This window comes from Actinophytocola gossypii (assembly GCF_025165815.1).
GTDB classification, from domain to species: domain Bacteria; phylum Actinomycetota; class Actinomycetes; order Mycobacteriales; family Pseudonocardiaceae; genus Actinophytocola; species Actinophytocola gossypii.
The window spans coordinates 1-55,648 of record NZ_JAFFZE010000032.1 but is presented as its reverse complement, the minus strand read 5'-3'; the positions used below and the strand labels follow the sequence as shown (position 1 = coordinate 55,648).

The following is a 55,648-nucleotide window of genomic DNA, read 5'->3' as shown; positions in this document are numbered from 1 at the left end:
TCGACGTGACGTTCATCCAGATCGGCGCCTACTCGCCGTACTGGCCGGACATCCACATGACACCGGAGGAGGGCGTGGCCACCCACCGGGCGGTCGGCGGCGGCCTGCTCGTGCCGGTCCACTGGGCAACGTTCAACCTGGCCATGCACGCCTGGTCCGAACCGGTCGAGCGCTTGCTCACCGACGCCGCGCGGCACGACGTCCAGGTCGCGGTCCCACGACCCGGTGAGCTGTTATCCGTCGCCGACGCACCCGACCCGGACGGGTGGTGGCGAAAGATCGCCTGATCGCGTACGTCGTCACTCACGGTTGTGCTCTACCTAGGGGCTAAGTAGAGTTGCCCAATGCCTGGGGAGAGCTCGCCTCCACGGATGACGCTTCCGACCCAGCGCGTGCTGCACGCGCTGCTGGAAGACCCGTCACGGGAGATGTACGGACTGGAGATCTGCGCCGCCGCCGGCCTGCCGAGCGGCACGATCCACCCGATCCTCGCGCGGTTGGAGAAGGTCGGGTGGCTGCGCAGCCACTGGGAGAACATCGATCCCCGAGAGGAGGGCAGGCCCCGCCGGCGCTACTACCGGCTCGACCCCAACGGCATCGCGTCCGTCCAGGCCGCACTGGCCCGCGCCGACGCCACCGTGGCGCGGCTTCGGCTGCGTCCCGGACTCGCGGGGAGTGGCGGCCAGTGATCGGCGTGCGGCTCCGCTACACGGTTTCCGGGCTGGTCCTGCGTCTCCGCGCCCTGGTCCAGTTCGAGGTGTCCCCGCAGAGCGGCCGGCACGGCGAGGTGTTCCGCGCCATCGGCATGTCCTTCGCGGACACCCGCTCGCGCGGACGCGCCCGCGTGCTCGCGACCGTGCTCGGGCAGTCCTACGTCCGCGCGCGCCTGCTGGCCCACTCGATGTCCCGGCACATGGGCACCGGCCGCCACCGCCCGAAACACCTCGCCGAAGCGGACCTGATCAGCGATCGCCTGACCGCGTTGTCCGAAGTGGACGACCCGTGGGAACTGACCTTCGCGATAGCCCGCGTCCGCGACCTGGCCGCCGGAATCCCCAACGCGACGGCCCTCACCCGCACCCTGGCCGACGCGCACGACATAGCCCGCGACCTGGCCCTGTCCGGCGCGGAGGTGTCCACCGGCGTGCTGGTGCTGCACCTGAATCCGCTGTCCCGCGTCCTGCTGTCGATGTCGGTGTTCCTGCTACCGGCCGAACACCGCGACCGCTTCAGCGCCGAGTTCCGCGCCGAACTGTACGACCTACGCCCGTCCCGCCGCCGACAGATCCGCTACGCCGCAAGGCAACTGCGCTACGCCCTCGTCCTCCGCCGCTCCCTCCGCCAAGCCAACGGCCACCCCGAACGCCGCACCGACACGTAACCGACGACCACCACACCCGCCACCAGAACCGACAAGCCCGACGAACCCCCGGTACGGGCTCCATCCGTCAGGTCCGGCGGGAGCGGCGAACGGACACGTAGATCACGAACGCCACCACCGGCGACAGCACGGCGACCCCGCTCGACGCCACCACCAGCACCGTCAGCCCGCCCGCCCGTACCGCCTCGCCGTCCACCGCGTGGACCGGAACCGTGTCGCCCGGTTGCTGGGCGAACGACAATTCGATCTCGCCGGTGTGTTCCCGCCCGCCGACGGTCCAGCGCGCCACACAGTCGTCGTCCGGTTCGCCGGTTTCCTCCTCGCAGCGGGTGATCTCGGCCGTCGCCGGTTCGCCGCCCACGTACGTCAACGACTCACCGACGTACGCGAAACCGAACACGATCGCGCTCAGCAACGCCCCGACGCCCAGGAACGCCAGCGTCACCAGCACCACCCCAGGCCGGTGATCGACGATCGCCTTCACCACCGACACCACGACGAGCACCAGCCCGGCCAACGCGCCGAGGAACCCGGACACCAGTTGCGCCGTCCCGGAACTGAACATCCACACCACGAGCGCCACCAGGCATGCCGTTCCCGACAGCACGGTCACCCACCAGCGCCCGTCCGTGCCAACCCCGTTCACCACCGCGCCACCTCATCCTTCGGTTTCGTTGCCGCGCCCGGCATGGATCATCGCGCAGACCGCAGGCACGCGGAAGCTCGATCATCGCGCCGACCGCGCCGACTCGCGCCGACTCGCGCTGACCGAGCCGACTCGCGCTGACTGAGCCGACTCGCGCTGACTGAGCCGACTCGCGCCGACTCCGCCGACTCGCGCCGACTCGCGCTGACCGCGCTGACCGCGCCGACTCCGCCGACCGCGCCGACTCCGCCGACCCGCGGGCTCGCGCGTCTCGTGACGTGCGGACAACCGCCGGGTAGGCGCCTCGAGCCGATCCGCGGGTACTCGATCATGCCCTGTCGGCGTCCTGGCCGCGAACCCGTCGGGACTACGGGCTCGTGTCATCTTCCCGTGCCGGAACGTGTCACGCTGAGCACGGTCGCGACGACGCGAACGGTAGGAGGTGTGAATGAGGCGCCACGGCAGCGTGCGCTCGGTCCGCGACCCGGTGACCATCGGGGTGCACCGGGCCGTCGGCGGCACCCCGCCCTACGTCCGCCGCGACCGTCACGACGAGCTCGTCGACCTGTTGCGGCCCGGTCGGTTCGCGCTGGTCGTCGGGGACGCGGCGGCGGGGAAGTCCCGGCTGGCTTGGGCGGCGACGTCGGCGGCGCTCGGCCGGCACCGGCTGTTCGCGCCCGCCCCGACCGACCTCGCCGCCACCGTCGCGGAGATGGCGACCGCCCGCCGCGCCGTGCTCTGGCTCGACGACCTCGACCGGTTCCTCGACGTCCTCACCCCGGGCACGCTCGACGACCTCCTCGTCGGCGGGCACCGGGTGGCCGTCGCGACCATGCGCCGGCACGAGTACGAGCTGCTGACCACCGAGTCCGACCGCACCCTCGCCGAATGCCGTCACCGCCTGCTCGCCACCGCCGAGCTGATCCACCTCGCACCGGCGTTCTCGGCGGCCGAGCTGGCCCGCGCCCGCCGAGTCCCGGCGCTCGCCGACGCCCTGGCGCACACCGACCGGCTGCCCGAGCACCTCGCCGGCGGACCCCGTCTGCTCGCCCGCTGGCGCGACGGCACCCACCCGCGCGGCGCCGCGCTCGTCTCCGCCGCCGTCGACTGCCGCCGGGCCGGGTTCCGCGGCCCGCTCCCGGTCGCACTGCTCGACGAGGTGCAAGCCCGTTACCAGCCCGGAGAGTCCACAGCGGACGCCTGGGCCTGGGCGACCGAGCCCGACCCGTCACCCCTGCTGGCCCGCGACGGCGACACCGTCACGGTCTTCGACTACCTGGTCGACCACACGCAGCGCACGCACCCGTTCGACCCGGTCCCCGACGAGGTCCTGCGCACCGCACTACGCCACGCCGGCACCACCGACGCCCGCTCCATGGGCCACGCCGCCGGCCGGGCCGGCCGTTACCAACTGGCGCTCGAGATGCACGCCCGCACCCTCGACGACCCCATCGACACTCCGGCCGACCTCGTCGAGAACCTCAGCCGCCGCAACAGCCACGCCGCCATCCTCGGGCACCTGGGCCGGCACGAGGAGGCGCTGGCCTGCCACCGCGACGTCCTCGACGCGCGCCGCCACCTGCTCGGCCCCGACCACCCCGACACCCTCGTCAGCCGCACCAACGTCGGCGTCGCGCTCAACGCGCTCGGCCGCTACGAGGCCGCGCTGACCGAGCACCGCGGCGTGCTGTCGACCCGCAACCGCCTGCTCGGCCCCGACCACCCGGACACCCTGACCAGCCGCGACCACGTGGCCGCCGTCCTGAACAACCTCGGCCGCCAGGACGAGGCGCTCACCGCGCACCGCGCCGAGCTGGACGCGTGTGTCCGGGTGCTCGGCGCGACGCACCCGGACACTCTGGTCAGCCGGCACAACCTGGCCGCGGTCCTGATGGGCATGGGCCGCTTCCGCGAGGCGGCGACCGAACTGCGCGACGTGCTCAGCTCCCGCCGCCACATCCTCGGCCCGGACCACCCCGACACCAGGACCAGTCGCACCGAGCTGATCGCGGTCATGCTCGAGAACGCCCGCTACGGCTAGGTCGCCTCGCCGGTGAGGCCGAAGGAGCGCAGCTTCATCGTCGCGCCGACGGTGCCGACGCCGACGAACACCGCGGCGACGATCATCGCGGTGACCACGGGGACGGTGTCGTTGAGCATGTCCGACTGCGCGATCGCGTTGGCGAAGGACGTGGCGTGCTGCTGGACGCTGAACACCCGCGCCCCGTCCACGAAGCCGACCAGCAGGTTCTCCCACAGCATGATGTAGACCAGCCCCACCGCCACCGGACGCTTGCTGATCACGCTCAGCGCAAGGAACAGCGCGCAGTACGCGAGCGACCCCAGCAGCGCCCCGGCCACCAACCCCACCGCGAGCGCTCCGGACCCGGCGATCAGCGCCGACACGGCGAGCGGAACCCCGGTCGCCACCGTCGTCACCAGCCAGGCCACGCACAGCTTGGACAGGATGATCTCGCTGCGCGGCAACGGTTTCGTCAGCAGGTGCGTGATCGTGCCGTCGTCGATTTCCAGGCCGAGCACGCTGCTGCCGACGATCAGCGCGGTCAGCGGCAGGATCACGCTCAACCCGAGGTTGCCGAACACCGTCGGGCCCCATTCGGACGCCTCGACGCCGGACGCGGTCGAGCCGATCAGCGTCATGCCGATCAGCACCAACGGCATCGGCAACAGCAGGAGTACTCGCCGCCGGCCGAGCAGGGCCCGCGCGGTCAGTGCCATGACAGTCGTGTTCATGCCGCCACCAGGTAGGAGAAGACCTTCTCGAGGGATTCGTCGGCCGGCAGGACGCTGGTCAGCCGGATGCCGGACTTCTTGGCCAGCTTCGCCAGTGCCCGGGTGAACGTGCCGTAGTCGCTCGCGTGCACCTGCAGCGCGCCGTCCGCCATCGACACGCCGGACACCGACTCCTGTCCGATCAGGACGGTCGCGAGGCGGCGGTCGTCGGACGAGGAGATGGTGAACACGTGCGGGCGGTTGGTCATCAGCCGCCGGATGTGCCGGTAGTCGCCGGAGGCGGCCAGCCGGCCGGACACGATCACCTGCACCGTGCCGGACAGCTGCTCGACCTCCTCCAGGATGTGCGAGCTGAACAGGATCGTCCGGCCCTCGTCGGCCATCCGGTGCAGCAGCTCCATCATGTGCATGCGCTGCCTCGGGTCCATGCCGTTGAACGGCTCGTCGAGCAGCAGCACCGTCGGGTCGTGCACCAGCGCGGCGGCGACCCGGGTGCGCTGGCGCATCCCCTTGGAGTAGGTCGAGATCTCCCGGTCCTGCGCGGACTCCATCTCGACGATGCCCAGCGCCGCGCGGGTCGCGGCCCGCGGGTCCGGCAGCTTGTGCAGCTTCGCCGAGGCGAGCACGAACTCCCGCGCGGTCAGGAACCCCGGCACGCTCTCCCGCTCGGTGACCAGGCCGAGCTGCTTGTACATGTCCGGGTTGCGCCACGCGGCCTCGCCGCCGACCGTCACCGTGCCCTGCGACGGCGCGAGCAGCCCCGCCATCAGGTGCAGCACGGTCGTCTTGCCGGCGCCGTTCGGGCCGAGCAGGCCGGTGAGGCCGGGGTTGACGGTCAGCGTGACGTCGTTGACCGCGACCACGTTGCCGTACCAGCGGGACACCGAGTCCAATTCCACCGCGGTCATGGCTTCACCTTCCGATACCGCAAGAGCGTGCACGCCGTGCCGACGGCGATGACCAGGAGCGAGACGAGGCCGTACACCGCGCCGTACGGGCCGACGTCGAAGACGCCCCCGTCGAACAGCCAGCGGTCGACGCCGTTGAGCAGGTTGACCGGGTTGATCAGGCCGGCGAGCTGGCCGCCCGCGTCCTCACTGAGCGTCTGCAGGATCGCGCTGATCGGCGCGGTCAGCAGGCTCACCGCGATGATCATGCCGGTGGCGAACACCCGGCGGCCGGTCAGCGACGCGAACGGCAGCGCGATCGCGGCCAGCACGGCCGCGTGGATCGCCGCGGCGGCGAGGCCGGCGAGCAGCCCGCCGAACTCCTCGATCACCCCGGCGAACCCGTTGTCGGTGCTGAACGCCATGCCGAGGAACAGCACCACCATCGGCCCGGCGAACATCACGAACGTCGCCGTGGCCAGTGCCGCCAGCTTGGCCAGCGCGTAGTCGCGGGGCCGCAGCGGGCGGGACAGGTACAGCGCGACCAGGTTGTTGCGCAGGTCGGTGGACACCAGCTCCGGCGCGACGACCGCGACGAAGACCGTGGCGGCGTAGGTGAACGTCGACGCGATGCCGACGTAGTCGATCACCTCGATCGGCAGCTGGGTGTTGACCACGACGAGGATCAGCGCCGCGATCGACGCCGCCGCGAGCAGGCCGATCGGCAGGACCTTGGCCCAGGCGCTGCGGCCGAGCCCGTAGGCGGCGCGCACGTTGCGGGTGAACAGCGACCGGGTCGCGTAGCCGCGGCCGAGCCGAGGCCCCTCGTAGCGTTGGTAGCCGATGTCGTGGATGACACCGGTGGGTGTGTCAGGCATGCGTCGCCTCCGCGGTGGGCAGGTCCCGGAACAGGTCGGCGACCTGGTGGCGGTGCTGCTCCAGCCGGTGCAGCGACAGGTCGAGCTCGGCGACCGCGTCCCGGATCAGGTCGTAGGTCTCGTCCGGCTCGCCGCCGATGCGCACCATCAGCGAGCGCTTGTCCTTGCGCACCTCGAGCCCGTGCCGGCCGAGGAACTCGGCGAGGTCGGCCGGGTCCTCGTCGATCTCGACCATGAGCAGGTCGCTGTGCTGGGTCATCGACGAGAGGGTCGCCGAGCGCAGCAGCCGGCCGGCGTCGATCGCGACCAGCGAGGTGCAGATCCGCTCGATCTCGCCGAGCAGGTGCGAGCAGACGACGACCGAGATCCCGAACTCGCTGCCGATCCGGTGCACCAGGTCCAGCATGGCGCGCCTGCCCTCCGGGTCGAGCCCGTTGGTCGGCTCGTCCAGCAGGAGCAGCTCCGGGTCGTGCACGAGCGCCTGCGCGAGCTTGACCCGCTGCTTCATGCCGGTGGAGTACCCGCCGATGCGGCGGTAGCGCTCCTCGTACAGGCCGACGTGGCGCAGCGTCTCCGACGCGCGCTCGCGGGCCGTCGCCGCCGGCAGACCGCTGACTCTCGCCATGTGCGTCACGAACTCGGCCGCGATCACGTCGGGTGGCAGGCAGTCGTGCTCCGGCATGTAGCCGACCCGAGCGCGCACCGCCTCCCCGTCGGCGATCGGGTCGTGCCCCAGTACGCGGATGCTGCCGCCGGTGGGCGCCAGCAGACCGAGCGCGAGCTTGATCAGCGTGCTCTTGCCGGCCCCGTTCACCCCGACCAGTCCGACGATCCCCGGCTCGATCGCCACGGAGAGGTCGGCGAGCGCGGTGACCTTGTCGTCGTATCGCTTTTCGAGCGAGTCCGTCTCGATGAGAACCACGCCACAGACACTATGGGGACGCCGCCCCGGCCGGCATCCGGCCCGCTCCCTGAAATCGCCCCTTAGGGGTCAGGGCGGTCAGGCGCGGTCGACGGGGATGTGGGCGCCGCTGATGGTGGAGCTCTCGGTGCCGGCGAGGAACAGGATGGTGCGGGCGATGTCGGCGGGGGCGACCCAGTCGCGGCGGTCGGAGTCGGGCATGGCCTCGCGGTTGGCGGGGGTGTCGATGACGCCGGGGAGTACGGCGTTGGCGCGTACGCCGGCGTCCGCGTACTCGACGTTCAGGGCGTCGACCAGGGCGAGGATGCCGGCCTTCGACGTCACGTAGCCGGCGGCGCCGGCGAACGGGCGCTTGGCCGCGCGGCTGGACATGCACACGATCGACCCGCCGCCGGACTGGACCAGGTACGGCAGGGTCGCGTGGCAGGTCAGGTACGTCGCCCGGAGGTTGAGCAGCAGCTGGTTCTCGAACTCGTCGATCGGGGTCTCGTGCACCCGCCCGCCCGCGGCGAAGCCGCCGACCAGGTTGACCACCGCGCGCAGCGGGGCGTCCGCGTTGGACGCCGCGGCGGCCGCGCACTCGAGGGCGGACTTCTCGTCGAACAGGTCGGCGCGGACCAGCTTGAGCCGGGGGTGCTTCGGCATCCGGGTCAGCTCGCGCTCGACCACCCACGGCACCACGACCCGCCAGCCGGCGTCGAGGAACGCGGTCGTGACCGCGACCCCCAGCCCGCCGGTACCACCGGTGACCAGCGCGGACCTAGCCATGTCAGACCTCCAGGAGCTTGTCGCGCAAGCGTTTGGCGTCCCGCGCATCGAAGCCGTGCTCGGCGAGCCAGCCCAGCACGCCGCCGTGGTCGCTGTCCAGTCGGGCCAGCAACCTGTCCATTGTGGCCGCTCGTGGACGGTGCTCCTCGGCGGGCAGGCGGTCGACGTCCTCGGCGTAGGTCGGCGAGGAGCGCAGCCGGTCGAGGACCCGGTCGATGCGCTCGGCGGTCGCGGTGTAGTCGGCCACCACGACCTCGCGCCGCACGCCCGCGACGCTCAGCGCCAGCGCGACGACCACGCCGGTGCGGTCCTTGCCGGCCGCGCAGTGCACGAGTGCGGCCCCCGGCGCGTCCGCGATCGCGCGCAGCGCCCCGACGATGCTGTCCGGACGGTCCTCCAGGTAGCCGAGGTAGAACGCCAGCATCAGGTCCGACGCGTCCCGCTCGCGGGCCCGCCGCCGGTTCAGCGCGAGCGCGTCGGCGGCGGCGTCGGTCATGCCCTGGCTCTCCGGGAGGACCGACAGGTGCAGGTGCCGCACGTGGTCGACGGCGCGCAGCGGCCCCGGCCCCTCGGAGGTGACCTCGGCGTGGCTGCGCAGGTCGATCACCGTGCGTACGCCGACCTCGTCGACCAGGCGGGTGACGTCGGTGGGGGAGAGGTCCTGCAGGTTGTCCGAGCGAACGAGCCGCCCGGGCACCGTGGAACCACCCCCAACCGTGGGCAGTCCACCGACGTCCCGCACGTTCACCGCGTTCTCGAGCTCGATCCAGGCCACGCCGCCATCTCACCAGATCCGGCGATCACCCACACGGGTGGCGAACCTCACGTGCTCAGCGGCCGGCCTCCGGACTCCCGTCCCGCGCCGCGTGCGCCCCGCCCGCCGGTGAGACCGGCCTTCATGGGTTTCCTGCCTTTCACTCGGTACCGAGGTGGTACGCGCGGCGCTGTCCGACCAGCCGCCGCGCGGCTTCCTGGGCCGCCCTCGTCGCGCGCAGCACCGCGTGCGCGAGGGTCGACGGGTCCATCCGGGACACGACCGACGCGTCGAGGGCGACCTCGACCACCGCGCCCGTGCTGTCCACCGAGACCTCCACGACGCCGTGGTCGTCCCGCGCGGTCAGCACCCGGCCGGCGAGGTCGCGTTACAGCGCGAGCAGTCCTCGTTCCGCGCGTTCGGCGTGTGCGGCCAACTCGTCGCGGGATCGGATCGGCACGCCGGGCCAGGCGGCCACCGATCCCGTGGAGTTCCCGGAACGTTCCGGGAACGCGGGGCCCGTGCGCGCGGCACGGGCGTCCGATCCGAGGTGCGGCCCGCCGCCCGTTGTCGCGCGCTCCGAGTGGGTACGGGCGTCCGCTCTCGCCGAGCGCGGGGTCACCGAGCCGGTGGACGACGAGGGGACGGTCCCGGTCCTGGTGCCGGCGTTCGAGGTGCCACCGGGGGCCTGGGAGACCGCCGCCCGAAGCGCGCACGTGCCGGAACCGCGCTGCGCGGACCGCCGCGCCCGGCCGCGCTGCGTGCCGGCGATCTGCTGCGCGCTCCGGTGGTGATTTGCCGGCGGGTCGGCCGGTGTGACACCGTTGCTCCGTGACGGTCGTGAGGACTGCTAAGGACCAGGGGACCGGCCGCCGCGTTCTGCTGGTCGTCGGGTTTCTCCTGGTCGCGGCCAACCTGCGTCCGGCACTGACCTCGGTCGGGCCGATGCTCGAGACGATCCGCCAGGACATCGGGCTCACCGCGGGCGAGGCCGGGTTCATCGGCACCCTGCCACTGCTCACGTTCGCGGCCGTCTCGCCGCAGGTGCCGCGACTGGCCCGGCGGTTCGGCGTCGACCGGATGCTGCTGGTGGCCATGGTCGGGCTCGTCGCCGGCATCGTGCTCCGGTCGCTTCCGGTGCCGGGGCTGCTCTGGACCGGCACGGTGTTCCTCGGCGCGGCCATCGCCGTCGGCAACGTGCTGATGCCGAGCATGACCAAACGGGACTTCCCCGACCACGTCGGCGCGGTCACCGGCGTCTACACCGCCGTCATGGGGATCGTCGCCGCCGCCGCGGCCGGGGTCGCGGTGCCGCTGGCCGGGGTGCTGCCCGGCGGTTGGCGTGCCTCGCTCGGGTGCTGGGCGGGGCTCGCACTGGTCGCGATCGCGCTGTGGAGCCCGCAGCTGCGTCGCCGGACCGAGCCGGAGCCGGTGACCGACCGGCCGAGGGCGCCGTGGCGGGTGCCGCTCGCCTGGGAGGTCTCGGCGTTCATGGCGCTGTCCGCCTGCGGGTTCTACACGATGGTCGCCTGGTTCCCGTCGATCGTGCAGGACACCGGGCGGAGCGAGGAGTACGCGGGCTGGATGCTGTTCGTCTACCAGATGATCGGCGTCGTGATGAGCCTCGTGCTGCCGCTGGTGCTGCGGCGGCTGCCGGATCAGCGGATGATCGCGGCGGGCGGGTCGGTGCTGGCGATGGCGGGCTACCTGGGGCTGCTGTTCGCGCCCGAGCTGGCGCCGGTGTGGGCGCTGGTCACCGGGACCGGCGCGGGCACCCTGTTCTTCCTCGCGCTCGCGTTCTTCAGCCTGCGCGCGGCGGACCCGCGCTCGTCGGCGTCGCTGGCCGGGATGGGGCAGGCGATCGGGTACCTGTTCGCCGCCGTCGGACCGGTGGCGATCGGCGCGCTGCACGACGCGACCGGCGGCTGGCGGGTGCCGCTCGCGGTGCTCGCCGGGGTCGCGGCCGTGCACACTGTGGTCGGGCTGCGCGCCGGACGGGACGCGCACGTGCGGGTCTGAAGGGAGCGTCATGCGCCTGCTGGTGATCGGTGGCTGCGGCTCGGTCGGGTCGATCGTGGTGCCGCACCTGGCGCGGCGGCACGAGCTTCGGGTGCTCGACCTGGCCGAGCCGAAGGTCCCAACGCCCGGCGTGGCCTACCACACCGGCGACCTGCACGACGTCGACCTCGTCGCGTCGCTCGCCGAGGGGGTCGACTCCCTGGTGTTCATGGCGATGGGGCCGAACGCGGACTGGGGCACGCCGGAGACCGCGCGGGCGCACCTGGACGTCGCCGTGCCCGGCATGTACGCGGCGCTGACCGGCGTACACCGGGCAGGGGCCACCCACATGGTCTACACCAGCAGCATGTCCGTGTACGCGCACCCGCTCTACGGCGCGGACCCCGGCCCGGCGCCCCGCGACGACGACCGGCTCGGCCGCTACCCGGACGAGTCGACGCCGCCGGACGGGTACGACTTCTACGGGCTCGCCAAGCGGCTCGGCGAGGAGGTCTGCCGCAACGCGACGGTCGCCTGGGGGATGGACGCGGTGTGCCTGCGGCTGTGCTTCCCGGTGCCCGACGACGCGTGGCCCAAGGACGGCCCGGCGATGCAGCGCGCCATCTCCACCTCGGCCCGCGACGTGGCCGCCGCGATCGAGGCCGCCCTCGCCCGCCGCGGCCACGGCTTCGACTTCTACGCCATCAGCGGCGACGGCGACGAACGCACGATGAGCCTGGCCAAGGCGAAACGAGAGCTCGGCTGGGCGCCGATGGACAACACCGGGAGCGTCGGATGACCCTCGTTCCCGGTTTGGTCTCCGTCACCTTCCGTCAGCTGAGCGTTCCCGAGATCGTCTCGCTCGTCGTCGGGGCCGGGCTGCGGGCGGTCGAGTGGGGCGGTGACGTGCACGTTCCCGACGAGGTGGCCGCCCGGGAGACCGCCGCCCGGTGCGCCGACGCGGGGATCGAGGTCAGCGCGTACGGCTCGTACTACCGGGCCGGGGCGGGCGGCTCGTTCGACGACGTGCTCCGTACCGCGGTCGCGCTCGGGGCGCCGCGGGTTCGGATCTGGGCGGGGCAGCGCGGGTCGGCGGCCGAGACCGACCGGGCCGCCGTCGTCGCCGACATCGCCCGGGTGGCCGCGCTCGCCGCGAGCGAGGGGGTCACGGTCTGCCTGGAGTACCACGCGAACACCCTCACCGACACCCTGGAGTCCACTGTGGAGCTCCTGGCCGAGGTGCCGGCGGCCCGCCCGTACTGGCAGCCCCCGATCGGGTCCTCGGCCGCCGACGCGCTCACCGCGGTGGAGACTCTGCGCCCGGTCACCGCGCACGTGTTCTCCTGGACCGACACCGGCGACCGGCTGCCCCTCGCCGCCCGGGAGTCGATGTGGCTGCCGGTGCTCTCCGCCATGGGCGACGGGCACGCCCTGCTGGAGTTCGTCCGCGACGACGACCCGGCCGCGTTCGCCGAGGACGCCGCCACCCTGCTGCGCTGGCTCGGCTGAGCCATCCGTGGACGCGCCGGCGGCTCACCTGCGACCCTGATCGCATGGCGACGAACGTGGAGGCGTTGCGCGCGGCCGGGGTGCGGCTGGTGGAGCTGTCGTTCGTGGACAACGCCGGGATCACCCGGGTCAAGACGGTGCCCCTGGAGCGGCTGGACGCGGCGGTCTCGGCCGGGGTCGGGGCGTCGCCGTGTTTCGAGGCGTTCGGGGCGGACGACGTGATGGTGGCGGGGGAGTACCTGGGCGGCCCGGACGGTGACCTGCGGTTGGTGCCGGACCTCGACCGGCTGGTGGCGTTGTCGGCGATGCCGGGCTGGGCGTGGGCGCCGGCGGACAAACTGACCAAGACCGGCGAGTCGTTCGTCGCCTGTCAGCGTGCGTTCGCCGCTCGGCAGGAGGCAGCGGCCGTGCGCCGGGGGCTCACGCTGCGGATGGCGTTCGAGCACGAGTGGATCCTCGGAACCGGTGACTTCACCCCGGCGTTCGACGGCCCGGGCTACGGGCAGATCCGGCTGGAGCACGTCGCCGGGTACGCGGTGGACCTGGTCGACGACCTCACCCGCCAGGGGCTCGCGGTCGAGCAGTTCCACCCCGAGTACGCCACCGCCCAACTGGAGGTGTCGGTCGCGCCGAACGGCCCCGTCGGTGCCGCGGACGACGCGGTGCTGGTCCGGCACACGGTCCGTTCGCGAAGCCTCGCGCACGGCTGGCGGGCCACCTTCGCACCCAGTGTCGACCCGGACGGCGCGGGCTCCGGCGCTCACCTGCACCTGTCGGTCCACGACGACGCGGGCAACACGTTCGCGGCGATGCGGCCGCCCGGCGAGGCGTTCCTGGCCGGCCTGCTCCGCGAGCTGCCCGCGCTGCTGGCGATCGGCGCCGGGCACCCGGCGAGCTTCCTGCGGCTGCGACCCTCCCGCTGGGCCGGCATCTGGCAGAGCTGGGGGCACGAGACGCGGGAGACCGCCCTGCGCGTGATCGCCGGCACCGAGGAGTCGGCCAACGCCGAGCTCAAGTGCTTCGACGGCACCGCGAACCCGTACCTGGTCGTCGGCTGCGTGATCGCCGCGGGGCTGGCCGGGATGGCCGACGACCTGCGCCTGCCGCCTCCGGTCACCGGCGACCCGGCCCTGCTCGACGACCCCGGGGCCGCCGGCGTCCACCGGCTGCCGAGGTCGGCCGAGGCGGCGGCCGACGCCCTCGCCGCGTCGACGGTCCTGGCCGACGCCCTCGGCCCCGAGCTGCACGACGCGATCCTGACCGTGCGACGTGCCGAGGCGGAACGCTGCGCCGACCTGGACCCGCACCAGCTGGCCGCCGCGACCCGCTGGCGGTGGTGATCCGATGGCCGCGACCGACGACGTGCCGCTGATCGACCAGCACTGCCACGCCGTGCTCGCCCGTGACCCCGAACCGGCCGAGTTCGCCGGCGGGCTGACCGAGGCGGCCGCCGCCGGCACCCGTGACCGGTGGCACTCCTCGCTCGGGCTGGCCGTGCGCCGGTGGTGCGCGCCGCTGCTCGACCTGCCCGCGCACGCCGCGCCGGAGGACTACCTGGAGCGCCGCGCCGAGCTGGGTTGGCGGGAGACCACCGACCGGCTGCTGCGCGCGACCGGCGTGGAGCACTGGTTCGTCGACACCGGCTACGCACCGTCCCCGGAACTCTCGCCGGGCGAGGTGTGCGGGCGCGGGCACGAGGTCGTCCGGGTCGAGCAGGTCGCCGAGAGCACGGCCGGGCACGGCGCGCACGGCCTGCTCGACGCGTTCCGCGCGGAGCTGCGGGACCGGGCACGCGACGCGGTGGCGCTGAAGACCGTCGTCGCCTACCGGTCCGGGCTCGACGTGCCGGGCGAGTGCCCGTCCGACCGCGACGCGACCCGCGCGGCCGGCGAGTGGCTCCGCTCGGGCGGGTCGCGGCTGACCGACCCGGTGCTGCACGCCTGGGTCGTGCACGAGGCCGCGCGGGTCGCCGCCGAACTGGGCCTGCCGCTGCAGTTCCACACCGGGTTCGGCGACGAGGACCTGCACCTGCGCGAGGTCGACCCGCTGCTGCTGACCGACTTCCTGCGCACCACCCGGGCGAACGTGGTGCTGCTGCACTGCTGGCCGTTCCACCGCAACGCCGCGTACCTGGCGCACGTGTTCGACCACGTGTCCGTCGACATCGGACTGACGCTCCCGTTCGTCGGCGTCCGCGCGGACGACGTGCTCGCCGAGGCGCTGGAACTGGCCCCGTTCGACTCGGTGCTCTACTCCTCGGACGGCAACGTGCTGCCCGAGCTGCACCACCTCGGCGCCGTGCTGTGGCGGCACCACTTCGGCCGCCTGCTCGACTCCTGGCTCGCCGACGACGTGCTGGACGCCGACGCTGCCGAACGGCTCGCGTACGCGGTCGGCGCGGGCAACGCCGCCCGCCTGCACCAGGGCGTCAGCCCCACACCTCGCTAGCGACCTCGACGATCAGCGCCAGCTTGGCGACCTGCTCGTCGTGGGTCAGCACGTTGCCCTCCACGGTGGACGAGAAGCCGCACTGCGGGGACAGGCACAGCTGCTCCAGCGGAACGTACTTCGACGCCTCGTCGATCCGCCGCTTCAGCTCGTCCTTCGACTCCAGCTCGCCGCGTTTGGTGGTCACCAGGCCGAGTACGACCATCTTCCCGGGCGGCACGAACCGCAGCGGCGCGAACGAGCCGGACCGGGGGTCGTCGTACTCCAGGAAGAAGCCGTCCACGGCCAGCTCGGAGAACAGGGCCTCGGCGACGAAGTCGTAGCCGCCCTCGGCCGCCCACGACGAGCGGAAGTTGCCCCGGCACATGTGCGTGGTCACCCGCAGGTCGTCCGGGCGGCCGGCGAGCGCGGTGTTGATCTGCCTGATGTAGCGCAGGTGCTGGTGCTCGGCGTCGTCCCCGCGCGCGGCGAGCTGGGCGCGCTGGTTCGGGTCGTTCAGGTAGGCCAGGCTGGTGTCGTCGAGCTGGAGGTACCGGCAGCCCAGCTGGTAGACCCCGGCCACCTGCTCCGCGTACGCCTCGGACAGGTCCGCCCAGAACAGGTCCTCGTCCGGGTAGACCGTCGGGTCCAGCGCGGCCGGGCCGCCCCGGTAGTGGACCATGCTCGGCGACGGGATCGTCAGCTTCGGGGTGACCGCGTCGCCCGCGACCTCGCGCAGGAACGTGAAGTCGTCGGCGAACACGGTCTCGGTCAGCCGGACCGGGCCGTCCACGTGCAGCGCCGCCGAGCTGAACTCGATCACCCCGTCCGGGTTCTCGAACCGCACCTTGATCGACTCGTCGTCGGACCGGCCGATGCCGCCGAGCCGGTAGATGAAGTCCATGTGCCAGGACGTGCGCCGGAACTCGCCGTCGGTCGCCGAGCGCAGCCCGGCCTCCGCCTGCATCGCGACCACCTCGCGGATCGCGGTGTCCTCGGCCGACCGCAGCTCCTCGGCGGAGATCCGCCCGGCGGCGTGGTCGTCGCGGGCGGCCAGCAGCGCGGCCGGCCGCAGCAGGCTGCCCACGTGGTCGGCGCGGAACGGGGGAACCTCGGTGGGACTCATGTGACTCCTTCCGGGAAGGGGAGGCCGACGTAGTTCTCCGCGAACGACGTCGCGGCCGCGGTCGAGCTGGTCAGGTACCGCAGCTGGGACAGTTGCAGGCGGCGGGTGAACGGGTCGCCGTCCGGCGCCAGGTGCAGCACCGACGTCATCCACCACGAGAAGTGCTGTACCCGCCAGATCCTGGCCAGACACGTGGCCGAGTAGGCGTCCATCCCGGACTCGTCGCCGTCGGCGAAGAACCGGCCGAGCGCGGACGCCAGCACGGCGACGTCGACGACCGCCAGGTTGAGGCCCTTCGCGCCGGTCGCCGGGACGATGTGCGCGGCGTCGCCGGCGAGGAACAGCCTGCCGTGCCGCATCGGCTCCACCACGAAGCTGCGCAGCGCCGTCACCGACTTGTCCACGATCGGACCCTCGGTCAGCTCGAACCCTTGGTCCCGGCCGAGCCGGACGGCGAGTTCCTTCCACACGCGACTGTCCGGCCAGGACTCGGCGGACTCGTCCGGCGCCACCTGCAGGTACAGCCGGGTGACCGTGGGGGAACGCATGCTGTGCAGCGCGAAACCCCGGTCGTGCGAGGCGTAGATCAGCTCCTCGGCCGACGGCGGCGCCTCGGCCAGCACACCCAGCCACGCGTACGGGTACCCGTGCTCGTACTCGCGCAACGCCCCGCCCGCCGCCGGGCGGCTGACCCCGTGGAAGCCGTCGCAGCCGGCCACCACGTCGCAGCGCAGCTCGTGCTCCCGGCCGTCGTGCACGTACCGCACCACCGGCGCGTCCTCGACGCCCTCGACGGACACGGCGGGCGCGTCGAACCACAACGGCCGGCCGGTCGCCAGCCGCGCGGCCACCAGGTCCTTCACCAGCTCGTGCTGGCCGTAGATGGTCAGCTCGCGGCCGGACAGCTCGGACAACGGCACCCGGTGGCCGACCCCGTCGAACAGCAGCTCGACCCCGTGGTGCACCAGGCGTTCCCGGTGCAGGCGATCCGCGAGACCCACCGACGTCAGCAGGTCGACGCTGCCCTGCTCCAGCACCCCGGCCCGGATCCGCCGCTCGATGTGCGCCCTGGACTGCCGCTCCAGCACCACCGAGTCGATGCCGCGCAGGTGCAACAGGTGCGCCAGCAGCAGCCCGGCCGGGCCGGCACCGATGATCGCGACCTGCGTGCGTTCCATCAGAACGGGTACTCCGGGATGTCGCCGCGCACGGTGATCCAGCGCGAGTCGGTGAACGCGTCCAGGTTCGCCGAGCCGCCGAACCGGGCGCCCGTGCCGGAGTCGAGCACGCCGCCGAACGGCGCCACCGCCTCGTCGTTCACCGTCTGGTCGTTGATGTGCACGATCCCGGTGGGGATCCGGTCGGCCAGCGCGAGCCCGCGCATCGCGTCCCCGGTCAGGATCGACAGGGACAGCCCGTACGCGCTGTCCGCGGCCAGCGCCACCGCCTCGTCGACGCTCGCGAACCGCACGACCGGCGCCACCGGCCCGAACACCTCGTTGGCGTAGGCGGGCATGCCGGGGCCGACGTGGTCGAGCACGGTCGGCCGGTAGAACAGGTCCTCGTACGAACCGCCGGCCAGCAAGGTCGCGCCGGCGTCCAGTGTGGACGTGACGAGCGTGTGCACCTTGTCCCGCTGACCGGCGTCGATCAGCGGGCCGAGCGCCACCTCGCCGGCCGCCGGGTCGCCGACCGGCAGCGCCTTGGCGTGCTCGGCCAGGGCCTCCACGTAGGTCGACGCGACCCGCTCGTGCACCAGGTGCCGCCCGGTGGTCATGCAGATCTGGCCCTGGTGCAGGTAGGAACCCCACGCCGCCGCCGACACCGCGCGGTCCACGTCCACGTCGTCCAGCACGACCAGCGCCGAGTTGCCGCCCAGCTCCAGGTGCGCCCGCTTGAGGTGCCGCGCGGCCAGCTCCCCGACCCGCCGGCCGACCTCGGTCGACCCGGTGAACGACACCACCCGCACGTGCCGGTCCTCGACCAGCGCCGTGCCCGCGTCCGCGCCACCGGGCAGCACGTGCAGCAGCCCGTCGGGCAACCCGGCCTCGGCGAGCAGCCGCGCGATGGCGAACCCGCCGCTCACCGGCGTGCGCACGTCCGGCTTGAGCACCACCGCGTTGCCCAGCGCCAGCGCGGGCGCGACCGAGCGGATGGACAGGATCAGCGGCACGTTGAACGGCGAGATCACCCCGACCACACCGACCGGGACCCGGCGCAGCAGCGACAGCCTCGGCTCCGTCGTCGGCAGCAGCTCACCCGGCGGCCGGGACGCCAGCGCGGCCGCCTCGTAGCACTCCTGCGCGGCCACCCCGACCGCGAACGCGGCGAGCCCGGGCACCGCGCCGGTCTCCCGGATCACCCAGTTCCGCAGTTCGTCGGCATGCTCCTCGACCAGCGCCCCCGCGCGGCGGAGCACCCCGGCCCGGTCGGCGTAGGTCGCCGCGGCCCATTCGCGCTGAGCCGAGGCGGCGGCCGCGCAGGCGTCGGCGACATCGGCGGCGTCGGCGACGCCGGTGGTGCCGAGTTCCGCACCGGTGGCCGGCGCGACGATCGGCGCGCTCCCACCCCGCGGCTGGGTCCAGCCCCCGCTGTACACGCTGCCGGCGAACACGCCGGGGTCGAGCAGTCCGCTCATCGGGTTCTCCCTTCGAGCTTGGCCTTCTGGATCTGGGCGTAGACCAGGCCGCGCAGCTCGGTGAACCGAGGGTCGCTACGAGTGGTCAGCTGGTCGCGTTCGGCCGGGAGGTCGATCACCAGGTCGTCGGCCACCCGGGTCGGCGAGGCGGTCAGCATGATCACCCGCTGGGACAGGTACACCGCCTCGTCGATGTCGTGGGTGACGAACACCAGGGTCACGCCGAGCCGCTGCCACACCGAGCGGATCAGGTCCTCCAGGTCCGCGCGGGTCTGCGCGTCGACGGCGGCGAACGGCTCGTCCATCAGCAGCACCCTCGGCTGGTACGCGATCGCCCGCGCGATCGCCACCCGCTGCTGCATCCCGCCGGACAGCTGCCACGGGTACGCCTGGTGCGCGTCCCCGAGGCCGACCGCGTCGAGTGCCTCGGTCACCAGGTCACGCCGCTCGGCCCTGGCGACCCCGGCCGCGCGCAGCGGCAGGTCGACGTTGTCGGCGACCCGCAGCCACGGGAACAGGCTCCGGCCGTACTCCTGGAACACCACCGCCAGCCCGTCCGGCGGCCCGGTCACCGGTGCGCCGGACAGCGCGACCGTGCCCGAGGTCGGCGGCAGCAGGCCGGCGCAGCAGCGCAGCAACGTGGTCTTGCCGCAGCCGGACGGGCCGACTACGCAGACGAAGCTGCCGCCCTCGACGGTGAAGGTGAGGTCGCCGATCGCCTCGACCCGGCGCCCGCGTCCTGTGTAGACCTTGGACAGTCCGTTGACGGCAAGCATCTCAGGGTTCCTCACTCGCGGTTCGGCTGCCGTGGTACCAGCTCAGCACCCGGTGCTCGACCAGCCGGAACAGCACCGACAGCAGCACCCCCAGCAGACCGAGCAGGATCACCCCGCTCCACATCTGCGGGATCTGGAAGCCGTCCTTGAACTGGATCACCGAGTACCCGAGGCCGCTGTTCGCCGCGAACATCTCGCTGATCACCATCAGGATGATCCCGACCGACAGCGCCTGCCGCGCGCCGGTGACGATCTGCGGGCTGGCCGAGCGGACCACCAGGTGCCACCAGCGCAGCCGGCCGCGGATCCGGTACGTGCGGCAGGTGTCGGCGAGCACGTCGTCGACCGAGCGCACCCCCTCGACGGTGTTCAGCAGCACCGGCCACAGGCAGCCGGAGACGATCACCAGGACCTTCATGGTGTCGCCGATGCCCGCGACCAGGATCAGGATCGGCACCAGCACCGGCGGCGGGATCGCGCGCAGGAACTCCAGCAGCGGCTCGGTCGTCGCCCGCACCCACCGGTTCGAGCCGATCACGATGCCCAGCGCGACGCCGAGCAGCAGCGCGGCCGCGTACCCGATGCCCAGCCTGGCCAGGCTCGGCAGCACGTCGTCGGTCAGCCGCGAGCCGAACCAGGTCTCCGGGAACACCTCGACGATCGTGGCGAGCGGCGGGAAGTAGAAGTCGGTGCTGCCGGCGCTGGCGAACCACCACGCGGCCACCAGCACGACCGGCAGCCCGAGCGCGAGCACGACGCGGCGCAGGACGGTCATGCCGGCACCTCCGTCCGCATCGACGGATGCCAGTGCAACGCGCGGCGTTCCGCGGCCCGGGTCATCACGTTCGCGACCACCCCGAACAGCCCGGTGACCACGATCAAGGCGTACATCGCCGGTACCGCGCCGGAGGTGCGCGCGATCGCGATCTCCTGCCCGAGCCCGGGGGGGCCGATCACCAGCTCCCCGGTGATGGTGAGGATCAGCGCGACGGTCGCGGCCAGGCGCACGCCGGTCACGACGTAGGGGAGCGCGGTCGGCCACACCAGGTATCGCACCCGCGCCAGGCGGCCGAGCCGGTAGGAGCGGGCGGTGTCGTGCGCCACCGGGTCGATGTCGGCGACCCCGTGCAGCACCTGGACGAGCACCTGCCAGAACGCCGCGTACACGACGAGCACGAGCGTCGAGGTGACCGTGGGCCCGTACAGCACGACCACGAGCGGGATCAGCGCCACCGACGGGATCGGGCGCAGGAACTCGATGGTCGAGGACGTCGCCGCGCGCACGATCGGCACCGAGCCGAGCGCGATGCCGGCGAGCACGCCCAGCAGCACCGCGATGGCCAGGCCGAGCAGCCAGGTGCGGGTGGTGTCGAGTACCGCCGTCCAGAACCGCGCCTCGCCCGCCTGCTCGGCGAGCGTGGTCAGGATCGTGCTGGTGGGCGGGGCGTACCGCTCGGAGACGAGCCCGATCCTCGGCGCCAGCTCCAGCAACACGCCGAAGCCGAGCAACCCCGCCAACCCCAGCACGAGTCTCACGGCAGAAGGGCCTCCACGTCGGCCTCTTCCGGCAACAGCCCGTCCTCCAGCGCCAGGTCAGCGAGGGTCTGCACGGACTCCCGGTTGACCTCCGCCGGCCACTTCGGGAGCGTGAGCTGCTCGATCACCTCCGGCGCGATCTCGGTGTAGGTGCCGATGATCTGCCGGGCCTCGTCCGGATGGGAGTCCGCATAGGACAGTGACTCGGCCATGGCCTCGGTGAACCGCTTGGCCAGGTCCGGGTCCTCGGCGAGCAGCTGCTGGGAGGCGAAGTACACGGCCACCGTGAGGTCCGGCGCCGCGTCGACGTAGCTGGAGGCGATCTTACGGCCGCCCTGGGCGAGCACCGCCTGCTGGAACGGCTCCACCACGAACACCGCGTCGACCTGGCCGTTCGCGAGCGCGGCAGGCTGATCCGGGAACGGCAGCGCGGTGAACTTCACCTTGCTCGGGTCGCCGCCCGCCTCGCGTACCGACGCGCGCACGCTGGTGTCGACGATGTTCTGCAACGTGTTCGCCGCGACCGTCTTGCCCTCCAGATCGGCCGCCGTCTCGATAGGACTGTCGGCCTTGACCATCAGCGCGGCGAAGTCCTCGCCGTCCACGCCGGTGGAGTTGACGCCGTTGCTGACGATCTTGATCGGCAGGCCCTGGGAGTGCGCCAGCAGCATGGAGACCACGTTGCTGAAGCCGAACTGGTACTGGCCGGAGACCACCGCCGGCACGATCGCCGCACCGCCCTCGGCCGTCTCGAGCGAGACCTCGATGTCCCGCTCGGCGAAGAAGCCCTTCTCGACGCCCAGGTAGATCGGCGCCACGTCGAGGATCGGGATGACCCCGACGGTGACCTTGTCCGGCTGGTCGGGGGACCCGCCCCCGCCGTCGTCGCCGTCCGAGCCGCAGGCGGCCGTGGCGAGGAGGATCGGCGCTAACAGGAGCGCGGCGAGGTGTCGGCGCATCGGCGGACTCCCTATCGAGTGGCGTGTTCGGAGATCGCACGCTCGTTCTCGTGGTGAACGTAGAGGTACCTCACGGGGCCGTCAACCGTTGACTGACCAGTGGGCCGCTCCTATCGTGCGAGTAGTGAACGCTCGTTCGTCATGCGAACGGAGAGGGCATTGGCCGAGCTGGTGGGACTGGCCGACGGCGTCGCGGAGCTGGTGCGGGACGGCGACACCGTGGCGCTGGAGGGCTTCACCCACCTCATCCCCGCACGCGCCGGGCTGGAGATCATCCGGCAGCGCAGGCGCGACCTGACCCTGGTGCGGATGACCCCGGACCTCGTCTACGACCAGCTCATCGGCGCCGGCTGCGCGCGCAAACTCGTGTTCGCCTGGGGCGGCAACCCCGGCGTCGGCTCACTGCACCGGCTGCGGGACGCGGTGGAGAACGGGTGGCCGGCGCCGCTGGAGCTGGAGGAACACAGCCACGCCGGCATGGCGAACCGGTACGTCGCCGGCGCGTCCGGCCTGCCGTTCGCGGTACTGCGCGGCTACCAGGGCACCGACCTCGCCGGCCACACGGACACGATCCGCACGGTCACCTGCCCGTTCACCGGCGAGGAGCTGGCGGCGGTGGCGGCGCTCCGCCCGGACGTCACGGTGATCCACGCCCAGCGGGCCGACCGGCGCGGCAACGTGCAGCTCTGGGGCCTGGTCGGCGTGCAGAAGGAGGCGGTGCTCGCGGCGAGCCGGTCGCTGGTGACGGTCGAGGAGGTCGTCGACGAGCTGGAGCCCCGGCCGGGCGCGGTGGTGCTGCCGTCGTGGGTGGTGACCGCGGTGGCGGAGGTCCCGGGCGGCGCACGACCCTCGTACGCGCAGGACTACTACGAACGGGACAACGACGCCTACCGCGCCTGGGACGCCGTGAGCCGATCCCGCGAGCGGTTCACCGAGTGGCTGGAATCGGTGCGGGAGCGAGAGCGAGGGAGCGTACGCCGTCTGGACTGACGAGCGCGCGCAGGCGCGTCAGCGCCGAGCACGGGAGGAGGGAAGACGGCGTGTCAGCGACTGAGCGAAGCGAAGAATCGAACACAGCGATGATGGCCATCGAGGCCGCGCGGGCGTTGGCCGGGCACGTGTCGTGCTTCGTCGGGATCGGGTTGCCCAGTACCGCGGCGAACCTCGCGCGGCGGGTGCACAACCCGGACCTCGTGCTGATCTACGAGTCCGGCGCGATCGGGGCCAAGCCGAGCAGACTGCCACTGTCCATCGGGGACGGTGAGTTGGGGGAGACCGCGGACGCCGTGGTGTCGGTGCCCGAGGTGTTCAACTACTGGCTCCAGCCAGGGCGGATCGACGTCGGGTTCCTGTCCGCGGCGCAGCTGGACCGCTTCGGCAACCTCAACACGACGTTCGTCGGCGGCAGCTACGCCTCGCCGAAGGTGCGGCTTCCGGGGTCCGGCGGGGCGCCGGAGATCGCGGCCTCCTGCCGGGAGGTGTTCGTCATGGTCCGGCAGAGCCCTCGGACGTTCGTGGACGCGCTCGACTTCGTCACCTCGGTCGGCTACGGGACCGGGGCCGGGCACCGAGCCGCGCTCGGCCTGCGTGGTGCCGGGCCGGTCCGGGTGGTCACCGACCTCGGTGTACTGGAGCCCGATCCGGATACCCGGGAGCTGACGCTGACCCGCGTGCACCCCGGCGTCGCGGTGCCCGACGTGCTGGCCGCGACCGGCTGGGACCTGCGGGTCGCCCCGTCGGTCGGCACCACCGCACCGCCGACCGAGCAGGAGCTGACCGTGTTGCGTGGCCTCGTGGAAGGGAGCCAGTCGTGATCATCGGCTACCAGCGGGACCCGGGCGGCACGCATCCGCCGCTCGCCTCGCCCGGCTACGGCTCGACCGTGCTGCGCGCGCCCACCCAGGAGCCGGTGCTGCTGCCGCACACCCTGACCGAGGTCACCGGCCCGGTGCTCGGCGAGGGCCGGGTGCTGCCCACCGACCACGACCTGACCCGCCAGCACGACGGCGAACCGCTGGGGGAGCGGATCATCGTGCACGGGCGGGTGCTGGACAGCGACGGGCGCGCGGTGCCGGACACGCTGGTGGAGCTGTGGCAGGCGAACTCGGCCGGGCGGTACGCGCACGTCCGCGACCAGCACCCGGCGCCGCTGGACCCGAACTTCACCGGCGTCGGCCGCTGCCTGACCGACTCGACCGGCCGGTACCGCTTCGTCACGATCAAGCCGGGTGCCTATCCGTGGCGCAACCACGAGAACGCGTGGCGGGCGACGCACCTGCACTTCTCGCTGTTCGGCCGCGCGTTCGTGCAACGCCTGGTGACCCAGATGTACTTCCCCGGCGACCCGCTCTTCCACCAGGACCCGATCTACCTCGCCGTGCCCGAGGCGGCCCGCTCGCGGATGATCTCGTCGTTCGACCTGTCCGAGACGGTGCCGGAGTGGGCGCTGGCGTTCCGGTTCGACATCTTCCTCAGGGGACGCGAACAGACTCCGATGGAGCACCAGTGAGCGGGAGGGAAGACGGCGTGTTGGCGACGGAACGGAGCGAACCATGAACACAGTGAAACTCACGCCTTCCCAGACCGTGGGCCCGTTCTTCTCGCACGCTTTGACCTGGTTGGACGGTCCGGACGTGGTCGCCGAGGACGCGCCCGGCGCGATCTGGTTGCGCGGCAGGGTGTTCGACGGTGCCGGCGAGCCGGTGCCGGACGCGCTGATCGAGAGCTGGCAGGCCGATCCGGACGGCCGGTTCGACCACCCGGACGACCCGCGCGGCGCGGTACCCGGCTTCCGCGGCTACGGCCGCAGCGCCACCGACGACGACGGCCGGTGGGGGATCCGCACCCTGCTGCCCGGCCGGGTGCCCGGTGTCGACGGACGGCTCCAGGCACCGCACGTAGACTTGTCGGTGTTCGCCCGCGGGCTGCTCGACCGGGTCGTGACCAGGGTCTACTTCGCCGACCAGCCGTCCAATTCGGACGACGCGGTGCTGTCGGCCCTGCCGGCGGACCGGCGCTCGACGCTGATCGCGCCGCGGTCGGCCGACGGGTACACGTTCGACATCCGGTTGCAGGGCGAGCGTGAGACGGTGTTCTTCAGTCTGTAGTCGGGGAGTGAGCGGTGGCGGGGCGTGGGCCGGACTTCGTGCAGTCGCTGGAGCGCGGGCTGTCGGTGATCCGCGCCTTCGACCACGAGCACCCGGAACTGACGCTGAGCGAGGTCGCCGCGGTCACCGGCGTCACCCGCGCGGTCGCCCGGCGGTTCCTGCTGACCCTGGCCGACCTCGGCTACGTCCGCAACGACGGCCGGTTCTTCTCGCTGACCGCGAAGGTGCTGGAGCTGGGGTACGCGTACCTGTCCAGCCTGACGCTCCCCGAGGTGGCCGAGCCGCACCTGGAGGCCCTGGTCCGCGAGGTCAACGAGTCCTCGTCGATCTCCGTGCTGGACGGGCACGACGTGGTGTACGTGGCGCGCGTCCCGGTGAGCCGGATCATGACCGTGTCGATCAGCGTCGGCACCCGCTTCCCCGCCTACGCCACCTCGATGGGCCGGGTGCTGCTCGCCGGTCTCGGTGACGAGGAACTGGCCGAGTACCTGTCGACGGTCAGGTTGGAACGGCTGACCGCGCGGACCGTCGCCTCGGTGGCGGCGCTGCGCGGGGAGCTCGCGCGGGTGCGCGGCCAGGGCTGGTCGCTGGTGAACCAGGAGCTGGAGGAGGGCCTGCGCGCGCTGGCGGTGCCGGTCCGGGACCGCTCGGGCGCGGTGGTCGCCGCGGTGAACGTCTCCGCCCACGCGAGCCGGACGTCGCTGGAGGCCATGCGCCGCGACCTGCTGCCGCCGCTGCTCAGGACCGCGGCGCGGGTGGAGGCGGATCTTCCCGGCACCCGCGCTCGTCGCGCCTGACGGTCCACTCGGCGGTGTGGCCCAGGATGCCGGGGATGTCCTCGGTCAGCCGGGCGAAGTCGATGGCCTGGGAGATCAGTCGGTCCGGGTGGTCGGCGATGGCGGCCCAGGCCCGCGCGCGTTCCTGCTCACTGGCGAAGCGGCCGTGGTCGAAGGCGCGCCGGGCGGCCGCGCGCAACGCGTCCAGGTCGTGGACGACGATCGTGAGCGACGCGTCGACCTGATAGCGCCTGGTCGGGTCGTCCGTGCGGACGATGGCCCGCAGTTCGGAGCTGGACAGTTCGTGGGTCATACAGCCATGGTGCGACCGCTTTCCCGGCTCCGGCCAGCGAGAACGGCCCTGATGGGGGTTATTTCCGGGTCGTCCCCTACTGGCCCGGGCCGGGCAACTTTGGTCTGGACCTTGACGGGGCGGTGCCGGACATACCACGGTTGGAGGTGAGAGCGCTCTCACGATCTCGAAGGCCGGGCCCGGGCCCGGCTCCCCTGCGAACACCAGCGAGAGACAGCGAGGGCAATCAGATGAGAATGAGGAGAGGCAGACTGCTCGTGGCGGCGGGCGCGTGCGCGCTCGTCGCACTGGGTGTGGTGACGGCGCCCGCCGTGTCGGCCGCCCCGGAGGACCCGGCAACCGCACCGGCCGCCGCGTCCGACGGAATGATCGCCGCCATGCAGCGCGACCTCGGCCTGACCGAGGCGCAGGCGGTCGCGCGGGTGCGCCAGGAGGCGTCCGCCATGCGGATCGACCCGAAGGCGAAGGCCGCCGCCGGCGCGGACTACGGCGGCTCCTGGTTCGACGCGGAGCGCGGCACGCTCGTCGTCGGGCTCGCCGGCGCGGACCGGGCCGACGAGGTCCGGGCCACCGGCGCCGAGGTGGCGGTCGTCGAGCACACCCTGGCGTCGCTGGACGCGGCGAAGGCGCGGCTGGACAGGGGGAAGGCCCCGGCGAGCGTCGCGAGCTGGCGGGTCGACCCGAGAGCGGGTGGCCTGGTGGTGTCGGTCGTGCAGGGAAGCACCGACCGCGCGGACGTCAAGGCCTTCGTCGACCGGGCGTCCGGGACGGTGCCGGTGACGGTCGAGGAGGTCGACGCGCGGCCCGAGACCCTCGCGGCCGGGACCGTCGGCGGCGACCCGTACTACATCAACGACCGGGTGCGCTGCTCGATCGGGTTCTCCGTGCACGGCGGGTTCGTCACCGCCGGGCACTGCGGCGGCACCGGCGCGTCGGTCAAGGGGTGGGACGGCTCCGCCATGGGCAGCTTCGCGGGCAGCTCCTTCCCCGGCGACGACTACGCGTTCGTGCGCATCGGCCACGGCTGGTGGACGGTGCCGGTGGTGCTCGGCTGGGGCACCGTTCCCGACCGGCTCGTGCGCGGCTCGTCCGAGGCACCGGTCGGCTCGTCGATCTGCCGGTCCGGCTCGACCACGCACTGGCACTGCGGCCGGGTGCTCGCCAAGAACGAGACGGTCAACTACGCCGAGGGCGCCGTGCACCAGATGACCAAGACCAGTGTGTGCGCGGAGGGTGGTGACTCCGGTGGGTCGTTCATCACCGGCGAGCAGGCACAGGGAGTGACCTCCGGCGGCTGGGGCAACTGCTCCTCCGGCGGCGAGACCTGGTTCCAGCCGGTGAACGAGATCCTCGGCCGGTACGGGCTGAGCCTGGTCACCGCCTGACCCGTCCCGACTGACCTGCGAGATCGGCGAAAGCCGATGGAACGCACCGCCGTTCGCACATGCGCCGGCACGTGAGAACGGCGGTGCTACTCCCCGGTTGGCCGCAGAGCGCGTACTCTGAGTCGTCGATGCTGACCCGATAGTCGACGATGGAGGGGCGGAGATGGCCGCGGACGACCCACGCGGTGACGCGGAGGAGTCGGTCACGCCGGGTGCGCCCGGCGCCGAGGCCAGTGGCGCGCCCACCGCCCGCCGGATCGTGCTCGGCGCGCAGCTGCGGCGGCTGCGCGAGGCCGCCGACATCACCCGCGCCGACGCCGGCTACCACATCCGGGGCTCGGACTCGAAGATCAGCCGGATGGAGCTCGGCCGCGTCGGCTTCAAGGAGCGCGACGTCGCCGACCTGCTCAGCATGTACGGGGTCACCGACCCCGGTGAGCGCTCGGTGTTCCTGGAGATGGTCCGCAAGTCCAACGAGCGCGGCTGGTGGCACCGGTACACCGACTCGATGCCGGACTGGTTCCAGGACTTCGTCGGGCTCGAGGAGTCCGCGTCGCTGATCCAGAACTACGAGCTGCAGTTCGTGCCCGGTCTGCTGCAGACCGAGGAGTACGTGCGCGCGGTGATCAGCCACGGACGCCCGGATCAGCTCGACGAGGGCGGCGAGCGGCGGGTCAGGCTGCGTTTACAGCGTCAGAAGGTGCTGTCCCGGTCCGGCGCGCCCCGGCTGTGGGCGGTGGTCGACGAGTCGGTGCTGCACCGGCCGATCGGCGGGCCGGCGGTGCTGCGCCGGCAGCTCGACCACCTGCTCGAGGTGACCAGGCAGCCGAACGTGACGCTGCAGGTGGTGCCGAACGAGATGAGCGGCTACTCGGCCGAGGGGTCGTTCAGCGTGCTGCGGTTCGCCGAGCCCGCGCTGCCGGACGTGGTCTACATCGAGCACCTGGCCGGCGCGCTGTACCTGGACCGACCGGGCGAGATCGAGCAGTACGGCCGCGTGATCGACCACCTCGCGGTGGACGCGGAGACGCCCGACCGCAGCCGCCAGCTGGTGTCGAAGATCCGCGCGGCGATCTGAATCCGTTACCCAACTGGGTGACATCTGAAAGTAGTTCACGTGATCACGAAAAGTAACCCGCCGCGCTGACCTGCGCGGACACTTCCCGTCACGGATGATGACCAGATCGTGTGCGCCCGTGGCGTCTGCACGTGCATTTACCGCTGCACCAGCACGTGTTAGCGTTTTTCATGCAACTGCACGTGCAGATGCACCCACTGTCGGTCGCAGTGGGGGTTGTCGGGGCAGGGGAAGGTGGGCAGACATGACAGACAGTCACAACACCGGCGTTCGTAACGGAATGTCCGCGGTCGAGCTCGGTGACGCCACCTGGCGCAAGAGCAGCCGCAGCGGCGCGGTCGGCAACTGTGTCGAGCTGGCGTGGCCGGAGCGGGGAGTGGCGGCGGTGCGGAACTCGCGCGACCCCCGCGGGCCCGTGCTCGTCTACGAGCGGGCCGACCTGGTGTCGTTCCTGGAGCGCGTGAAGACCAGCTGAAACCGGCGCACAGACCGGTGTGAGCACCGAAGGAGGCCCGATGGCCGCCAGTGCAACGTCCCGCCCCGGCGCGACGAGCACCGATGACCAGCTCCGTGCCCTCGTGGCCCGTGGCTTCCGGTTCGTCGACCCGAGGGACGAGCACGGCGACGTCGTCGCGGTGGTGGGGGTTCGCGCCCACCACGACGTGGTCGACGTGGTCCAGCTCAACGACGAGGACGACGTCGTCGCGTCCCGGATGCCCGCCGACCAGGACGTCATGGCTCCGCGCCGGGTGTTCTGGCAGGAGACCGGTCCGGCGCACGAGGTGCTCGCCAAGCTCCTCGACCTGCCGGACGACCGGCTCGGGGGCATCGTGCTCGCACACGGTCGCATCGCCTGACCTGCCCCGGGGGCACCCGATGCCCTGAAGGTCACCTTCGCCGACGCCCGGCGTCTCCGAAGGTCACCTTCAGGGCATTCGGCGTTACCGGGCCAGGCGGGTCACGGTGGGCAGGCCCGCGTCGCGCCAGGCGGTGTAGCCGCCGATGACGTCGGCGACGTTGGTCAGCCCGAGCTGGGTCATCACCTGGTGCGCGGCCAGACTCGACGTGTAGCCCTCGTTGCACATCAGCACGATCTCCCGGTCCGCCTCGCCGTACCCGAGCTCGTCCAGCCGATGCTCGCTGGTCACGTCGAGCCGCCACTCCAGCACGTGCCGGGACACCGCGATCGCCCCCGGCACCTCCCCGAACCGCCACCGGAACTCCGTCGGCCGCAGGTCGACGAGAAGCCCGCCGCGGCGCAGCACCTCGGCCGCGGCCGCCGGTTCGTGCCGGGTGATGACCGCCCGAGCGGCCGCCAACAGGCCACTGATCCGGTCGGTCACAGCGCCGCCTCCCGCAGTCGGGCCGCCTCGGTCTCCAGCGCGGTGGTGTCCGGCTCGGGGTTGTCGCAGGAGATTTCCCGCAGGTGGTGCATGCCGGTCGGCAGCCAGCAGTAGAAGTTCATCGAGCGCAGCGGTGGGGAGTAGGCGTGCACGGACACCGTCGGCTCGGTGCCCACGTTCACCAGGTTGTGCAGGTAGTCGGCGCCGAACCCGACCGTGTCGCCCGCGCGGTGCCGGCGGGTGCGGAGCCCGGTGCGGCGCACCGAGCCGTGGTCCTCGGTCAGCGACCCGCGGACCACGGTGAACGCGCCGACGCTGCCGCCGTGGTCGTGCAGCAGCGTGTCCTGGCCGATGTCCCAGCAGATCAGCCACACCTCGTGGGAATCGGTGCGGTGCAGTCGCGAATAGAACCTTCTGGTCAGATCGAAACGGACCGACTCAACCCATTCCTCGGGCTTTTCGGCGATTTCGGTGACGATTTCGCGCAATTCCGCCGGAGTTCGTGCGGAAGGCGCGTCGGAACGAACGTACGTACTCACGAGACAAGCCCTTTCGGTCGCATCCCGCGGTGTCCGCGCACGCCGGCCGCGGCAGTGCACCCGCGACCCTCGCTCGAGGCCACCACGAGAGGTATCTCGCTCGAGTCGTGCCGCCGCGCGGCTCACCTGTGCCGGTGACACGCTGCGGCACGGCCCGATCAGCCACTATGGTTTCCCGGTGGGATGAGCGATGCTCGCCCGTTAGCCTATCCGGCGGGAGAGCCGGGAGACAATCTCTGGGAGACAATGCTCGGCGAATGCCGGCGAAGGGAAAGCGCCATGCGGATAACCAGGGCGCAGCGCAACGCCGTCGCCGAGAAGGTGACGAGCCTGGAACGACAGTTCTACGGCCGCGGCCCCCGCAACGTCCAGGTCTCGGTCAGCGACGACGACCCGGTGAGCCTCGTCGTGCTGTCGATCGACAGCCTGACCGTCGCCGACTCCGTGCTCGGCGAGCGCGGGCACCGGGAGGCGGTGATCCGCCACCACGAGGCACTGCACGAGGCCACTCGCGCCGACTTCCTCGCCGCGATCGAGGACATCGTCGGCACCCCCGCGACCGCCTACCTGGCCCAGGTGCACCCGACCACCGGCACCGCGGTCCGGGTGTTCGTCTTCTCCGGTCATATTCTGGAAGAACCGGGCTGACCACCGAGCGGAACCCGACACGACCGGGTGAAACGCCTTCACTCCATCCGGCGATAAGGTCGACGCATAGTTGGCAAAGGGTACGTGTCCGCTCAGGAGAACGGTGCGCAACAAGGTCTGGCTCGCCCTCGGGGCGGCCGTCGCGGTGCTGGGCGGCCTCGTGGTGATCGTCGTGGGACGGCCGGCGCAGGCGGCGCCGGTCCTCGAGGACGGCTTCGTACTGCAGGAGATCCCGACCGGGATGGAGCCGCCGTCGGCCGCCGGACCGGGTGACCTGATCACCGACTTCGGCTACCTGCCGGACCAGAGCCTGATCGCCACGGGCAAGTTCGGCAAGGTCATGTGGGTGCCCGAGACGGGCGAGCCCCGGCAGCTGGCCATGCTGCCCACCAACGCCACCGGCGACCTCGGCCTCACCGGCTTCGCCGTGGCACCGGACTACGCCACCAGCCGCGCCGTGTACACCGGCCGCGTGGTTGACGGCACCGGCGCCGGCTCCGGCGCGCAGGGCGTCATGCGGCTGAGCCGGTGGACGGTGACCGTCGACGCGGCGGGCGACCCGACGGGCCTGACCGACGAGCAGGTGATCCTGCGGGCCTCGGCGGACTCGAACGTGCACGGCGTCGGCAGTGTGATCGCCGCCGAGGACGGCTCGGTCTGGGTCAGCATCGGCGACTCCGCGCACTTCCAGGGTGCGGACCCGCTGTCACTGCGCGCACTGGACATCGACGATCCGCACGGCAAGCTGCTGCGCCTGCGCCCCGACGGCACCGGCGTGCCGACCAACCCGTACTTCGATCCGGCGAACCCCCGGTCGGCCCGCAGCCTGGTCTACGCCAGCGGGTTCCGCAGCCCGTTCCGGTTCAGCCTGGACCCGGTGTCCGGGCGCCCGCTGCTCGGCGACGTCGGCATGGGCAGCTACGAGGAGATCAACCTGGTCAACGCCGGCGCGAGCTACGGCTGGCCCTGCTGGGAGGGCAACCAGCGCACGCCGGTGTGGCGCGAGGTCCCGGAGTGCGCCGCGGTCACCGGCACCGCACCGCTGTGGACGTATCCGCGCTCCGAGGGCAGCAGCGTCACCGGCGGGATCGTGTACACCGGCGAGACCTACCCCGAGGCCTACCGGGGCCGGTACTTCTTCGGCGACTACACGAGCCCGAACCACCTGTGGACCCTGCGGTTCGACGACCAGGGCAGGCTCGTCACGCCGCCCGAGGACGGCGGGCTCGGCAGCGGCGTCGGGAGGCCGGTCAAGTTCGCCGCCGTGCCGGGCAGCGGGGACATCGCGTTCGCCGACATCGGTGCCGCCACCATCCGCCGGCTGGTGTACGCGCCGGGGAACCACCCGCCCACGGCGGTGATCACGAGCACCGTCGATCCGGCGACCCGCACGGTGACCTTCGACGGCTCCGGCTCGTACGACCCCAACAACGACCCCCTCGGCTACGAGTGGGACTTCGGTGACGGCACCACCGGCACCGGCGCGACGGTGACCCACACCTACGGGCCGGGCGAGAGCTTCACCGCCACGCTGACCGTGCGCGAGTCCCGGGCGTCGGACTCCGCGACCGCGACCGTGTACCCCGGCAACCACCCGCCGGAGCTGACCCTGAGCCCGCCGGACCCGGAGCACCGGTTCGTGGTCGGCGAGACCATCACGGCCACCGGCAGCGCCACCGACGCCGAGGACGGCGCGCTGCCGGTCGACTGGTCGGCGAAGCTCGTGCACTGCCGGGGCATCGGCAACTGCCACGACCACCCCGGCGAGCAGCAGCAGGGGCCGACGTTCACCATGCCCTTCGAGGGCCATCCCGGTGACACGCACCTGGAGATCACCGCGGCGGCCACCGACAGCAGGGGCGCGGTGGCGGCGCGGACCTTCGTGGTGCACCCCAAGCAGCGCCGGATCACGATCGAGAGCAGCGTCGCGGCGGCGTTCACCATCGGCGACGAGCAGACCAGCTCCGGGCTGTTCACCGTCGGCTCCGTGCTGACGATCGTCGCGCCGGGGACGGCCGCCGACGGCGTCGCGACCTTCGAGGCCTGGGCCGACGGCGACCGGAACCGGGTGCGCGAGCTGCGGCTCGGCGACGCCGACCAGACCCTGGGCGTCACCTACCTGACGCCGATCGACCGGCGGTACGCCGGCGACGAGGCGCTGCGGAACCGGCTCGGGGCGCCGACGCTCGCCGAGCAGGGTGACACCTCGGTGCGCTGGCGCGAGTACGCGGGCGGCCGGATGTACTGGACCCCGGCGCACGGCGCGAAGGGGATCTTCGGCGGGATCCTGACGAACTTCCTGGCCGTCGGCGGGCACCCGGTGTTCGGCGCGCCGATCACCGACGAGCTGCCGGGCGCGGGCGGCGGCGTATACACCCTGTTCGCGCCCAACGGCAGCGGCGGCCGAGGGATCTTCTGGACGCCGGGCACCGGGGCGAAGCGGGTGGCCGGCGCCATCTACAGCCGGTACGACGCGCTCGACCGGGACCGGGGCGTCCTCGGCTACCCGACCACGAACGAGACCTGCACCGCGACCGGCTGCTACAACCACTTCCAGCGGGGCTCGATCTTCTGGAGCCGGGGGACCGGCGCGCACGACGTGCGCAACGCGATCCGGGGCAAGTGGGCGGCGCTGGGCTGGGAGCGCGGCTTCCTCGGCTACCCGTACACCGGCGAGACCCCGACCCCGGACGGTCTCGGCGCCTACAACCACTTCCGCAAGGGCGACCGGCTCGGGTCCATCTACTGGAGCCGGGCGACGGGCGCGCACGAGGTGCACGGGCCGATCCGGGCCCGGTGGGCCGCGCGCGGCTGGGAACGGAGCTACCTCGGCTACCCGACGAGCGACGAGTTCGCCCACAACGGCATCCGCCGGCACAACTTCCAGGGCGGCTACATCCTCTACGACCCCCGCACCGGCTCGGTCAGCGATCACCGCCACTGACCACCGCAACTGAGGACGCACGCGGTTTGTCGGTGGTCTTGCCTACGATCGGGACCACCAGACGAACCACGTGAAAGTCGACGTATCCGACATGGCAGTTGCCGAGCTCATCGGGCGGGACCACCCCGCCGCGCTGCTGCACGCCGAGATCGGCCGCGTCGCCGACAGCCACGGCGGCATGGTGCTGGTCACCGGCGAGGCCGGGATCGGCAAGACCACACTGGTCACCGCCGCCATGGAGGCCGCCAGGCGGGCTGGCGCGCTGGTGCTGTCCGGCTCCTGCTGGGACTCCGCCGCGGCGCCCGGGTACTGGCCGTGGGTGCAGGTCGTCCGCGCGCTGCGCCGGCACGCCACCGGGAACGAGTGGGCGGCGGCCGAGTCGGCGGCCGGCTCGCCGCTGGCGTTCCTGCTCGGCGACGCGCCCACCACCGAGCCGGCGGCGACCTTCCAGCTCTACGACGCGGTCGCCAGCGCGCTGGTCGCCGTCGCCCAGGAACGCCCGGTGGTGGTCGTGCTCGACGACCTGCACTGGGCCGACCCGGAGTCGGTACGGCTGCTGGAGTTCGTCGCCCAGCACACCTGGTTCGAGCGGGTGCTGCTGGTCGGCACCTACCGGGACGTGGAGGTCGAGGCCGGCGGGCACCCGCTGGCGCCGCTGCTGCTCCCGCTGCTCGCCCGGGCCACCACGATCACGCTCACCGGGCTCGACGAGGCCGACGTCGGCGCGCTGCTCAGCCGCACCACCGGCACCGAGCCCGACCGGGCCACCGTCGCCGAGGTCCACCTGCGCACCGGCGGCAACCCGTTCTTCGTGGAGCAGACCGCACGGCTGTGGCACCGAGGCGGCACGCCGACCGCCGTCGCGCCGGGCGTGCGGGACGCGGTGCGGCGGCGGTTGTCGCTGCTCGCGCCGGTGGTGTCGGACCTGCTCACCGGGGCCTCGGTACTGGGCCGGGAGTTCCACCGGCGGGTGCTCACCGCGATCGTCGGCGCGCCGACGCCGCAGGTGGCGCGGCTGCTCGACGAGGCGGTGACCGCCCGGCTGGTGGTGCCGCTCGGCGACGGGCTGTTCGCCTTCGCCCACGATTTGGTGCGGGAGACGCTGTACGAGTCGCTCGACGAGGACGAGCGGAAGCAGCGGCACGCGGCGGTCGTGCGGGCGCTGGAGTCCTCGACCGCGCTGGCCGAACGGATCTTCCCGGCCGACCTCGCCCGGCACGCCTACCTGGCCGCCGACGAGCTGGCGCCGGCCCGGGTGCTCGACCACCTGCTGGCCGCCGCCAAGGACGCGCGCCGCCGGGTCGCGTTCGAGGAGGCCACCAGCCACTACCGCCGGGCGCTGGAGTTCTGCGGCCGCGACGACCCCCGCCGGGCCCGCGTCTGCCTCGACCTGGGGAGCCTGCTCTACCACTTCGGCCCGAGCGAGGACGCGGCCGTGGTCTTCCGGGAGGCGGCCGACGTCGCGCTCGCCATCGACGATCCGGAGGTGCTGGCCAGGGTCGCGTTGACCCTGTACGGCGTCGGCGACCAGGTGGCCGGCGCGAAGGCCAAGGCCGACCTGCTGCGCGCCGCGCACGGCAGGCTGGTGCGCGGCGGCGAGGTCGACCGGTCCGGCGGCAGGTCCCTCGACCACCTGGCGCAGGAGGTGATCCTGCAGCTCATCGCCACCGCCCGCAGCGACAACGACGACGAGCAGCTCGGCTTCAGCCTGTGGACCATGCACGACCAGCTGTGGGGGCTGGGCAACGCCGCCGAGCGGCAGGCCCTCACCGACGAGTTGGTCACGGTCGCCCGCCGGACCGGCGACCGGGAGATGGAGCAGTGGGCGAACTCGCTCGGCTGGGTCGCCGCGCTCGAACAGGGCCAACCCCGATACGACGATCGTTTCCGCGAGTTCGTGCGCCTGGCCGAGGTGGTTCCCGCGCCGACGATGGCCATGGCGGCGAGCGTCGACCAGGCCATCATCGCCGGCATGCGGGGCCGGTTCGCCGAGGCGGAGGCCTTCCTGGCCAAGGGGTTCGAGGATGGCGACGAACACGAGCACCCGCATTTCGGGCACATCGGCCACCACCTGAGGTGGGCGCTGGCCGCGTTGCGCGGTGACTTCGACACGCTGGACGAGCTGCGGCGCGCGGTGGGGGAGTCGACATACCCGTTCCCCGAACTGCTCGACGGCATCACCGCGGCCCTCCGGGACGACGCCGAGGAGGCCGCCCGTTGCCTGGCCGTCGCCGACGCCAGGACCAAGCCGGTCGGCGGCTCGTTCCTGCCGCTGCTGTTCCGCCTCCGCGCGCACGTCGCGGCGCTGACCCGCGACCCGGCGACGTGCGAGCGGGCCCGCGCCGACCTCGCCCCGTACGCCGACCACTGGCTGGTGTCGCTGTACGGCTGCGACGTCGCCGGCCCGGTGCGGCTGTGGGTGGCGACAGTGGACGCGGCGCAGGCGCGCTGGCCTGCCGCCGCCGACGGGTTCACCTCCGCGCTGCGCTCGGCCGAGCTGCTCGGCGCCCGCCCGTGGGTGATCGAGGCCAAGCTCGGGCTGGCCACCGCCCTGCGCGGCCGAGGCTCGCTGGCGGACAGGGCGACCGCGGCGACGCTGGTCGAGGAGGCCACCCGCGAGGCCGCGGCGATCGGCGTGCGGCACCGCGCTGGCACCGCCGCGCCCGCGCCCGCGTCGCCTCCGGCGGAGACCACCGAGTTCCGCCGGGACGGTGCGGTGTGGACGCTGGCGATGGCCGGCCGGACCGTACTGATGCCCGACGCCAAGGGCCTGCGTGACCTGCACGTACTGCTGTCCTCGCCGGGAACCGAGGTCCCGGCGACGCGGCTGCTGAACCCCGAGGGCGGCGAGGAGGTGGTGGCCGCCTCCCGGCTTGGCGGCGACGACGTCCTGGACGCCACGGCGAAGGCCGCGTACCGAAAACGGCTGTCCCAACTGGACGACGAGATCGACGCCGCCGCCCTGTCCGGCGACGACACCCGGGCCGCCGCGCTGGACGAGGAACGCGAGGCCCTGCTCACCGAGCTGCGCTCGGCCGCGGGGCTCGGCGGCCGCACCCGTCGCCTCGGCGACGAGGCCGAACGCGCGCGCAAGGCGGTCACCGGTCGCATCCGCGACACGCTGCGCAAGCTCGACGACCGCCACCCCGAGCTGGCCGCGCACCTGCGCGAGGCGGTGTCCACCGGCGCCACCTGCCGCTACGCGCCGGCCGAGCCGGCCGTCTGGCGGCTCTAGTCGATCCGCCAGATCGAATCTGGCGGACCGACTGGCGCCTTCCGGGTGGGACCGAGGAGGACGAGATGGACGAGCGGCTGCGGACGGCGGTGATCATCGGTGACCCGGCGGACGGCCGGACCGGCGGCTCGATCGGAAAATGGTTTGTCGACCGGGCCGCTCGGCGCGACGATGTCGTGCTCGACGTGCTCGAACCCCCGGAGGGGGTGACGTCCGCGATGCGGGAGTTCGGCACGGCGATCGACCGGGCCGAGGGGTTCGTGGTCGTCACCCCCGAGTACAACCGCAGCTTCCCGGCGGGCCTCAAGCAGGCGATCGACGCCGCCTACGACGAGTGGCTGGCGAAGCCGGTCGGGTTCGTGTCCTACGGGTGCCGCAGCCGGGGGCACTACGCGGTCGAGGCGCTGCGGGTGGTCTTCACCGAACTGCACGTGATGGCGGTACGCGCCGAGGTGGCCATCGACCTCACGTCGCTCGGCGCGGACGGCACGCCGAGGGACGAGGACGAGGTCGCGGTCACGACGATGATGGATCAACTGACGTGGTGGGGATTCGCGCTCCGGGACGCCCGGGCCACCCGGCCATACCTGGCGTGAGAGAGGGGAAGAAGAGATGACGGAAGTGGCGATCGAGACCGCCGGACTGGTGAAGACGTTCGGCGACAACCGCGCCGTGGACGGGATCGACCTGACGGTCCCGGCCGGCTCGGTGTACGGGGTGCTCGGCCCCAACGGAGCCGGCAAGACGACGGCGGTGAAGATGCTGGCCACCCTGCTGCGCCCGGACGGCGGCGAGGCCAGGGTGTTCGGGCACGACGTGGTCCGCGAGGCGGACGCGGTGCGCGCGAAGGTCAGCCTGACCGGGCAGTACGCCTCGGTCGACGAGGACCTGACCGGCAGCGAGAACCTGGTGCTGATCGGCAGGCTGCTCGGGCACGGCAAGCCGGCGGCGCGGGACCGCGCGAGCCAGCTGCTGGCCGCGTTCGGGCTCAGCGACGCCGCGGACCGGCAGGTCAAGAACTACTCCGGCGGCATGCGGCGGCGGATCGACATCGCCGCGTCCATCCTGAAGACCCCGGACGTGCTGTTCCTGGACGAGCCGACCACCGGCCTCGACCCGCGCAGCCGCAACCAGGTCTGGGACATCGTCCGGATCATCGTCGCGCAGGGCACGACGGTGCTGCTGACCACCCAGTACCTGGACGAGGCCGACCAGCTGGCGTCCAGGATCGCGGTGATCGACCACGGGAAGGTCATCGCCGAGGGCACGCCCGGCGAGCTCAAGGCGTCGGTCGGCGCGGGCTCGATCCACGTCCGGCTGCGCGACGCGGCGCAGCGGGAGTCGGCGCTGCGGGTGCTGTCCGGCGTGCTCGGCGCCGGCGTGCACCTCGACGCGGACCCGGTCGCGCTGACCGCGCAGCTGTCCGGGGACGACTCCGACCGGGAGGCCGCCGAGCAGGCGTCGCGCGCGCTGGCCGAGCTGGCCGGTGCCGGGATCGTCGTCGACAACTTCGCACTCGGGCAGCCGACCCTCGACGAGGTGTTCCTCGCCCTGACCGACCACCCAGCCACCACCGAGGAGGTCGCGGCATGAGTACCGCCACCACGGAACAGACGTCCACCTACACGCCCGCGGCGGAGAGCCTGAACGCCGTGCTCGCCGCCGGAGAGGCGCCGCCGAGACCGTCGGCGTGGTCCGCGGCGCGCACGTTCGGCTGGCGTGCGATGCTCAAGATCAAGCACGTGCCGGAGCAGCTGATCGACGTCACCATGTTCCCGATCATGATGGTGCTGATGTTCACCTACCTGTTCGGTGGGGCGCTGGCCGGCTCGGTGACCGAGTACCTGCAGTTCCTGCTGCCGGGCATCATGGTGACCAGCGTCGTGATGATCACGATGTACACCGGGACGGGCATCAACGTCGACATCTCGAAGGGCGTGTTCGACCGGTTCCGCACGCTGCCGATCTGGCGGCCGGCCGCTCTGGTCGGTGCCCTGTTCGGTGACGTGTTCCGGTACCTCACCGCGGCCGTGGTGATCCTGATCGTCGGCCTGATCCTCGGCTTCCGGCCGGAGGGCGGCGCGGTCGGCGTGGCGGTGGGGATCCTGCTGCTGGTGTTGTTCTCGTTCGCGTTCTCGTGGGTGTGGACGATGTTCGGGCTGCTGTTGCGCTCGGAGAAGTCGGTGATGGGCGTCAGCATGATGGTGCTGTTCCCGTTGACGTTCCTGTCCAACGTGTTCGTCGAGCCGGACACCATGCCGGGCTGGCTGCGCGTGTTCACCGAGGTCAACCCGATCACCCACCTGGTGGCCGCGACCCGGGGCCTGATGCAGGGCAACCCGGACGCCGGCGAGATCACCTGGGTGCTGGTCGCGAGCGCGGTGCTGGTCGCGGTCTTCGGCACCCTGACGATGCGCCTGTACAACCGGAAGTGAACGGTGGCGGGGCTTCCCCTCGGGGGAGCCCCGCCACTTGCGTGTTCGTCAGGGCGTGACGACCTCGACCTCCTCGACGTCGGTCCACCCGGTGGACACCGTGCCGCCCGCGAACGCCACGGCCAGTGCCGCCGCGGCCGCGACCGCCAGTCGCCAGCGGGGCGCCCGTCGGACCGGTGCCGCGGGTGCCGCGGCCGTGCCGTCCGCGATCGCGGCGCGAACGGTCACCCACTGCCGTGCGTCGTCGTCGCCCAGGCCGCACGCTCGGACGAACGCGACGACGAGTTCCGCGCGGGGCAGCCGGTTCCTGGCGAGCATCGTCGCCGCCGTGGAGTGGGGCAGGGTCTCGCCGAGCGCCCGCGCCTGGCGTTCGAGCTGCCGGAAGCTGTGCCCGGACCAGGTTCGCAGCCTCCGCAGCTCGGCGACGAACGCCGCCTCGTCGGTGGCCGACTCGGGTGCCGGCGGTGGGGTGGATGGCATGGTCGCTCCCTGGGACGATCGCCGAACGGTGTTCCGAACGAACCCGAACACCCGTACATGTTGATCAGCCCGAGTCCGCCGGTCAACGTTCCGGGACATGCGCAGAACCGTCGTCCCCGCCCTGCTGCTCGCCCTCGCGTCGGTTGGCTGCTCGCCACCGCCGGACGGACTCGCCGAGTTCGTCGCGTTCACGCTGCCCGACACCAGCGGCACGGTCGTCGCCGCGCGGGGTGGTGAGATCGTCCACTGCGCGGGCCACGGCCTGGCCGACCGCGAGGCCGGTGTCCCGGCGACCTGCGACACGGTCTACGACGTGATGTCGCTGACCAAGCAGTTCACCGCCGCCGCGATCCTCGAGCTGGAGACCATGGGCGAGCTCCACGTGAACGACCGGATCGACCGCCACCTCACCCCCGTCCCCGCCGACAAGCGCACGATCACCCTCCACCACCTGCTCACCCACACCGCCGGCCTGCCCGACACCCTCGGCGACGACTACGACGTGGTGTCCCGTGACGCCATGCTCACCGAGGCGATGGCCGCCGAACTGGTGGCCGAGCCCGGGGCGGAGTTCCACTACTCGAACGTCGGCTACAGCGTGCTGGCCGCGATCGTGGAGACGGTGTCCGGCCTGGGCTACGAGGAGTTCCTGTCCCGGTACCTGTTCACCCCCGCCGGCATGACCAGCACCGGCTACGTGCTGCCCGACTGGGACCCCGACCAGGTCGCCGTCGAGTACGACGCCGGGGGAGAGCCGCACGGCCGCCCGTACGAGCACCCGTGGGCGGCGGACGGCCCGTACTGGAACCTGCGCGGCAACGGCGGCATGCTCTCCACCGCCCGCGACATGTTCCGCTGGCACCGCGCCCTTCTCGGCGACGACGTCCTCCCGGCACCGGCCAGGGCGAAGCTGTTCACCCCGCACCAGCCGGTTCCGGATTCGGCGGAGACCTACGCGTACGGCTGGGGAATGTACGAAACCGACCTGGGCCGAGTCGCCTGGCACAACGGCGGCAACTCCTGGTCGCTGGCGAACTACGCCCGAGCCCTGGACACCGACGCGATGACGTTCTGGGTCAGCAACCAGGCCTACCGGGACGACGAGTGGAACCTCGAGGACATCGAGTTCGACCTGACCATGGGCATCCTCGAACGCGTCGGACCGCTGTCCGGAAGGTGACCGGCAGGCACCGGGGCGACTCGTCGGCGCATACCGTTGGACGCATGCGCACCGCGCTCGCCTTCCTCGGGCTGGTCCTCACCGTGTTCGTGCTCCTGCTCGGTGGCGGCGCCCTGGTGTTCGTCGGCTTCCTCGAGTGGAGCGAGACCTCCGGGAAGCGCTCCGTCGAGTTCGCGAGCCCCGGCGACGACTGCGACGCGGCCCGGCTGGAGCTGAACATCGAGGACGGCACGAGGCTGACCTGCACCACCGGCGTTCCCGTGCCGTCGAGTGCGTTCCGCGGCCTGGAGGGGTTCAGCGCCGCCCAGAACAGCGAGGTGCTCACCCTCGCCGCCGACCTGGGCGAGGACGGACTCTCCGAGGCCGAGCAGCAGCGGATCGAGGACCGGGTCGACGAGATCGCCGCCACGCTTCCCCCGCTCGAGGACGAGCGAATCCTTCCCGGCCCGACCGGCATCAACCGCATCCTGCTCGGCGTCGCGATGCTCGTCGGCCTCGGCATCTGGTACCTCGTCATCGGGTCACGACAGCGCCGCTACCCGTGATTCGAATTCGGGCAGAGTTTGAGAAACTTCGCGGCTCGCAACGTTTCTCAAACTCCACTCAGCCCAGCTCAGCCGGTGACCTGTTCGTTCAGTAGGTCGGCCAGGGCGCTGACGACCCGTACCGTCGGGGCTTCGGCGCCGGTGAGGTCGGCCAGTTCGACGACCGCCTTGAGGATCACGTCCAGTTCGAGGGGTTTGCCCTTCTCCAGGTCCTGCAGGGTGGACGTCTTGTGCTCGCCGGTGCGTTCCGCGCCGGCCAGCCGTCGTTCGATCGAGATCTCCGGGTGGGCGTCCAGTCTGGCGGCGACGTCCAGGGTCTCGCGCATCATCTGGACGACCAGCTCGCGGGTGCTCAGGTGCCGGCAGATCCCGGCGATCGTCGCTCTGGTCAGGGCGCTGATCGGGTTGAACGCGATGTTGCCCATCAGCTTGAGCCAGATGTCCTTGCGCAGGTCCGGCTCCACCGGGCACTTGAGCCCGCCCGCCACCATCGCCTCGGCGAACTCCGTGCACCGCGGGCTGATCTCGCCGGTCGGCTCGCCGATGGAGAACCTCGTGCCCTCCAGGTGCCGGATCACGCCGGGGGACTCGATCTCGGTGGCCGCGTAGACCACGCACCCGATCGCGCGCTCCACCGGCAGCGCCGCGGAGACGGCACCGTCCGGGTCGACGCTGTCGATGCGGTAGCCGGCGTACTTGCCGGCCACCCCGTGGAAGTACCACCACGGAATCCCGTTCTGCGCCGCGATGATCGTGGTGTCGTCGTGCAGCAACGGCTTGACCATCGGGCCCGCCTCGGCGTACCGGTTCGCCTTCAGGCCGAGGAACACGTGGTCGACCGGGCCCACCTCGGTCGGGTCGTCTGTCGCGTGTGGACGGGCCGCGAAGTCTCCGCGCGGGCTCAGCACCTGCACTCCCGACTCGCGGATCTTCTCCAGATGGGGACCTCTGGCGATGAGATGCACCTCGGCTCCGGCTCGGTGCAGCGCCGCACCGACGTACGCGCCGATGGCTCCGGCCCCAAGAACAGCAACTTTCACTGCGGAAGCTCCGTTCTTGTGTTCGTTTGGTATGCAGCATACAGTATGGGAAGTTGGCCGAAACGAGAAGAGAAGACCGAGGATCGGCTGGTCAGAGGCTTGCGGGGTGCGCACGGCAGGCCACTGCGAGCCATCCGGAGCGGGATCAGACAACAGGTTCGACAGGCGCGAGCGACAAAACGTAGACCGGGACGCTGGCCGTCATTAGAGTCATACGGTATGCAGTATGCGCCACCTCCGACCCACGGATGACATGAGGAGATGACGAGTCACATGGCTTCAACGGTCCGGGAGACGCCGGGCAGCGACGGTCAGGAGAACCCGGAGATGATCTCCGGGGGTCATCTGGTGGCCAAGGCGCTCAAGGCCGAGGGCGTGGACGTGATCTTCACGCTCTGCGGCGGGCACATCATCGACATCTACGACGGATGTGTCGACGAGGGAATCGACGTCATCGACGTACGCCACGAGCAGGTCGCCGCGCACGCAGCCGACGGGTACGCCCGCATCACCGGCAAACCCGGTTGTGCGGTCGTCACCGCTGGCCCCGGCACGACCGACGCCGTCACCGGCGTGGCCAACGCCCTGCGCGCGGAGAGCCCGATGCTGCTGATCGGCGGCCAGGGCGCCCTGTCCCAGCACAAGATGGGCTCCCTGCAGGACCTCCCGCACGTCGACATGATGAATCCGATCACCAAGTTCGCCGCCACGGTGCCGCACACCGAACGCGCCGCGGACCTGGTGTCGATGGCCTTCCGCGAGTGCTACCTCGGCGCGCCCGGCCCCTCCTTCCTGGAGATCCCGCGTGACGTGCTGGACGCCAAGGTGCCGCTGGAGAAGGCCCGCATCCCCAAGGCGGGCGCCTACCGGGCCTCCACCCGCAGCGCGGGCGACCCGGCCGCGGTCGAGCGCCTGGCCGACCTGGTCGTCAACGCGGAGAAGCCGTGCGTCCTGCTCGGCAGCCAGGTGTGGACCACCCGGGGCACCGACGCGGCCACCGAGTTCGTCCGCACGCTCAACGTGCCGGCGTTCATGAACGGCTCCGGCCGCGGCACGCTGGCCCCGGGCGACCCGCACCACCTCCAGCTCGCCCGCCGGTACGCGTTCCAGAACGCCGACCTGATCATCATCGTCGGCACCCCGTTCGACTTCCGGATGGGCTACGGCAAGCGGCTCTCCACCGACGCCACGGTCGTGCAGATCGACCTGGACTACCGCACGGTCGGCAAGAACCGCGACGTCGACCTCGGCATCGTCGGCGACGCGGGCGCGGTGCTCGCCGCGGTCACCCAGGCGGCGTCCGGCCGAACGGACAACGGCGCGGTCGGCCGGAAGGCGTGGCTGGAGGAGCTGCGTGCGGTGGAGACCGCCGCGTACGAGAAGCGGCTGCCGCGCCAGCACTCCGACGCCTCGCCGATCGACCCGTACCGGCTGGTGCACGAGATCAACGAGTTCCTCACCGAGGACTCCATCTACATCGGTGACGGCGGCGACATCGTCACCTTCTCCGGCCAGGTCGTGCAGCCCAAGTCGCCCGGGCACTGGATGGACCCCGGTCCGCTCGGGACGCTCGGCGTGGGCGTGCCGTTCGTGATGGCGGCCAAGTACGCGCGGCCGGACAAGGAGGTCGTCGCGCTGTTCGGCGACGGCGCGTTCTCGTTGACCGGCTTCGACTTCGAGACGCTGGTGCGGTTCAACCTGCCGTTCGTCGGCATCGTCGGCAACAACTCGTCGATGAACCAGATCCGTTACGGCCAGATCCAGAAGTACGGCGCCGACCGAGGGCGCGTCGGCAACACGCTGGGCGACATCCGGTACAGCGAGTTCGCCAAGATGCTCGGCGGCTACGGCGAGGAGGTCCGCGACCCGAAGGACATCCGGCCGGCGCTGGAGCGGGCGCGGGAGAGCGGCCTGCCGTCCCTGATCAACGTCTGGGTCGACCCGGAGGTCTACGCGCCGGGAACGATGAACCAGACCATGTACAAGTAAGGGGGCCAGCACATGCGCAAGGCACTCGAAGGCGTCCGCGTCCTCGACATGACCCACGTCCAAAGTGGACCGTCGGCCACGCAGATCCTGGCCTGGTTCGGCGCCGACGTGGTCAAGCTCGAGGCCACCTCCGGCGACATCACCCGCAAGCAGCTCCGCGACATCCCCGACGCGGACAGTCTCTACTTCACGATGCTGAACTCCAACAAGCGCAGCATCACGCTGAACATGAAGTCGGACAAGGGCAAGGAGCTGTTCGTCGAGCTGGTCAAGAAGTTCGACATCCTGGCGGAGAACTTCGGCCCCGGCGCGATCGACCGGATGGGCTTCCCATGGGAGAAGCTGCGGGAGATCAACCCGAAGCTGATCTACGCGTCGGTCAAGGGGTTCGGTGACGGCCCGTACAAGTTCTTCAAGGCCTACGAGGTCGTCGCCCAGGCCATGGGCGGCTCGATGTCCACCACCGGGTTCGAGGACGGCCCGCCGCTGGCCACCGGTGCGCAGATCGGCGACTCCGGTACCGGCATGCACGTGGTAGCCGGCATCCTGGCCGCGCTCTACCAGCGCGAGCACACCGGCCGCGGGCAGCGGGTCACCGTCGCGATGCAGCACGCGGTGCTCAACCTGTGCCGGGTCAAGCTGCGCGACCAGCAGCGGCTCACCCACGGCCCGCTCGCCGAGTACCCGAACAAGGAGTTCGGCGACACCGTGCCCCGGTCGGCCAACGCCTCCGGCGGCGGACAGCCGGGCTGGGCGATCAAGTGCGCGCCTGGCGGCCCGAACGACTACATCTACGTGATCGTCCAGCCGGTCGGCTGGGCGCCGATCACGCAGCTGATCGGCCGGCCGGAGCTGGCGAACGACCCCGAGTGGGCGACGCCCGAGGCACGGCTGAACAAGCTGGACAAGATGTTCCAGCTCATCGAGGACTGGTCGGCCGGCCACGGCAAGTGGGAGGTGCTCGCCAAGCTCAACGAGCACAACATCCCGTGCGGGCCGATCCTGTCGACCAAGGAGATCATCGAGGACGAGTCGTTGGCGGACAACGAGATCGTCGTGAAGGTCGACCACCCGGAGCGCGGCGAGTTCACCACGGTCGGCATGCCGATCAAGCTCTCCGACTCCCCGGCGGAGGTCCGGCGTTCCCCGCTGCTCGGCGAGCACAACCAGGAGATCTACGGCAACGAGCTCGGCCTGGACGAAGAGGCACTGGCCGAGCTGAAGACGAGCGGAGTGATCTGAGCACATGTCCGAAGTAGACACGGCGGCCGTTCGCAAGGTCCTGGACGAGGTCCGGGCCGAGGGTCGCGACTCGCTCACCGCCCCCGAGGGCAAGCGGGTCTGCGACGCGTACGGTATCCCGACCCCGCGAGAGGGTCTCGCCACGACGGCGGACGAGGCGGCGAAGCTCGCCGAGGAGATCGGCAAACCGGTGGCGGCCAAGATCGTCTCTCCGGACATCCTGCACAAGACCGAGGCAGGCGGCGTGGTCATCGGCGTCGACGGCGCCGACGCGGCCCGCGCCGCGTACGACGAGATCCTCGCCAATGCCAAGGCGTACAAGGCCGACGCGTCGATCACCGGGGTGCAGATCCAGGAGATGGTCGGCGGCGGTCAGGAGGTGATCGTCGGCGCCACCACCGACGGCACGTTCGGCAAGGTCGTCGCGTTCGGGCTCGGCGGCGTGCTGGTCGAGGTGCTCAAGGACGTGACGTTCCGGCTGGCGCCGCTGGACACCGCCGAGGCCCGCTCGATGGTCACCGGCATCCAGGCCGCGGAGGTGCTCCAGGGCGCCCGCGGCGCCGAGCCGGCCGACCTGGACGCGATCGCGGACGTGATCCGGAAGGTCTCCCAGCTGGTCACCGACTTCCCGGAGATCAGCGAGTTCGACCTCAACCCGGTGTTCGCCTCGGCCAGCGGCGCGGTCGCGGCCGACGTGCGGATCCTGCTGGAGACCGAGGAGCGCGCCCAGCCGGTGCAGCACAGCCAGGAGGACATCCTGGCCGCGATGAACCGGCTGATGAACCCGCGCTCGGTCGCGGTCGTCGGCGCGTCCGACCAGGCCGGCAAGATCGGCAACTCGGTGATGAAGAACCTGATCAACGGCGGCTACCAGGGCGAGATCCACCCGATCAACCCGAAGGCCGACGAGATCATGGGCCGCAAGGCGTACAAGTCGGTCGGCGACGTCCCGGGCGACGTCGACGTCGCGGTGTTCGCCGTGCCGGCGAAGTTCGTGCCGGCGGCGCTGACCGAGTGCGGCAAGAAGGGTGTCACCGCGGCGGTGATGATCCCGTCCGGGTTCGCCGAGACCGGCAACCAGGAGCTGCAGGACGAGATCGTCGGCATCGCGAACGAGTACGGCGTCCGGATGCTCGGCCCGAACATCTACGGCTACTACTACACCCCGCAGAACCTGTGCGCGACGTTCTGCACGCCGTACGACGTCAAGGGCGGGGTGGCGCTCACCTCCCAGTCCGGCGGCATCGGCATGGCGATCCTCGGCTTCGCCAGGACCACCAAGATGGGCGTCTCGGCGATCGTGGGGCTCGGCAACAAGTCCGACGTGGACGAGGACGACCTGCTGACGTTCTTCGAGAACGACGACAACACCCAGTGTGTCGCCATGCACCTCGAGGACCTCAAGGACGGGCGTGCGTTCGTGGAGACCGCGCAACGCATGACCAAGAAGAAGCCGGTCGTCGTGCTCAAGGCGGGCCGCACGGACATGGGTGCGCGGGCGGCCAGCTCGCACACCGGTGCGCTCGCCGGCGACGACAAGGTGTACGACGACATCCTCCGCCAGGCCGGCGTGGTTCGGGCGCCCGGGCTGAACGAGATGCTGGAGTACGCTCGGGGTCTGCCGCTGCTGCCGACCCCGCAGGGCGAGAACGTCGTCATCATCACGGGTGCGGGCGGCTCCGGGGTGCTGCTGTCCGACGCGTGTGTCGCGGAGGGACTGTCCCTGATGGACATCCCGCCGGACCTGGACGAGTCGTTCCGCGCGTTCATCCCGCCGTTCGGGGCGGCGGGCAACCCGATCGACATCACCGGTGGCGAGCCGCCGTCGACGTATGAGGCGACCATCCGCCTTGGCCTGGAGGACCCGCGCATCCACGCGCTGATCCTGGGCTACTGGCATACGATCGTCACGCCGCCGATGGTGTTCGCCGAGTTGACCGCCAAGGTCCTCGCCGAGGCGCGGGCCAAGGGGATCGACAAGCCGGTGGTGGCGTCGCTGGCCGGCGACACCGAGGTCGAGCAGGCCTGCGACTACCTCTTCGAACACCGGGTGGTCGCGTACCCGTACACCACCGAGCGGCCGGTCGCGGTCCTCGGTGCCAAGTACCGGTGGGCGAGGGCCGCCGGCCTCATCGGCTAGCAACGGACGGATTCGTTTCACGACGGGGTGGCCGCCGAGACGGACGGCGGTCACCCGGGCAGGGGTCGACAGGCAGGCAGGCGGTAGTTACACCGAACACTGGAGGTCCAATGGTGGATTCTCACAACCCTCCCGCCGTCGGCAGTGGTGAGGCCACTGTCGAGGGCGAGGAACGGGTATGGCGAGCCGGGGGGCTCGAACCCATGCCCATTCGCCCGCTGCCGGATGCGCCGCCGTCCATCCACCTGCTGGGCCCGACCGTGTTCCTGGTCGCGCTCGGGGTCGGCATGGGCGAGTCGTACATGTGGCCGCGGCTGGTGCTGGTCTTCGGACCGGAGATCCGATGGCTGTTCCTGATCGGTGTCACCCTGCAGGCAGTGGTGATGCTCGAGATGGCGCGTTACGCGATGGCGACCGGGGAGAGCATCTTCTCCGGCGCGGCACGCGTGTTCAAACCGTTGATGTGGTTCTTCTTCGTCACCGCGATCCTGGTCTACATCTGGCCGGGCCATCTATCCGCCGGTGCGGCAGCCTTCGAGCAGCTCACCGGCATACCGTGGGTCGTGACCGCCTGCGTCGCCCTGATCTTCGTCGGGATCCTGTTCAGCCTGGCGAGCGTCATCTACAACCTGCTGGAGAACGTGCTGGCGATCCTGATCGGCACGCTCGTGGTCGGCACCGCGGTGATCGCGTCGATCGTCGGCAGCTGGGGCGACCTGACCAGCACGCTGGGCGGCATGTTCGCGTTCGGGTACTTCCCGTCCGAGGCGCTGTCCGAGGCGTGGTTCCCGATCGTGGTCGGCTCGATCGCGTTCGCCGGCCCGTCCGGCATGCAGCAGATGTGGTACACGCTGCACCTGCGGGACTCCGGCGCCGGCATGGGCGCGCACGTGCCGAAGATCCGCGGCCTGCGGTCGGCGAAGGACGAGGAGGAGATGCCGGCCCGCGGGTTCATGTTCGACACCGACAACCCGCAGGAGATGCAGAAGTGGCGCGGGTGGCGCAAGTGGGTCACCTTCGACGCGCTGCTGTTGTTCTGGGGCATCACGATGCTGGTGACGATCTCGTTCACCGTGCTGGCCCAGGCGGCCGCGCGGGAGAACCCGAACGTCAAGGGGCTGATCGAGGGCGGTGACCGGGACGCGGCGTTGCAGGCCATGTCGGACGCGTTCGCCAGTGCCGGCGGGCCGGTCCTCGGCGGGCTGTTCTTCGGGTTCATCGCGCTGATCGGGCTGAACGCCACCCTCGGCCTGTTCGACTCGTTCTCGCGTGGTCAGGCGGACATGACGTACTTCCACGTGCCGGGCGCGCGGCGGTTCCGGCTGTCCCACCTGTACGCGGGCTTCCTGTGGGGCGTCATCACGTTCGGCATCCTGATCCTGCTGTTCGGACCGGCGGACGGGCCGAGCGGCGTGCTGGACATCCTGGCGTTCCTGTCCACGTTCGCCATGGGTGCCTACTGCGTGGTGTTGTTGTTGGTGAACAACAGAATGCTGCCGAAACCGATCCGTCCCCGGTGGTGGTCCAACGCGATCATCGGGTTCGGTGCGGTGTTCTACCTCGGCATGCTGTTCTACAGCCTGTTCCGCTTCGGCGTAGTGGTGAACTAGGGAATGAGTGCGATGCGCCTCTACCGTCTGGCCGAGCTCACCCTGCCCGGTCTCGCTGTCGGGTTCGTCGCCGGTGTCGCCGCCGGCGGGTTGGCCGGGTTCGTCGGCCAGCCCGCCGGCTGGGCGCTGGTGTCGGCGCTGACCCTGGCCGTGCCGCTGGCACTGGCCGGCGCCGGGTACACGATGCTGCTGATCAACGAGCGGGTGCGGCTCGGCGGCTTCGCGCCGGCCGCGCTGTACTGGCTGGTGGCGTTCCCGGTCGCCCGGCTGCTGCACGAGGTCCTGACCAGGCTGGTGCTCACCGGTGAGGCGGGGCTGCCGCCGGATCCGCTGGGTTTCCTGGCGTACCAGGGGATCGTGAGCGCGGGCTTCGCGATCGGCTTCCTGTGGCTGCACGAGCGCCTGGCGCCGAGGTGGTGGCGCAGGGTGTCCGAGCACAACCCGAGGGCGCGCGAGGTGTACCTGCGGTACGCCGAGCACGCGCGGATCCTGTACGAAGCCAAGGAGCGCAGGAAGGCTGCGCGCGGTGGTGGTGTGAGGAAAGCCACCTCGGCCCGCTGACCTGCACGTCTGGACAAGTCCCCGAGGGAAGCTCGTCGATGCGCCGCTATCGTGACCGGCGGCGCATTGGCGAGTCGTGCCCGCACGCGGGCGAAAGGTAGGCGATGAACGTCCCCCTGTGGCTGTGGCTGGTCACGATCATCGGTCTGACAGCGGTGATCTGCTTCGACTTCTATCTCATCTCGCGCAACCCGCGGGACCCGTCGCTCAAGGAGTGCACGGTCTGGATCGGGTGTTATGTCGGACTGGCCATCCTGTTCGGACTCGGGATCCTGGTGTTCGAGGGTGCTCAGTTCGGCGGTGAGTTCTTCGCCGGGTGGATCACCGAGTACTCACTGTCGGTGGACAACCTGTTCGTGTTCGTGATCATCATGTCGTCGTTCGCGGTGCCGAGACAGTACCGGCAGAAGGTGCTGTCGATCGGGATCGTGCTGGCGTTGCTGATGCGTGGCCTGTTCATCATGGTGGGCTACGAGGCGATCACCAGGTTCGACTGGCTGTTCTACGTCTTCGGCGCGTTCCTGGTGTACACCGCGTGGAAGCTGATGACCCACTCCGACGACGAGGAGGAGTTCAAGGAGAACGCGATGCTGCGGGTGGCCAAGCGCTTCCTGCCGGCCACGGACTCCTACGACGGCGCCAGGGTCACGACCAAGGTGGACGGTCGCCGCATGGTCACCCCGATGCTGATCGTGATGGTCGCGATCGGGACGACGGATCTGCTGTTCGCCCTGGACTCGATCCCCGCGATCTTCGGGCTGACGAAGGAGCCGTACCTGGTCTTCACCGCGAACGCGTTCGCGCTGATGGGGTTGCGGCAGCTGTTCTTCCTGATCGGCGGGCTGCTGGACAAGCTGGTGTACCTGAGCTACGGCCTGTCGGTGGTGCTCGGCTTCATCGGCGTCAAACTGGTGATGGAGGCCCTGCACCACGACGGCGTGTCCTGGGCGCCGGAGATCCCCATCATGGTGTCCCTAGGCGTCATCGTCGGCACCCTCGCCATCACGACGATCGCCAGCCTCCTCAAGGTCCGCCACGACCGCACCCGCGAGGTCGCCCCGACCCCGGAGGAACACCCCGCCGAGGTCGACTGACCGACTCGCCGAAGCACGGTGGGCCGGGCCATACGGACCATGGCCCGGCCCACCGGTCTCCTCCGCGGTCAGGTGGTGGTCTTCACCCGCTCCGGCGGGGTCGTGCGCAGGTAGTCCTCCACCTCGCGGGTGGAGTTCCGGCGCTGTGCCTCCATCGCGGTGGCCAGGCCGAGGCCGAGGGTGCGGCCGTCGGCGGGCAGATGCCCGCGGGGAGAGCTGGTGAGGGCCTTGAGGGTCTCTCGCCAGTTGCGCATCGTGTTCACCTCCTGTGGAGACGAGCCGTACGGACCACGGCTCGGTTCCATCTTCTGGGTACCCGGTCGGGACCGGCTCAAGCCGAGGTGGGCGTCACACGACGGTCCTCGGACGTGTTGTCGCGCAGGTAGTCCTCGACCTCGCGGGTCGCCTGCTCGCGCTGCTTCTCCATCGCGGCGGCGAGGCCGAGGCCGAGGGTGCGGCCGTCGGCGTTGAAGCCGTGGCGCCTGGTCAGCCAGTTACGCATGGTGGTGTCACCTCCTTCGGGCATCGCGGGGACGCCGTGGTCGCGTCGGTGCGGACCAGGGCGTGCTGGGGCCGGCGGCCGTCGTGGCCGCCTTCGGGAAGAGCCTTGTCAGGCTTTGGAGGCCTTGCGGCGGCGGCGGGCCGGCAGCGCGATCAGCTGCTGGTCGGCGTCGTCCTCCACCTGCTGTTCGAGGTAGGACTTGCGCGTCCGCTCGGTGTGCTCGGCCATGATGCGGGCGGCGGTGTCCGCATCGCGGTTCTCGATCGCGTCGATCAGCGCGGCGTGCTCCTGCCAGGACTGCTCGCCGCGCTGCCGCGCGATCGGGGTGTAGTACCAGCGGACCCTGCGGTCCACCTGGGTGGCGAAGTCCAGCAGCACCTTGTTGCCGGACAGCTCGGTGACGCAGCGGTGTACCGCGGCGTTCAGCGCGACGGCGGTGTCCACGTCGTCGTTCTCCAGGGCCTCGACGCCCTGGCGGTTCAGGTCCCGCAGCTTCGCGACGCCCTCGGCGTCCGCGTGCAGCGCGGCCAGCCGGGCGGACTCGCTCTCCAGCAGGCGGCGCACGGCCAGCAGCTGGTCGGCCTCCTCCTGCGTCGGGGCGTGCACGAACGCGCCGTAACCGGGGCGCAGGTCGACCCAGCCCTCGTTGTTCAGCCACTGCAGCGCCTCGCGCACGGGCTGGCGGGACACGCCCAGCATCTGCGCCAGCTCGCTCTCGACCAGGTGTTGACCCGGCGCGAGCCGCCGCGAGATGATCAGCTCCTGCATCGCCTGGTAGACGTGCTCACGCAGGGGAACCGGCCGGTCGATCCGGCGAGCCGCCAGTTCCTTCGGCAACTCGTTCGACTGCATGCTGGACTCCATCAGGTCGACTGCGGGCGGCTGGACGGTTCTTGCCCGTTGTCTACAGCATACAGCGGCATGATGTCCGTTTCCGGCAGCCGTGAGGACGTTCACAGCGCGTGACCGAAACCACCGCGGCACGGCCGGAGATGCGTGCCGTCGCGACCGGCTTCCAAGCTCTCTGGTGTCGAACCGAGTGGGTTGGAGGACGCCTTGTCATCGCTTCTTCGAAGGATCGCGATCTGTGCTGCCGTCGTCATCGGTGTCATGACGCTCGGCACCGTTCCCGCGACGGCGGGCACCGCGCGTGTCGAGTACATGTGCGGCTCGGTCGGTCCGGTCATCTCCCCGAGGATGTTCGACGTCACGATCACGCCGCCGGCCACCGCACACCAGGGGCAGACCGCGACGATCTCGGCGACCGTCGTGCAGACCGTCTACCCGGCGACCCGACCGGTTCCGGCCGGCGAGTACGAAGCCGTGTTCCACGTCGCGCTGGAGGGCGCCGGCGTGGAGAAGGTGCGGATGGACCTGACCAATCCGGCGATCCCGGCCGGCGAGTTGCTGCGCTTCAGCGGAAGCGCGCAGCTCACGTTCCCGAACACCGGCACCGTCAGCTATCGCCCGGACAGGTTCGGGTACAGCATGCTCGGGTGCATCCCGCGCTATCCGGAAACGGTGCCGGTCGTCGCGACGACCAGGGTTTCCTGACCGGGCGTCACCCCCGGTACCCGTGTTCCAGCAGTTCCTCCTCGTACCGGGCGATCGCCCGGTCAGCAGGATCTCGCGCGGCTTGACGGACTCGTGGCCACGGCCGAGGTCAAGCGGTTCGCTGCGGCGGGAGGCCGGGCAGGAAGCGGCCGGGCTGGCGCAGTTTCAGGCACAGCGCGCCCGATCCGACGGCGAGCAGCGTCGCCAGCAGCAGCACCGTGGTGAAGCCCCACTCGGGCACCACGGCCGCGGCGACGCCGACGCCGAGCACGCCGCCGAACGCCTTCGCGCTGTACACCGCGGCATGGGTCTGGCGGGCGCCCGCGCTCTGGTCGCCGAAGAACTCCCTGGCCAGGCTCGCGAACAGCGGGTAGAACGCGCCGCCGCCGGTGCCGGCGAGCAGGGTCGCCAGGAGCAGCATCGCGACCGAGCCGGTGCTGGCGGCGCTCGCCAGGCACAGTTGGCCGACACCGAGCACCGCCAGGACCCAGCCGAGGGTGCGGGTACGGCCGACCCGGTCCGACACCCGGATCGCCAGCGCGCGGCCGGCGCCGTTGGTGCCGAGCAGCACGCCGGTCCCGATCGCGACCACGAACAGCGCCACGTCCATCCGGGTGCCGAGCGTCGCAAGGAACGTGATGTCGAACAGCGACACCGCGCTGGCGCAGAACAGGATCAGGTACATCAGCGGCGCCACGCCGGTGCGCATCGCCTCGCGGGGGGAGTACTGGCGCACGGCACTCACCGGGCTCTGGGTGCGGTCCAGCGCCCACTCGCGCGGGTCGACCTGCGGCGGCCACCAGTGCGCGGGCGGGTCGCGCAGCACCACGCCGGCGCCGAGCACCACCAGGAAGATCACCACCGACGTCACGACGAGCATCCCGGTCAGCGGTCCGCCGTCGGCGGTGAACAGGAACGCGATCGCGAACGGCACCGAGCCGTAGGCGAACGCGCCGGTCGCCAGGGAGACCTTGGCGGCCGTGCGCTCCGGGTACCACTTGGCGACCGTCGACGAGCAGGTCGCGTAGACCAGGCCCGCGCCGGTGCCGCTGAGCACCGAGTAGCCGACGACGGCCACGAGCGCCGAGCCGTGCGCCAGGGCGAGCGGACCGAACGCCAGCAGTACCGCGCCGGCGATCATGGCGCTGCGCGGCCCGATCCGGCCGCGTTCGCGCAGGAACGCGACCGGAAAGCCGGCGCCGGCCTGGAACACGGTCCACAGCGCCAGCAGCCAGAACACGTCGCCCGGCGCCCAGCCGCGTTGGGTGAGCGCGGGCACCAGGGAGCCGAATCCGTACTGCAGGATGCCGATCGCGGCCATCGCGGCCCACGGCAACCACAGCATCCACTCCCTGCGGCGGCCGAGGATCGTCTCGGCGTCCGGGCCGACGGAGTAGGTGCGGCCGAGGAAGTCGAACGTTTCGGGGCTGGTTGAGGTCCTCATCACTGGCCTCCGGCTGGACAAGAGCGTTCCATACTGCATACAGTCTACAACACCGAGTGGTTCCGGTCACAGCCCTGAATTGGAGGCTCCGGCGCGTGGACCTGTACGAGTACCAAGCAAAAGACCTGTTCGCCCGGCACGGCGTGCCCGTCGGCCCGGGTCAGCGAGTCGTCGAGGACGCGTCCGCCGCGGGCGACGCCGCGGCCGAGTTCGGTGTCCCGGTGGTGATCAAGGCGCAGGTCAAGACCGGCGGCCGGGGCAAGGCGGGCGGTGTGAAGCTGGCCGCCGACCCGGCCGAGGCGCAGGCCCGCGCGGAGGACATCCTGGGCCTGGACATCAAGGGTCACACCGTGCGTCGGGTCCTGGTGACTCCGGCCTCGGACATCGCCGAGGAGTACTACTTCTCGTTTCTGTTGGATCGCACCAATCGGACGTTCCTGGCGATGGCTTCCGCCGAGGGTGGTGTGGAGATCGAGCAGCTCGCGGTGGAGCGCCCGGAGGCGTT

Annotated in this window: 58 protein-coding genes and 1 pseudogene (1 of these 59 cut by a window edge); 35 read left to right on the top strand and 24 right to left on the bottom strand. The window is 71.5% G+C overall.

The annotated features are described in order from the left end of the window. From JT362_RS34120 to JT362_RS34110, 3 genes are all read left to right on the top strand, one after another. Positions 1–287, top strand: the 3' portion of a protein-coding gene (locus JT362_RS34120) for an MBL fold metallo-hydrolase (RefSeq protein WP_260196054.1). 823 nt of this gene lie to the left of the window's left edge; the window shows 287 of its 1,110 coding nt (coding positions 824–1,110); its start codon lies beyond the left edge, outside the window; the stop codon is at positions 285–287. An 84-nt stretch (positions 288–371) separates the two neighbouring features. Beyond that, entirely contained in the window at positions 372–689 is a 318-nt protein-coding gene (locus JT362_RS34115) for a PadR family transcriptional regulator (RefSeq protein WP_260196053.1), read from the top strand. After that, complete coding sequence (locus JT362_RS34110; protein WP_260196051.1) at positions 686–1,381, top strand: hypothetical protein; 696 nt, start codon at positions 686–688, stop codon at positions 1,379–1,381. Before JT362_RS34115 ends, JT362_RS34110 begins: the two co-directional genes overlap by 4 nt. 67 nt (positions 1,382–1,448) lie before the next feature. Here JT362_RS34110 and JT362_RS34105 read toward each other — a convergent pair whose 3' ends face one another. Further along, positions 1,449–2,030 carry a hypothetical protein gene (locus JT362_RS34105; protein ID WP_260196050.1) on the bottom strand — a complete coding sequence of 194 codons (582 nt, stop codon included), beginning with the start codon at positions 2,028–2,030 and terminating at the stop codon, positions 1,449–1,451. A gap of 445 nt (positions 2,031–2,475) precedes the next feature. Here JT362_RS34105 and JT362_RS34100 point away from each other — a divergent pair, with 445 nt between their 5' ends. Further along, a complete protein-coding gene (locus JT362_RS34100; protein ID WP_260196049.1) occupies positions 2,476–4,068 on the top strand; it encodes a tetratricopeptide repeat protein in 1,593 nt (530 codons plus the stop codon). Here the strand turns inward: JT362_RS34100 and JT362_RS34095 are convergent. From JT362_RS34095 to JT362_RS34065, 7 genes and pseudogenes are all read right to left on the bottom strand, one after another. Next, positions 4,065–4,781 (bottom strand): ABC transporter permease, encoded by a 717-nt coding sequence (locus JT362_RS34095; RefSeq protein ID WP_260196048.1) that lies wholly within the window; start codon positions 4,779–4,781, stop codon positions 4,065–4,067. The genes JT362_RS34100 and JT362_RS34095 overlap by 4 nt on opposite strands. After that, complete coding sequence (locus JT362_RS34090; RefSeq protein WP_260196047.1) at positions 4,778–5,689, bottom strand: ABC transporter ATP-binding protein; 912 nt, start codon at positions 5,687–5,689, stop codon at positions 4,778–4,780. Before JT362_RS34090 ends, JT362_RS34095 begins: the two co-directional genes overlap by 4 nt. Beyond that, on the bottom strand, positions 5,686–6,546 hold the full coding sequence (locus JT362_RS34085; protein WP_260196046.1) for a hypothetical protein: 861 nt from the start codon (positions 6,544–6,546) through the stop codon (positions 5,686–5,688). The genes JT362_RS34090 and JT362_RS34085 overlap by 4 nt, the downstream gene beginning before the upstream one ends. Then, positions 6,539–7,468, bottom strand: a complete 930-nt coding sequence (locus JT362_RS34080; protein WP_260196045.1) for an ABC transporter ATP-binding protein — start codon at positions 7,466–7,468, stop codon at positions 6,539–6,541. The genes JT362_RS34085 and JT362_RS34080 overlap by 8 nt, the downstream gene beginning before the upstream one ends. 78 nt (positions 7,469–7,546) lie before the next feature. Then, positions 7,547–8,236, bottom strand: coding sequence for an SDR family NAD(P)-dependent oxidoreductase (locus JT362_RS34075; protein WP_260196044.1), 690 nt, complete (start codon positions 8,234–8,236; stop codon positions 7,547–7,549). Between the two features lies 1 nt (position 8,237). After that, entirely contained in the window at positions 8,238–9,011 is a 774-nt protein-coding gene (locus JT362_RS34070; RefSeq protein ID WP_260196042.1) for a tyrosine-protein phosphatase, read from the bottom strand. Positions 9,012–9,150: 139 nt separating this feature from the next. Beyond that, positions 9,151–9,363: pseudogene (locus tag JT362_RS34065) on the bottom strand (YbaB/EbfC family nucleoid-associated protein); the annotation flags it as partial. A gap of 148 nt (positions 9,364–9,511) precedes the next feature. On the opposite strand from JT362_RS34065, the gene JT362_RS34060 reads away from it, so the two are divergent. The 6 genes from JT362_RS34060 to JT362_RS34035 are packed head-to-tail and all read left to right on the top strand — an operon-like array spanning position 9,512 to position 14,945. Then, positions 9,512–9,784: a hypothetical protein gene (locus JT362_RS34060; protein ID WP_260196040.1), complete on the top strand. Its 273-nt coding sequence runs from the start codon at positions 9,512–9,514 to the stop codon at positions 9,782–9,784. A gap of 46 nt (positions 9,785–9,830) precedes the next feature. Continuing rightward, positions 9,831–11,009 carry a CynX/NimT family MFS transporter gene (locus JT362_RS34055; protein ID WP_260196039.1) on the top strand — a complete coding sequence of 393 codons (1,179 nt, stop codon included), beginning with the start codon at positions 9,831–9,833 and terminating at the stop codon, positions 11,007–11,009. A gap of 10 nt (positions 11,010–11,019) precedes the next feature. Beyond that, complete coding sequence (locus tag JT362_RS34050; RefSeq protein WP_260196037.1) at positions 11,020–11,787, top strand: NAD-dependent epimerase/dehydratase family protein; 768 nt, start codon at positions 11,020–11,022, stop codon at positions 11,785–11,787. Then, entirely contained in the window at positions 11,784–12,497 is a 714-nt protein-coding gene (locus JT362_RS34045) for a sugar phosphate isomerase/epimerase family protein (protein WP_260196036.1), read from the top strand. Before JT362_RS34050 ends, JT362_RS34045 begins: the two co-directional genes overlap by 4 nt. Before the next feature lie 44 nt (positions 12,498–12,541). Beyond that, positions 12,542–13,837: a type I glutamate--ammonia ligase gene (locus JT362_RS34040; protein WP_260196035.1), complete on the top strand. Its 1,296-nt coding sequence runs from the start codon at positions 12,542–12,544 to the stop codon at positions 13,835–13,837. A gap of 4 nt (positions 13,838–13,841) precedes the next feature. After that, positions 13,842–14,945, top strand: a complete 1,104-nt coding sequence (locus JT362_RS34035) for an amidohydrolase family protein (protein ID WP_260196033.1) — start codon at positions 13,842–13,844, stop codon at positions 14,943–14,945. On the opposite strand, the gene JT362_RS34030 is transcribed toward JT362_RS34035, so the two are convergent. From JT362_RS34030 to JT362_RS34000, 7 genes are read right to left on the bottom strand one after another with little or no spacing between them, the layout of a single operon-like run. Continuing rightward, positions 14,926–16,050, bottom strand: a complete 1,125-nt coding sequence (locus JT362_RS34030) for a 5-methyltetrahydropteroyltriglutamate--homocysteine S-methyltransferase (RefSeq protein ID WP_260196032.1) — start codon at positions 16,048–16,050, stop codon at positions 14,926–14,928. The genes JT362_RS34035 and JT362_RS34030 overlap by 20 nt on opposite strands. Continuing rightward, positions 16,047–17,228: a 4-hydroxybenzoate 3-monooxygenase gene (locus JT362_RS34025; protein ID WP_260196031.1), complete on the bottom strand. Its 1,182-nt coding sequence runs from the start codon at positions 17,226–17,228 to the stop codon at positions 16,047–16,049. The genes JT362_RS34030 and JT362_RS34025 overlap by 4 nt, the downstream gene beginning before the upstream one ends. Beyond that, positions 17,228–18,688: an aldehyde dehydrogenase family protein gene (locus tag JT362_RS34020; RefSeq protein WP_260196030.1), complete on the bottom strand. Its 1,461-nt coding sequence runs from the start codon at positions 18,686–18,688 to the stop codon at positions 17,228–17,230. The genes JT362_RS34025 and JT362_RS34020 overlap by 1 nt, the downstream gene beginning before the upstream one ends. Next, the gene (locus JT362_RS34015) at positions 18,685–19,464 is read right to left on the bottom strand and encodes an ABC transporter ATP-binding protein (RefSeq protein ID WP_260196029.1); all 780 of its coding nucleotides are present in this window, start codon (positions 19,462–19,464) and stop codon (positions 18,685–18,687) included. The genes JT362_RS34020 and JT362_RS34015 overlap by 4 nt, the downstream gene beginning before the upstream one ends. Before the next feature lies 1 nt (position 19,465). Beyond that, on the bottom strand, positions 19,466–20,239 hold the full coding sequence (locus JT362_RS34010) for an ABC transporter permease (protein ID WP_260196028.1): 774 nt from the start codon (positions 20,237–20,239) through the stop codon (positions 19,466–19,468). Next, positions 20,236–21,000 carry an ABC transporter permease gene (locus JT362_RS34005; RefSeq protein ID WP_260196027.1) on the bottom strand — a complete coding sequence of 255 codons (765 nt, stop codon included), beginning with the start codon at positions 20,998–21,000 and terminating at the stop codon, positions 20,236–20,238. Before JT362_RS34005 ends, JT362_RS34010 begins: the two co-directional genes overlap by 4 nt. Further along, positions 20,997–21,959 (bottom strand): ABC transporter substrate-binding protein, encoded by a 963-nt coding sequence (locus JT362_RS34000; protein ID WP_260196026.1) that lies wholly within the window; start codon positions 21,957–21,959, stop codon positions 20,997–20,999. Before JT362_RS34000 ends, JT362_RS34005 begins: the two co-directional genes overlap by 4 nt. Positions 21,960–22,118: 159 nt before the next feature. On the opposite strand from JT362_RS34000, the gene JT362_RS33995 reads away from it, so the two are divergent. The 5 genes from JT362_RS33995 to JT362_RS33975 all read left to right on the top strand — a co-directional run bounded on the left by JT362_RS33995 (position 22,119) and on the right by JT362_RS33975 (position 25,863). After that, positions 22,119–22,949, top strand: coding sequence for a CoA transferase subunit A (locus JT362_RS33995; RefSeq protein WP_260196065.1), 831 nt, complete (start codon positions 22,119–22,121; stop codon positions 22,947–22,949). 89 nt (positions 22,950–23,038) lie between these two features. Continuing rightward, on the top strand, positions 23,039–23,773 hold the full coding sequence (locus JT362_RS33990; protein ID WP_260196024.1) for a CoA-transferase subunit beta: 735 nt from the start codon (positions 23,039–23,041) through the stop codon (positions 23,771–23,773). Further along, the gene (gene pcaH / locus JT362_RS33985; protein ID WP_260196023.1) at positions 23,770–24,468 is read left to right on the top strand and encodes a protocatechuate 3,4-dioxygenase subunit beta; all 699 of its coding nucleotides are present in this window, start codon (positions 23,770–23,772) and stop codon (positions 24,466–24,468) included. Before JT362_RS33990 ends, pcaH begins: the two co-directional genes overlap by 4 nt. 43 nt (positions 24,469–24,511) lie before the next feature. Further along, positions 24,512–25,066, top strand: coding sequence for a protocatechuate 3,4-dioxygenase subunit alpha (pcaG, locus tag JT362_RS33980; protein WP_260196022.1), 555 nt, complete (start codon positions 24,512–24,514; stop codon positions 25,064–25,066). 14 nt (positions 25,067–25,080) lie between these two features. Next, complete coding sequence (locus JT362_RS33975; protein WP_260196021.1) at positions 25,081–25,863, top strand: IclR family transcriptional regulator domain-containing protein; 783 nt, start codon at positions 25,081–25,083, stop codon at positions 25,861–25,863. On the opposite strand, the gene JT362_RS33970 is transcribed toward JT362_RS33975, so the two are convergent. Then, complete coding sequence (locus JT362_RS33970) at positions 25,805–26,155, bottom strand: hypothetical protein (protein ID WP_260196020.1); 351 nt, start codon at positions 26,153–26,155, stop codon at positions 25,805–25,807. The genes JT362_RS33975 and JT362_RS33970 overlap by 59 nt on opposite strands. A 236-nt stretch (positions 26,156–26,391) precedes the next feature. Between JT362_RS33970 and JT362_RS33965 the strand changes: the two genes are divergently transcribed. From JT362_RS33965 to JT362_RS33950, 4 genes are all read left to right on the top strand, one after another. Further along, positions 26,392–27,540, top strand: a complete 1,149-nt coding sequence (locus JT362_RS33965; protein WP_260196019.1) for a S1 family peptidase — start codon at positions 26,392–26,394, stop codon at positions 27,538–27,540. A 163-nt stretch (positions 27,541–27,703) separates the two neighbouring features. Continuing rightward, positions 27,704–28,618 carry a Sco1979 family transcriptional regulator gene (locus JT362_RS33960; protein ID WP_260196018.1) on the top strand — a complete coding sequence of 305 codons (915 nt, stop codon included), beginning with the start codon at positions 27,704–27,706 and terminating at the stop codon, positions 28,616–28,618. A gap of 244 nt (positions 28,619–28,862) precedes the next feature. Continuing rightward, entirely contained in the window at positions 28,863–29,093 is a 231-nt protein-coding gene (locus tag JT362_RS33955) for a DUF397 domain-containing protein (RefSeq protein WP_260196017.1), read from the top strand. A gap of 40 nt (positions 29,094–29,133) precedes the next feature. After that, complete coding sequence (locus JT362_RS33950) at positions 29,134–29,475, top strand: hypothetical protein (protein WP_260196016.1); 342 nt, start codon at positions 29,134–29,136, stop codon at positions 29,473–29,475. 84 nt (positions 29,476–29,559) lie between these two features. On the opposite strand, the gene JT362_RS33945 is transcribed toward JT362_RS33950, so the two are convergent. Further along, a complete protein-coding gene (locus JT362_RS33945) occupies positions 29,560–29,961 on the bottom strand; it encodes a rhodanese-like domain-containing protein (RefSeq protein ID WP_260196015.1) in 402 nt (133 codons plus the stop codon). Next, positions 29,958–30,500: a cysteine dioxygenase gene (locus JT362_RS33940; RefSeq protein ID WP_260196013.1), complete on the bottom strand. Its 543-nt coding sequence runs from the start codon at positions 30,498–30,500 to the stop codon at positions 29,958–29,960. Before JT362_RS33940 ends, JT362_RS33945 begins: the two co-directional genes overlap by 4 nt. A 279-nt stretch (positions 30,501–30,779) precedes the next feature. Between JT362_RS33940 and JT362_RS33935 the strand changes: the two genes are divergently transcribed. From JT362_RS33935 to JT362_RS33910, 6 genes are all read left to right on the top strand, one after another. Further along, a complete protein-coding gene (locus tag JT362_RS33935; protein WP_260196012.1) occupies positions 30,780–31,148 on the top strand; it encodes a Na-translocating system protein MpsC family protein in 369 nt (122 codons plus the stop codon). Positions 31,149–31,251: 103 nt separating this feature from the next. After that, positions 31,252–34,092, top strand: coding sequence for a PQQ-dependent sugar dehydrogenase (locus JT362_RS33930; protein WP_260196011.1), 2,841 nt, complete (start codon positions 31,252–31,254; stop codon positions 34,090–34,092). 91 nt (positions 34,093–34,183) lie between these two features. Further along, a complete protein-coding gene (locus JT362_RS33925) occupies positions 34,184–37,327 on the top strand; it encodes an ATP-binding protein (protein WP_260196010.1) in 3,144 nt (1,047 codons plus the stop codon). Positions 37,328–37,392: 65 nt separating this feature from the next. Next, a complete protein-coding gene (locus JT362_RS33920; RefSeq protein ID WP_260196009.1) occupies positions 37,393–37,923 on the top strand; it encodes an NADPH-dependent FMN reductase in 531 nt (176 codons plus the stop codon). A gap of 16 nt (positions 37,924–37,939) precedes the next feature. Further along, the gene (locus tag JT362_RS33915) at positions 37,940–38,920 is read left to right on the top strand and encodes an ATP-binding cassette domain-containing protein (RefSeq protein ID WP_260196007.1); all 981 of its coding nucleotides are present in this window, start codon (positions 37,940–37,942) and stop codon (positions 38,918–38,920) included. Further along, positions 38,917–39,762: an ABC transporter permease gene (locus tag JT362_RS33910; RefSeq protein WP_260196006.1), complete on the top strand. Its 846-nt coding sequence runs from the start codon at positions 38,917–38,919 to the stop codon at positions 39,760–39,762. Before JT362_RS33915 ends, JT362_RS33910 begins: the two co-directional genes overlap by 4 nt. A 48-nt stretch (positions 39,763–39,810) precedes the next feature. Here JT362_RS33910 and JT362_RS33905 read toward each other — a convergent pair whose 3' ends face one another. Beyond that, positions 39,811–40,242 (bottom strand): helix-turn-helix domain-containing protein, encoded by a 432-nt coding sequence (locus tag JT362_RS33905; RefSeq protein WP_260196005.1) that lies wholly within the window; start codon positions 40,240–40,242, stop codon positions 39,811–39,813. Positions 40,243–40,339: 97 nt separating this feature from the next. Here JT362_RS33905 and JT362_RS33900 point away from each other — a divergent pair, with 97 nt between their 5' ends. Both JT362_RS33900 and JT362_RS33895 read left to right on the top strand, forming a co-directional pair. Further along, positions 40,340–41,422 carry a serine hydrolase domain-containing protein gene (locus tag JT362_RS33900; RefSeq protein WP_260196004.1) on the top strand — a complete coding sequence of 361 codons (1,083 nt, stop codon included), beginning with the start codon at positions 40,340–40,342 and terminating at the stop codon, positions 41,420–41,422. 44 nt (positions 41,423–41,466) lie between these two features. Then, positions 41,467–41,967 (top strand): hypothetical protein, encoded by a 501-nt coding sequence (locus tag JT362_RS33895; RefSeq protein WP_260196003.1) that lies wholly within the window; start codon positions 41,467–41,469, stop codon positions 41,965–41,967. A 68-nt stretch (positions 41,968–42,035) separates the two neighbouring features. Here the strand turns inward: JT362_RS33895 and JT362_RS33890 are convergent, their stop codons facing one another. Beyond that, positions 42,036–43,007 carry a 2-dehydropantoate 2-reductase gene (locus tag JT362_RS33890; RefSeq protein ID WP_260196002.1) on the bottom strand — a complete coding sequence of 324 codons (972 nt, stop codon included), beginning with the start codon at positions 43,005–43,007 and terminating at the stop codon, positions 42,036–42,038. Positions 43,008–43,280: 273 nt separating this feature from the next. Between JT362_RS33890 and JT362_RS33885 the strand changes: the two genes are divergently transcribed. The 6 genes from JT362_RS33885 (at position 43,281) to JT362_RS33860 (ending at position 51,643) form a co-directional block, all read left to right on the top strand. Next, on the top strand, positions 43,281–44,996 hold the full coding sequence (locus JT362_RS33885; RefSeq protein ID WP_260196001.1) for a thiamine pyrophosphate-binding protein: 1,716 nt from the start codon (positions 43,281–43,283) through the stop codon (positions 44,994–44,996). A gap of 12 nt (positions 44,997–45,008) precedes the next feature. Continuing rightward, entirely contained in the window at positions 45,009–46,238 is a 1,230-nt protein-coding gene (gene frc, locus JT362_RS33880; protein ID WP_260196000.1) for a formyl-CoA transferase, read from the top strand. A 4-nt stretch (positions 46,239–46,242) separates the two neighbouring features. After that, positions 46,243–48,378, top strand: coding sequence for an acetate--CoA ligase family protein (locus tag JT362_RS33875; protein WP_260195999.1), 2,136 nt, complete (start codon positions 46,243–46,245; stop codon positions 48,376–48,378). A gap of 203 nt (positions 48,379–48,581) precedes the next feature. Continuing rightward, positions 48,582–49,988, top strand: a complete 1,407-nt coding sequence (locus JT362_RS33870; protein ID WP_260195998.1) for an Nramp family divalent metal transporter — start codon at positions 48,582–48,584, stop codon at positions 49,986–49,988. Between the two features lie 12 nt (positions 49,989–50,000). Next, positions 50,001–50,549 carry a hypothetical protein gene (locus JT362_RS33865; protein WP_260195997.1) on the top strand — a complete coding sequence of 183 codons (549 nt, stop codon included), beginning with the start codon at positions 50,001–50,003 and terminating at the stop codon, positions 50,547–50,549. 104 nt (positions 50,550–50,653) lie between these two features. Next, entirely contained in the window at positions 50,654–51,643 is a 990-nt protein-coding gene (locus JT362_RS33860) for a TerC family protein (protein ID WP_260195996.1), read from the top strand. Between the two features lie 68 nt (positions 51,644–51,711). On the opposite strand, the gene JT362_RS33855 is transcribed toward JT362_RS33860, so the two are convergent. From JT362_RS33855 to JT362_RS33845, 3 genes are all read right to left on the bottom strand, one after another. Further along, positions 51,712–51,897, bottom strand: a complete 186-nt coding sequence (locus JT362_RS33855) for a hypothetical protein (protein WP_260195995.1) — start codon at positions 51,895–51,897, stop codon at positions 51,712–51,714. 77 nt (positions 51,898–51,974) lie between these two features. Next, a complete protein-coding gene (locus JT362_RS33850) occupies positions 51,975–52,145 on the bottom strand; it encodes a hypothetical protein (protein ID WP_260195994.1) in 171 nt (56 codons plus the stop codon). 108 nt (positions 52,146–52,253) lie between these two features. After that, positions 52,254–52,997, bottom strand: a complete 744-nt coding sequence (locus tag JT362_RS33845) for a GntR family transcriptional regulator (RefSeq protein WP_260195993.1) — start codon at positions 52,995–52,997, stop codon at positions 52,254–52,256. Positions 52,998–53,255: 258 nt separating this feature from the next. On the opposite strand from JT362_RS33845, the gene JT362_RS33840 reads away from it, so the two are divergent. Continuing rightward, entirely contained in the window at positions 53,256–53,699 is a 444-nt protein-coding gene (locus JT362_RS33840; protein ID WP_260195992.1) for a hypothetical protein, read from the top strand. A 109-nt stretch (positions 53,700–53,808) separates the two neighbouring features. On the opposite strand, the gene JT362_RS33835 is transcribed toward JT362_RS33840, so the two are convergent. Continuing rightward, on the bottom strand, positions 53,809–55,143 hold the full coding sequence (locus JT362_RS33835) for an MFS transporter (protein ID WP_260195991.1): 1,335 nt from the start codon (positions 55,141–55,143) through the stop codon (positions 53,809–53,811). Positions 55,144–55,238: 95 nt separating this feature from the next. Between JT362_RS33835 and JT362_RS33830 the strand changes: the two genes are divergently transcribed. After that, positions 55,239–55,648 (top strand): ATP-grasp domain-containing protein (locus JT362_RS33830; protein WP_260195989.1); only part of this gene is annotated, 410 nt, incomplete at its 3' end.

What these genes read in the sequence shown, in the direction of transcription:
- JT362_RS34040 (WP_260196035.1), top strand. Translation starts at nt 12,542, where the DNA reads ATGGCGACGAACGTGGAGGCGTTGCGCGCGGCCGGGGTGCGGCTGGTG.
- JT362_RS34015 (WP_260196029.1), bottom strand. Translation starts at nt 19,464, where the DNA reads ATGCTTGCCGTCAACGGACTGTCCAAGGTCTACACAGGACGCGGGCGC.
- JT362_RS34045 (WP_260196036.1), top strand. Translation starts at nt 11,784, where the DNA reads ATGACCCTCGTTCCCGGTTTGGTCTCCGTCACCTTCCGTCAGCTGAGC.
- JT362_RS34075 (WP_260196044.1), bottom strand. Translation starts at nt 8,236, where the DNA reads ATGGCTAGGTCCGCGCTGGTCACCGGTGGTACCGGCGGGCTGGGGGTC.
- JT362_RS33910 (WP_260196006.1), top strand. Translation starts at nt 38,917, where the DNA reads ATGAGTACCGCCACCACGGAACAGACGTCCACCTACACGCCCGCGGCG.
- JT362_RS33870 (WP_260195998.1), top strand. Translation starts at nt 48,582, where the DNA reads ATGCCCATTCGCCCGCTGCCGGATGCGCCGCCGTCCATCCACCTGCTG.
- JT362_RS34115 (WP_260196053.1), top strand. Translation starts at nt 372, where the DNA reads ATGACGCTTCCGACCCAGCGCGTGCTGCACGCGCTGCTGGAAGACCCG.
- JT362_RS34085 (WP_260196046.1), bottom strand. Translation starts at nt 6,546, where the DNA reads ATGCCTGACACACCCACCGGTGTCATCCACGACATCGGCTACCAACGC.
- JT362_RS33840 (WP_260195992.1), top strand. Translation starts at nt 53,256, where the DNA reads ATGACGCTCGGCACCGTTCCCGCGACGGCGGGCACCGCGCGTGTCGAG.
- JT362_RS34050 (WP_260196037.1), top strand. Translation starts at nt 11,020, where the DNA reads ATGCGCCTGCTGGTGATCGGTGGCTGCGGCTCGGTCGGGTCGATCGTG.
- JT362_RS34035 (WP_260196033.1), top strand. Translation starts at nt 13,842, where the DNA reads ATGGCCGCGACCGACGACGTGCCGCTGATCGACCAGCACTGCCACGCC.
- JT362_RS33905 (WP_260196005.1), bottom strand. Translation starts at nt 40,242, where the DNA reads ATGCCATCCACCCCACCGCCGGCACCCGAGTCGGCCACCGACGAGGCG.
- JT362_RS34095 (WP_260196048.1), bottom strand. Translation starts at nt 4,781, where the DNA reads ATGAACACGACTGTCATGGCACTGACCGCGCGGGCCCTGCTCGGCCGG.
- frc (WP_260196000.1), top strand. Translation starts at nt 45,009, where the DNA reads ATGCGCAAGGCACTCGAAGGCGTCCGCGTCCTCGACATGACCCACGTC.
- JT362_RS33865 (WP_260195997.1), top strand. Translation starts at nt 50,001, where the DNA reads ATGCGCCTCTACCGTCTGGCCGAGCTCACCCTGCCCGGTCTCGCTGTC.
- JT362_RS33925 (WP_260196010.1), top strand. Translation starts at nt 34,184, where the DNA reads ATGGCAGTTGCCGAGCTCATCGGGCGGGACCACCCCGCCGCGCTGCTG.
- JT362_RS33915 (WP_260196007.1), top strand. Translation starts at nt 37,940, where the DNA reads ATGACGGAAGTGGCGATCGAGACCGCCGGACTGGTGAAGACGTTCGGC.
- JT362_RS34020 (WP_260196030.1), bottom strand. Translation starts at nt 18,688, where the DNA reads ATGAGCGGACTGCTCGACCCCGGCGTGTTCGCCGGCAGCGTGTACAGC.
- JT362_RS34010 (WP_260196028.1), bottom strand. Translation starts at nt 20,239, where the DNA reads ATGACCGTCCTGCGCCGCGTCGTGCTCGCGCTCGGGCTGCCGGTCGTG.
- JT362_RS33955 (WP_260196017.1), top strand. Translation starts at nt 28,863, where the DNA reads ATGACAGACAGTCACAACACCGGCGTTCGTAACGGAATGTCCGCGGTC.
- JT362_RS33845 (WP_260195993.1), bottom strand. Translation starts at nt 52,997, where the DNA reads ATGCAGTCGAACGAGTTGCCGAAGGAACTGGCGGCTCGCCGGATCGAC.
- JT362_RS34025 (WP_260196031.1), bottom strand. Translation starts at nt 17,228, where the DNA reads ATGGAACGCACGCAGGTCGCGATCATCGGTGCCGGCCCGGCCGGGCTG.
- JT362_RS33970 (WP_260196020.1), bottom strand. Translation starts at nt 26,155, where the DNA reads ATGACCCACGAACTGTCCAGCTCCGAACTGCGGGCCATCGTCCGCACG.
- JT362_RS33875 (WP_260195999.1), top strand. Translation starts at nt 46,243, where the DNA reads ATGTCCGAAGTAGACACGGCGGCCGTTCGCAAGGTCCTGGACGAGGTC.
- JT362_RS33835 (WP_260195991.1), bottom strand. Translation starts at nt 55,143, where the DNA reads ATGAGGACCTCAACCAGCCCCGAAACGTTCGACTTCCTCGGCCGCACC.
- JT362_RS33950 (WP_260196016.1), top strand. Translation starts at nt 29,134, where the DNA reads ATGGCCGCCAGTGCAACGTCCCGCCCCGGCGCGACGAGCACCGATGAC.
- JT362_RS34030 (WP_260196032.1), bottom strand. Translation starts at nt 16,050, where the DNA reads ATGAGTCCCACCGAGGTTCCCCCGTTCCGCGCCGACCACGTGGGCAGC.
- JT362_RS33860 (WP_260195996.1), top strand. Translation starts at nt 50,654, where the DNA reads ATGAACGTCCCCCTGTGGCTGTGGCTGGTCACGATCATCGGTCTGACA.
- pcaG (WP_260196022.1), top strand. Translation starts at nt 24,512, where the DNA reads ATGAACACAGTGAAACTCACGCCTTCCCAGACCGTGGGCCCGTTCTTC.
- JT362_RS34100 (WP_260196049.1), top strand. Translation starts at nt 2,476, where the DNA reads ATGAGGCGCCACGGCAGCGTGCGCTCGGTCCGCGACCCGGTGACCATC.
- JT362_RS33850 (WP_260195994.1), bottom strand. Translation starts at nt 52,145, where the DNA reads ATGCGTAACTGGCTGACCAGGCGCCACGGCTTCAACGCCGACGGCCGC.
- JT362_RS34090 (WP_260196047.1), bottom strand. Translation starts at nt 5,689, where the DNA reads ATGACCGCGGTGGAATTGGACTCGGTGTCCCGCTGGTACGGCAACGTG.
- JT362_RS33965 (WP_260196019.1), top strand. Translation starts at nt 26,392, where the DNA reads ATGAGGAGAGGCAGACTGCTCGTGGCGGCGGGCGCGTGCGCGCTCGTC.
- JT362_RS33990 (WP_260196024.1), top strand. Translation starts at nt 23,039, where the DNA reads ATGATGGCCATCGAGGCCGCGCGGGCGTTGGCCGGGCACGTGTCGTGC.
- JT362_RS33935 (WP_260196012.1), top strand. Translation starts at nt 30,780, where the DNA reads ATGCGGATAACCAGGGCGCAGCGCAACGCCGTCGCCGAGAAGGTGACG.
- JT362_RS33960 (WP_260196018.1), top strand. Translation starts at nt 27,704, where the DNA reads ATGGCCGCGGACGACCCACGCGGTGACGCGGAGGAGTCGGTCACGCCG.
- JT362_RS33920 (WP_260196009.1), top strand. Translation starts at nt 37,393, where the DNA reads ATGGACGAGCGGCTGCGGACGGCGGTGATCATCGGTGACCCGGCGGAC.
- JT362_RS33885 (WP_260196001.1), top strand. Translation starts at nt 43,281, where the DNA reads ATGGCTTCAACGGTCCGGGAGACGCCGGGCAGCGACGGTCAGGAGAAC.
- JT362_RS33855 (WP_260195995.1), bottom strand. Translation starts at nt 51,897, where the DNA reads ATGCGCAACTGGCGAGAGACCCTCAAGGCCCTCACCAGCTCTCCCCGC.
- JT362_RS33900 (WP_260196004.1), top strand. Translation starts at nt 40,340, where the DNA reads ATGCGCAGAACCGTCGTCCCCGCCCTGCTGCTCGCCCTCGCGTCGGTT.
- JT362_RS33895 (WP_260196003.1), top strand. Translation starts at nt 41,467, where the DNA reads ATGCGCACCGCGCTCGCCTTCCTCGGGCTGGTCCTCACCGTGTTCGTG.
- JT362_RS34000 (WP_260196026.1), bottom strand. Translation starts at nt 21,959, where the DNA reads ATGCGCCGACACCTCGCCGCGCTCCTGTTAGCGCCGATCCTCCTCGCC.